The sequence below is a fragment of the bacterium genome, from assembly GCA_021159335.1.
Classification (GTDB): domain Bacteria; phylum UBP14; class UBA6098; order B30-G16; family B30-G16; genus JAGGRZ01.
This window is the reverse complement of the sequence record JAGGRZ010000152.1, coordinates 1-54,847: the sequence shown is the minus strand read 5'-3', so window position 1 is coordinate 54,847 and position 54,847 is coordinate 1. Positions and strand designations below refer to the sequence as shown.

At 47.2% G+C, this 54,847-nt stretch carries 37 protein-coding genes and 4 tRNA genes; 23 read left to right on the top strand and 18 right to left on the bottom strand.

The window, feature by feature from the left end; translation table 11 throughout:
- The coding region (locus J7J62_08520) for an aldehyde dehydrogenase EutE (protein ID MCD6125195.1) at positions 1–1,417 on the bottom strand (1,417 nt) is incomplete at its 3' end.
- 25 nt (positions 1,418–1,442) lie between these two features.
- Positions 1,443–1,727, bottom strand: coding sequence for an ethanolamine utilization microcompartment protein EutM (gene eutM / locus J7J62_08515; GenBank protein ID MCD6125194.1), 285 nt, complete (start codon positions 1,725–1,727; stop codon positions 1,443–1,445).
- A gap of 215 nt (positions 1,728–1,942) precedes the next feature.
- Here eutM and amrB point away from each other — a divergent pair, with 215 nt between their 5' ends.
- The 4 genes from amrB to J7J62_08495 all read left to right on the top strand — a co-directional run bounded on the left by amrB (position 1,943) and on the right by J7J62_08495 (position 7,055).
- Positions 1,943–3,475 carry an AmmeMemoRadiSam system protein B gene (gene amrB, locus J7J62_08510; protein ID MCD6125193.1) on the top strand — a complete coding sequence of 511 codons (1,533 nt, stop codon included), beginning with the start codon at positions 1,943–1,945 and terminating at the stop codon, positions 3,473–3,475.
- A gap of 1 nt (position 3,476) precedes the next feature.
- Entirely contained in the window at positions 3,477–3,938 is a 462-nt protein-coding gene (nusB, locus tag J7J62_08505; GenBank protein ID MCD6125192.1) for a transcription antitermination factor NusB, read from the top strand.
- Between the two features lie 2 nt (positions 3,939–3,940).
- Positions 3,941–4,681, top strand: a complete 741-nt coding sequence (locus J7J62_08500) for a metallophosphoesterase family protein (GenBank protein MCD6125191.1) — start codon at positions 3,941–3,943, stop codon at positions 4,679–4,681.
- An 88-nt stretch (positions 4,682–4,769) separates the two neighbouring features.
- Complete coding sequence (locus J7J62_08495) at positions 4,770–7,055, top strand: immune inhibitor A (protein ID MCD6125190.1); 2,286 nt, start codon at positions 4,770–4,772, stop codon at positions 7,053–7,055.
- Positions 7,056–7,114: 59 nt separating this feature from the next.
- Here the strand turns inward: J7J62_08495 and J7J62_08490 are convergent, their stop codons facing one another.
- Complete coding sequence (locus tag J7J62_08490) at positions 7,115–9,580, bottom strand: leucine--tRNA ligase (GenBank protein ID MCD6125189.1); 2,466 nt, start codon at positions 9,578–9,580, stop codon at positions 7,115–7,117.
- A 130-nt stretch (positions 9,581–9,710) separates the two neighbouring features.
- Between J7J62_08490 and J7J62_08485 the strand changes: the two genes are divergently transcribed.
- Positions 9,711–10,592 (top strand): acetyl-CoA carboxylase carboxyltransferase subunit beta, encoded by an 882-nt coding sequence (locus tag J7J62_08485; protein ID MCD6125188.1) that lies wholly within the window; start codon positions 9,711–9,713, stop codon positions 10,590–10,592.
- Positions 10,593–10,664: 72 nt separating this feature from the next.
- On the opposite strand, the gene mnmE is transcribed toward J7J62_08485, so the two are convergent.
- The 4 genes from mnmE to mfd all read right to left on the bottom strand — a co-directional run bounded on the left by mnmE (position 10,665) and on the right by mfd (position 18,098).
- Entirely contained in the window at positions 10,665–12,017 is a 1,353-nt protein-coding gene (gene mnmE / locus J7J62_08480) for a tRNA uridine-5-carboxymethylaminomethyl(34) synthesis GTPase MnmE (protein MCD6125187.1), read from the bottom strand.
- Positions 12,018–12,032: 15 nt separating this feature from the next.
- Entirely contained in the window at positions 12,033–13,718 is a 1,686-nt protein-coding gene (yidC, locus tag J7J62_08475; GenBank protein MCD6125186.1) for a membrane protein insertase YidC, read from the bottom strand.
- Between the two features lie 82 nt (positions 13,719–13,800).
- Positions 13,801–14,703 carry a radical SAM protein gene (locus tag J7J62_08470; GenBank protein MCD6125185.1) on the bottom strand — a complete coding sequence of 301 codons (903 nt, stop codon included), beginning with the start codon at positions 14,701–14,703 and terminating at the stop codon, positions 13,801–13,803.
- Between the two features lie 5 nt (positions 14,704–14,708).
- Positions 14,709–18,098, bottom strand: coding sequence for a transcription-repair coupling factor (mfd, locus tag J7J62_08465; GenBank protein ID MCD6125184.1), 3,390 nt, complete (start codon positions 18,096–18,098; stop codon positions 14,709–14,711).
- Between the two features lie 117 nt (positions 18,099–18,215).
- On the opposite strand from mfd, the gene J7J62_08460 reads away from it, so the two are divergent.
- Entirely contained in the window at positions 18,216–20,141 is a 1,926-nt protein-coding gene (locus J7J62_08460; GenBank protein ID MCD6125183.1) for an SUMF1/EgtB/PvdO family nonheme iron enzyme, read from the top strand.
- A 107-nt stretch (positions 20,142–20,248) separates the two neighbouring features.
- Complete coding sequence (locus J7J62_08455) at positions 20,249–20,641, top strand: VanZ family protein (protein ID MCD6125182.1); 393 nt, start codon at positions 20,249–20,251, stop codon at positions 20,639–20,641.
- Between the two features lie 22 nt (positions 20,642–20,663).
- On the opposite strand, the gene J7J62_08450 is transcribed toward J7J62_08455, so the two are convergent.
- A complete protein-coding gene (locus tag J7J62_08450) occupies positions 20,664–20,963 on the bottom strand; it encodes a hypothetical protein (protein ID MCD6125181.1) in 300 nt (99 codons plus the stop codon).
- A 135-nt stretch (positions 20,964–21,098) separates the two neighbouring features.
- A complete protein-coding gene (locus J7J62_08445) occupies positions 21,099–21,785 on the bottom strand; it encodes an epoxyqueuosine reductase (GenBank protein ID MCD6125180.1) in 687 nt (228 codons plus the stop codon).
- Between the two features lie 115 nt (positions 21,786–21,900).
- Between J7J62_08445 and J7J62_08440 the strand changes: the two genes are divergently transcribed.
- From J7J62_08440 to rpmG, 7 genes are all read left to right on the top strand, one after another.
- Positions 21,901–21,973 (top strand) — tRNA-Thr (locus J7J62_08440).
- A 58-nt stretch (positions 21,974–22,031) separates the two neighbouring features.
- Positions 22,032–22,115, top strand: a tRNA-Tyr gene (locus J7J62_08435).
- 49 nt (positions 22,116–22,164) lie between these two features.
- Positions 22,165–22,524 (top strand): four helix bundle protein, encoded by a 360-nt coding sequence (locus tag J7J62_08430; protein ID MCD6125179.1) that lies wholly within the window; start codon positions 22,165–22,167, stop codon positions 22,522–22,524.
- Positions 22,525–22,566: 42 nt separating this feature from the next.
- A tRNA-Gly gene (locus J7J62_08425) sits at positions 22,567–22,640 on the top strand.
- Between the two features lie 83 nt (positions 22,641–22,723).
- Positions 22,724–22,796: transfer RNA gene (locus J7J62_08420), tRNA-Thr, on the top strand.
- 144 nt (positions 22,797–22,940) lie between these two features.
- Positions 22,941–24,149: an elongation factor Tu gene (gene tuf, locus J7J62_08415; protein ID MCD6125178.1), complete on the top strand. Its 1,209-nt coding sequence runs from the start codon at positions 22,941–22,943 to the stop codon at positions 24,147–24,149.
- A gap of 27 nt (positions 24,150–24,176) precedes the next feature.
- Positions 24,177–24,347 carry a 50S ribosomal protein L33 gene (gene rpmG / locus J7J62_08410; protein ID MCD6125177.1) on the top strand — a complete coding sequence of 57 codons (171 nt, stop codon included), beginning with the start codon at positions 24,177–24,179 and terminating at the stop codon, positions 24,345–24,347.
- Between the two features lie 67 nt (positions 24,348–24,414).
- Here the strand turns inward: rpmG and J7J62_08405 are convergent, their stop codons facing one another.
- Positions 24,415–26,055, bottom strand: coding sequence for an NAD(P)H-hydrate dehydratase (locus J7J62_08405; GenBank protein ID MCD6125176.1), 1,641 nt, complete (start codon positions 26,053–26,055; stop codon positions 24,415–24,417).
- A gap of 299 nt (positions 26,056–26,354) precedes the next feature.
- On the opposite strand from J7J62_08405, the gene J7J62_08400 reads away from it, so the two are divergent.
- The 7 genes from J7J62_08400 to bamA all read left to right on the top strand — a co-directional run bounded on the left by J7J62_08400 (position 26,355) and on the right by bamA (position 34,312).
- A complete protein-coding gene (locus J7J62_08400; protein MCD6125175.1) occupies positions 26,355–27,497 on the top strand; it encodes a KamA family radical SAM protein in 1,143 nt (380 codons plus the stop codon).
- Between the two features lie 61 nt (positions 27,498–27,558).
- On the top strand, positions 27,559–27,990 hold the full coding sequence (locus J7J62_08395) for a methylglyoxal synthase (protein ID MCD6125174.1): 432 nt from the start codon (positions 27,559–27,561) through the stop codon (positions 27,988–27,990).
- 120 nt (positions 27,991–28,110) lie between these two features.
- Positions 28,111–29,103 (top strand): phosphate acetyltransferase, encoded by a 993-nt coding sequence (pta, locus tag J7J62_08390; protein ID MCD6125173.1) that lies wholly within the window; start codon positions 28,111–28,113, stop codon positions 29,101–29,103.
- Positions 29,104–29,199: 96 nt separating this feature from the next.
- Positions 29,200–29,466 carry a 30S ribosomal protein S15 gene (gene rpsO / locus J7J62_08385; protein ID MCD6125172.1) on the top strand — a complete coding sequence of 89 codons (267 nt, stop codon included), beginning with the start codon at positions 29,200–29,202 and terminating at the stop codon, positions 29,464–29,466.
- Positions 29,467–29,470: 4 nt separating this feature from the next.
- A complete protein-coding gene (locus J7J62_08380; protein ID MCD6125171.1) occupies positions 29,471–31,654 on the top strand; it encodes a polyribonucleotide nucleotidyltransferase in 2,184 nt (727 codons plus the stop codon).
- Entirely contained in the window at positions 31,654–31,980 is a 327-nt protein-coding gene (gene rplU / locus J7J62_08375; GenBank protein MCD6125170.1) for a 50S ribosomal protein L21, read from the top strand. The genes J7J62_08380 and rplU overlap by 1 nt, the downstream gene beginning before the upstream one ends.
- Position 31,981: 1 nt before the next feature.
- Entirely contained in the window at positions 31,982–34,312 is a 2,331-nt protein-coding gene (bamA, locus tag J7J62_08370; protein MCD6125169.1) for an outer membrane protein assembly factor BamA, read from the top strand.
- 24 nt (positions 34,313–34,336) lie between these two features.
- On the opposite strand, the gene J7J62_08365 is transcribed toward bamA, so the two are convergent.
- The 8 genes from J7J62_08365 to J7J62_08330 form a co-directional block, all read right to left on the bottom strand.
- On the bottom strand, positions 34,337–35,122 hold the full coding sequence (locus J7J62_08365) for a DUF4292 domain-containing protein (protein MCD6125168.1): 786 nt from the start codon (positions 35,120–35,122) through the stop codon (positions 34,337–34,339).
- 11 nt (positions 35,123–35,133) lie between these two features.
- The gene (locus tag J7J62_08360) at positions 35,134–36,228 is read right to left on the bottom strand and encodes an FAD-dependent oxidoreductase (GenBank protein MCD6125167.1); all 1,095 of its coding nucleotides are present in this window, start codon (positions 36,226–36,228) and stop codon (positions 35,134–35,136) included.
- Positions 36,225–37,511, bottom strand: a complete 1,287-nt coding sequence (locus J7J62_08355) for an adenylosuccinate synthase (protein ID MCD6125166.1) — start codon at positions 37,509–37,511, stop codon at positions 36,225–36,227. Before J7J62_08355 ends, J7J62_08360 begins: the two co-directional genes overlap by 4 nt.
- Before the next feature lie 47 nt (positions 37,512–37,558).
- A complete protein-coding gene (gene waaF, locus J7J62_08350) occupies positions 37,559–38,557 on the bottom strand; it encodes a lipopolysaccharide heptosyltransferase II (protein ID MCD6125165.1) in 999 nt (332 codons plus the stop codon).
- Positions 38,558–38,564: 7 nt separating this feature from the next.
- Positions 38,565–39,803 carry an OmpA family protein gene (locus J7J62_08345; GenBank protein ID MCD6125164.1) on the bottom strand — a complete coding sequence of 413 codons (1,239 nt, stop codon included), beginning with the start codon at positions 39,801–39,803 and terminating at the stop codon, positions 38,565–38,567.
- A 4-nt stretch (positions 39,804–39,807) separates the two neighbouring features.
- Positions 39,808–40,428 (bottom strand): MBL fold metallo-hydrolase, encoded by a 621-nt coding sequence (locus J7J62_08340; protein ID MCD6125163.1) that lies wholly within the window; start codon positions 40,426–40,428, stop codon positions 39,808–39,810.
- Between the two features lie 30 nt (positions 40,429–40,458).
- Positions 40,459–41,973: an SUMF1/EgtB/PvdO family nonheme iron enzyme gene (locus J7J62_08335; GenBank protein MCD6125162.1), complete on the bottom strand. Its 1,515-nt coding sequence runs from the start codon at positions 41,971–41,973 to the stop codon at positions 40,459–40,461.
- 151 nt (positions 41,974–42,124) lie between these two features.
- Positions 42,125–43,582 (bottom strand): glutamate--tRNA ligase, encoded by a 1,458-nt coding sequence (locus J7J62_08330; GenBank protein ID MCD6125161.1) that lies wholly within the window; start codon positions 43,580–43,582, stop codon positions 42,125–42,127.
- 135 nt (positions 43,583–43,717) lie between these two features.
- Between J7J62_08330 and J7J62_08325 the strand changes: the two genes are divergently transcribed.
- Both J7J62_08325 and J7J62_08320 read left to right on the top strand, forming a co-directional pair.
- The gene (locus J7J62_08325; GenBank protein ID MCD6125160.1) at positions 43,718–45,139 is read left to right on the top strand and encodes an ATP-binding cassette domain-containing protein; all 1,422 of its coding nucleotides are present in this window, start codon (positions 43,718–43,720) and stop codon (positions 45,137–45,139) included.
- Positions 45,140–45,267: 128 nt separating this feature from the next.
- A partial coding sequence (locus J7J62_08320) for an Ig-like domain-containing protein (GenBank protein ID MCD6125159.1) occupies positions 45,268–54,847 on the top strand: 9,580 nt, incomplete at its 3' end.

Below are 54,847 nucleotides of genomic sequence, written 5' to 3'. Positions count from 1 at the left end.
AAACTATCCTAAAATAATCCACCAGCACGCATCTTCTTGGTCTGACGAAGTCCTTTGCGCTGGTTAGCCCCTCGCCGGTGGTCCCAGCTATGGATAGCGTGGTGTAGCCCTCGCCCATGTAGCCCAAACCAGCATACGAAGGACCGTTTTTAACAAAAATATTAGCGTTGCAAAGTTTAGCCATCCGCGAAAGCCGCTCTATGTTCTTGCTGTGCATTATGAATGTGTGCCTGAAACCGTGCTCAACCAACACCGCAAGACGCATCGCCTCATCAACATTAGGAACTCTTACCACAGGCAAAACAGGCATCAACTGCTCAGCCATAACGAGAGGATGGTCCCATTCAGCCTCGAAAAACAAAAGTGGTGCCCCATCGGGAACATCTATGCCACACGCGCGAGCTATAACGGAGGCATCCTTGCCAACGAATTTTTTGTTGATGACAGGCTTACGCTCGCCGTGACCAGCAGGGTCCTCAGCTATCACAAGCTCGGTAACCCGCGCCGCATCAGATGAAGAAAGCTGTATCGCACCCGCAGCACGCATCTCACGCATAAGCGCATCAGCCACGCTCTCAACCACAAAAACCTCCTTCTCAGCAGTGCAGAGCACTCCATTGTCAAACGATGCTCCCGATACTATGTCCCGTGCCGCACGACCTATGTCCGCCGTCTCGTCAACTACCACAGGCGGATTGCCAGGACCAGCACAAATAGCCTTCTTGCCGCTGTTCATCGCCGCACGAACTACTCCCTCGCCCCCCGTTACCAGAAGCAAATCAACTCCATCATGCTTCATCAAATACTGCGCACCCTCTATCGTAGGCTCAGAAACGCATAAAACTACATCCGCTGGCGCCCCCGCCGACGCCACCGCCTCCCTCACAAGCTCCGCCGTCCTAACGCTAACCCGCTTGGCTCCAGGATGAGGCTGAAATATAACCGAATTCCCTCCAGCCAATATCGATATAGCATTGTTGACTATAGTGGAAGGCGGATTCGTTGAAGGTGTTATGGAAACAACAACACCATAAGGCGCAAGCTCCTCAAGCGTTAACCCGTGGTCTCCCGTGTAGGTGCGGGGAACTAAATCCTCAACCCCAGGAGTCTTCGTAGCCGCAAGAACCACCTTCTCCCGCTTGTCGGGCATCTTGCCAAGCCCCGTCTCATCAACCGCAAGACGACCAAGCTCATCAGCATGCTCAAGCGCCACCTTCCGAATAGCCGAAATAACCCGACGCCTCACCTCAAACCCAAGCTCCTGATACCGCCGCTGCGCCTCCCGCGAACGCTCAATCAAATCATCAAGAACTGAATACGCTGTCGACACCGAAACCTTTGCCCCAGCCTCCGCTCCGCGCTCGCCTATCTTCCTTACTACCTCCTCTACTATGCGCTCAATATCTACCCTGTCCATCAAACCCCCTTAAAAGTAACCTTGCCTACCTCTCCTCTGGAAGCTTGGTGGGAAATACCTCGTGCACCTGCGGATGCGGTCGAGGTATAACATGAACGGATACCAGCTCTCCCACCTTCTGCGCCGCCATCGCTCCAGCCTCCGTCGCCGCCTTGCACGCCGCCACATCCCCACGAACCAACGCCGTAACATACCCACCACCTATCTTCTCATACGCCACCAACTTAACCTTCGCCGCCTTCACCATAGCATCAGCCGCCTCTATCAACGCCACCAAACCCTTGGTCTCTATCATACCTAATGCTTCCATCCCTACCTCCTTATTGTGCCTTTCCACTTAATTAGTGCCATAACCAAAACATTGTCAATGAGGATTTTTGAGCTGCGAAACAACAAAATTTAACATTTGCTAAAAAGAACAAGGCGAATTGTAAGCATAAAAATCAAATTATCCTTTGGCAAAAAGTAATAAATTCGTATTTTTTAATCAGAAATATGCTAAAAATTTTTTCTGGAGGGGCTGCTATGAGAAGAATAGCCCTTGTGGTTTTGATTTTTATAGTTTTAAGCGGCTGCGCACGAAGTCGCGAGAACAAGGAGGGGAAAATGGTTAACATAAGGCATGCCGAATTCGCTGGCTCGTGGTATCCTGGCGACCCTGACTCCCTAAGGCAGATGCTGGAATACTTCTTCAACGCTGCCGACATAAAACCTGTAACCGAAAGAATAGTGGGAATAATATCCCCTCATGCTGGATACATCTATTCGGGTCCTGTGGCAGCATACGCCTACAAACAGCTGATGATCCAAAAGGATAAATACAAAGGTAACACAGCCATAATCCTTGGTTTCAGGCATCGCCCGACACCGTGGCAAGGGGTAAGCATATGGGCGGACGGTTACTGGGAAACCCCGCTCGGCAAAATAGCCGTTGACTCCGTGCTGGCTGAGAAAATAATAAAGGCAAGCAATGGTAAAATAGTTGCTAAAAAAGACCAGTTCTACGACGAACACTCTCTTGAACTACAAATACCATTTTTACAATACGCCCTCGGAAATGAATTCAAAATAGTGCCGATAACTTTCGCACATCAGAACCAAACAGAAATACAGACCCTCATCGATGCGCTCGTTAACGCAAATATAGATTGGGACAAAACCTTCATGATAGTATCCACCGACATGAGCCACTATCATCCCTACAATGAAGCTGTGTCAATCGACAAGAAGACGCTTGATTATGTGCTATCTCTTGATGTGGATGGTTTCATTAGCTGGCTTCGTCAGGGCGTTGATGCGTTCTGTGGCTGGGGTGGCGTTATAACGCTTATGACTGTAGCCAAAGCTGCTGGCGCGACAAAAGCAGTCCTCCTTAGATACGCGAATTCAGGCGACACGCAACCAGGAACGAGGTCTCACGGGGTCGTGGGATATTGCTCGGTGGTGTTCGTTAAACCCGGTTCCAAAGGAAGCGAAGAAAATTTTGAGGAAGAATTCTCGCTCACCAAGGAGCAGAAACTTTATCTTCTCAAGCTTGCTCGTAAAACCATTGAAGAATACATTTTGCGAGGAAAAGTTTACGAACCTCCCGAACCCAAGGACCAAATTCTAAAAAACGATGCCGCCGTGTTTGTTACTATACACAGGAAGGGCATGCTGAGAGGTTGCATAGGTCAGATGATGGCGCAGGAACCCCTCTACCTCGCGGTTAGAGATATGGCTATATCCGCTGCGACCAAAGACCCGAGATTTCGCCCAATTCAGCCAGAGGAAATAGACGAGATAGACATAGAAATATCCGTGCTTTCTCCGCTTAAAAGGGTAAAATCATACGAAGACATTGTTCCATTTAAACATGGGGTATATATCACGCGTGGCTGGCATTCGGGGGTTTTCCTTCCACAGGTATGGGGACAGATTCCGGACCGGGATGCTTTTCTTTCGGAGCTGTGCGTCCAGAAAGCTCACATGGAACCTGATTGCTACAAAAAACCGGACACGAAAATTTATGTTTTCACTGTGCTCGAATTCGACGAGAAAAAATTCGGTTTGAAATAGAATGGACAAAACTACAAAACCCAAAACGGCATTCCCAAGACATCGAGCGAGAAGAGCTGCGCTTCAGGCTCTATATGCGCATATGATGAGCGGTGAAAGTGACCCCGAAAAACTTTTTAACGATGTAATAGCTGTAAACAAAGAGCTTAGAAAAGAAGTTTATCCGTTTCTTAAAAAGTTAATAACATCAGCTATCGAGCGTGAGAAGTTTGCCGACGAAATAATACGAGAGGTAACCGAGAACTGGGAATTGGAACGAATCGCTGCCATAGACAGAAATATACTCCGACTCGGTATAGCTGAATTTCTTGACTTTCCAGATATCTCGCCCAGAGTAACTATAGATGAAGCCATAGAGCTCGCAAAAGAATTTGGCGACCAGGATAGCTCAAAGTTTGTTAATGGAGTTTTGGACGCAGCATTACGGAAATTAAGACAATTGGGACTGGTAACGAAGGATTGAACATGAGGTTCGGCATTATTTCAGATGTTCATTCGAATATTGAAGCTTTTACTGTAGCGCTCTCACTGCTGTCTGAACGCGACATCGACGAGATAATCTGCCTCGGTGACCTTGTTGGTTATGGAGCAAGTCCCAACGAGTGCGTTGCGCTTGCCCGCGAAAGAATCGACAAATGCATAATGGGAAACCACGATTCAGGAGTGGTGGGTCAGACCGACATATCCTATTTCAGCGAATACGCCGCAAAAGCACTCATATGGACCGTGAAAGCTATGCAGCCAGAAAATCTCAAATTCCTCGAACGACTGCCTATAAGGCTTGATTTCGAGCTATTCTGCGCGGTTCATTCAACACCGGGTAACCCGAAAAAATGGGAATATATATTTACGAGCGCTGACGCAGCGGAACAATTCAAGTTTTTCGACCAGTGGATATGCTTTGTTGGACACTCACACATACCCGCGGTATTCACACAATCAGGCAAAGCCATTATTCCCGTCGTGCCATTCGATAAAGAATCAATAACAATAAAATTGCACAAAGAAGAAAGATACATAATAAATGTTGGAAGCGTAGGGCAGCCAAGAGACAACGACCCAAGAGGTTGCGCAGTCATTTTTGACTCAGACGAAAATACTCTGACCCTCGTAAGGTTCGAATACCTCGTGAGCGTTGCGCAGAAAAAAATCCTTAAAAGTGGCCTGCCGAAATTTTTGGCTCAAAGGCTCGCGCTGGGGATTTGACATTTTTACCATTTTTTCATATTTTAGTATTTGCAATGAAAATCTATGGAATTAAAATAAGAAAAATCAAACAAAAGGGGGAATAATAATGAGGAGAGTTTTAATTATAGTAGCATTCTTTGTGATTTTTTCGCTCGTTTTTGGCGGCAGAGGGGGACCAGACCGTTATGGATATAGATGGATAGACTCCGATGAACCCCGCGGACCAACATTCAACTGGATTGACATAACAGGGACAGGAACGAGATTAACAATGACATCCGACCAGGTCCGCACAATAACTCTTCCCGCTGGATTCGTGTATTATGACTCGGTTTATAACAGAATAACAATATGCTCAAACGGCTGGGTTGCTTTTGGTTCGTGGTCGTCGCCGACATCAGTTTCAGGACGATTACCAAACACTGCATCGCCCAACAACACTCTGGCTGCCATGTTCACCAACCTCTATCCTCCAGGAGCCTCTTGGCCAGGCGGAATTTACTATCAGGGTTTCCCTGACAAATTTGTGGTGTCATATGTCGACATACCGCAATGTTGCTCCGCGACTATGCCAAAACAAACATTTCAGATAATCCTTTATTATGATGATTTCAGCATCGTCTTCCAGTATCTTGATGTCGAACCTTTATCAGGGTCAACATCGTTCGATGCCCACATAGGATGGGAAAATAGAATAGGAAACGACGGTGTCGAGATAGGCACATGGAGTTCAAGGGGCGGGGTTCTACATGACTCACTCACAATAAAAATAGCAAAATTCAACATTGTCAACCCACCATTCCTCGCAACATTTGATGTATCGACGGATGGCTTCTGGCTGCCGGATGACAGCTCATCAGGATGGAATGTGGGTTTCGTTATGCCAAGCACAGGTTTATATCCGATTCCATCGGGGATGTCAGCGATAGGGACCAGAACCTCTGGTTTTTACGAAAACAATGCTGACTGGGTTATATTCAGCCCATATCTTGACGCCACCAACACAACCCATCCAATTATAGATTTCTGGCATGCATACAAAATGCAGCTTGGGCACGACGGCGGCATAGTGGAAATATCAACTGATGCTGGCGCAAGCTGGACTATCGTGGAACCTGAAAATGGTGGCTACCCAGTGCTTATGACAGCTGGTCCTCTTTCCGGAAGGCGAGCATTCTCAGGAATAGACACCGTATGGAAAAAAGTGTCCTTTGACCTTCAGCCGTATGCAGGCGAGGAGATATTAATAAGATTCCACTTCTACTCAGACGCTTCAGTCAACGATTGGGGCTGGTATATCGATAATTTCGGTTTCCACGAGGCGTACGGCACGGTAAAAGGAGCTGTGGACCTCCTTTATTTCACCCCTGATTCAGGCGCGCATGTCAAAATAACCGACCTTGGCTTGGAAAGGATAACCGACCCGGACGGCAAATTTACATTCGATACGGTCGTCGTAGGAACGCACAAATTAATAGTGGAAAAAGAGGGCTTCGTCCCAAGCGATACGATAAACTTTACCATCGACCGATTCGACACTCTAACGCTAAACATACCTCTTTCGCCAGAACTGTACCACGAGGATTTCGCCGACACAGACGGTGGCATGATACCGGACCCCATAGGCGGCTGGCAGTGGGGAAGACCCATACTCGGTCCCGACAGCGCCCATTCCGACTCGTTCTGCTGGGGAACAAACCTTGGCGGAAATTACGCAAACAACTGCAACTGGAAACTCATGATAGCCATACCGCTATTTGGGGTACACCATCCAACTCTTATGTTCTATCACTGGTATAAGTTCAATGGCAAATTTGGTGATATGATTTACGACGGAGGCAATGTAAAGGTTTCCACCGACGGTGGCGCTACATGGCATTTAGCCTATCCTCGCGAGGGCTATGACGGCGTTGTGGTGCCATCAAATCCATATCTGGCGGGGCAACCAGCATTCGGCGGTGAAGCCACAACATGGCACAGAGTCATGTTTGACCTATCCGAGTTCTCTGGCGTGGATACCATATGGATTCGTTTCGAAATAGGGAGCGATGCCTACGCGTCCGCCAGAGGATGGTACATAGACGATGTGAGCCTGATTGAGGGAATATCAGTGGACGAAAAACCAGCGAATCTTCCCAGAAAGATAATAGTTAACGCATACCCCAACCCGTTTAACAGCGTGTGCAGAATAACAATATATCCAACCAAAGAACGGGCTAATGTAGCGCTTTACGACATTAACGGCCATCTGATTAAAAACTTCGGCGACATGGACGGAAGCTCAAAACGAGAACTCGTCTGGCAACCCACAGACATACCATCGGGAGTTTACATACTTAAAATCAAAACCCAGAGCACAAGCCGCGAACTGAAGTTATTCTACCTTCGATAAGCTGATATTACAAAAATTCGGTAAATCGCATGTGTTGGGGAAATGCGCCCGAAAAGAGGCTAAACTATTATATTTATTATCCTGTTCGGAACGAATATGACCTTCTTAATTTCTTTGCCCTCAATATATTTGGAAACTTTAGGATTGTTTTTCGCCGCTTCAAGAGCCTGCTCCATATCGGCATCGAGAGGAATGACTATCGTCCCGCGGGCGCGACCATTAACTTGAACGCCAATCTCTATCTGCTCAAGCTTTGCGAGTTCCTCGTCGTAAACGGGATATTCGCGCAGGAAAATGCTCCCCTCAAAACCGAGCATGTGATTTATCTCCTCGGCAAGATGAGGGGCGAACGGAGCGAGAAGTCTCGCGAAAATGTCAGCAATGCCAAAGTAAAGCTTATGAGAGGGGCCAAAATCGCTGGGCAATCTGTTCAGAAACTCCATTAAAGCCGCGATAGCCGTGTTAAACTGCAAATGCTTTGTGTCCTCTTTAACTTTCTTTATGGTGCGATGAAGTTCTCGCCAGAGTTCCTGCTCGGATTTGTCAAGCGAATCGAAATCGGGAATATCTCGGCTTAGAGGTTCCCTGCCGAATATCCTGAACACCCTCTCAAGGAATCTTGCCGCTCCTTTTACCCCTGCCTCCGACCAGAGTATTTCCTTATCGGGCGGAGCAAAGAAAAGCATCGCAACCCTTGCACCGTCAACGCCAACCTTCTGGACAACTTCCATAGGGGAAACCACATTCCCCTTGGACTTGCTCATAACCTCACCGTTCTCATCGAGAACCATACCATGATTGAAAAGTCTTATAGCGGGCTCATCACCAACTTCTCTGGGTATGTATCCCATATCATACAGCACCTTATGAACGAAGCGGAAATAGATAAGATGACCCGTTGCATGCTCTGAACCACCGATATAAAGGTCAATCGGAAGCCATGTTCGCGCAGAGTTTTTGCTAAATGGTTCTGAGTCGTTCTTGGGGTCGAGATACCTCAGATGATACCACGCCGAGTCAACGAATGTATCCATGGTATCGGGGTCACGCTTGGCTGGACCACCACATTTCGGACAAGTCGTATTAATAAAATCCGGGACATCCTCAAGCGGAGAACGCCCTTTGGGGATAAAATCCACCACCTCCTGCGGCGGAAGCAAAACAGGCAACTCTTCCTCGGGAACAGGCACCACACCGCACTTGGGGCAGTGTATCATTGGGATTGGTGCGCCCCAGTATCTCTGCCGTGACACAAGCCAATCTCTTAGTTTATACGCTATCTTGGGTCTCCCAAAACCTCTCGCTTCAGCATACTCTATCACTTTCCTTATACCCTCGCGGGAATCCAGCCCATTAAACGGACCAGAGTTGACCATAACACCGGGTTCCGTATAAGCTTCAGTCATGGTCGATGGGTCAAGATTACCGTCCGGCGGCATTATGACAACCTTTATTGGTATTCCGTACTTCTTTGCGAACTCAAAATCGCGCTGGTCGTGCGCGGGAACAGCCATAACCGCCCCCGTGCCATATGTGGCGAGCACATAATCAGCAACCCATATCTGAACCCGCTCACCGTTAAATGGATTTATTGCGTAAAGCCCGCTGAAAACGCCGTCTTTCTCGCGAGCCTCTGCAGTGCGTTCTATCTCGGACAACTTAAGTGACTTTTCAATGTACTTCTCAACTTCTTTCCTTTGCGTTTCAGGCATTAACGGCAGCAATTTCTTCATTATTTTCGCGTCAGGTGCCACAGACATGAATGTTACGCCGTAAATAGTATCCGGTCGGGTTGTGAAAATCGGGAGTTTAATATCGGTGCCCTCAACGATGAAATCGAACTCACCGCCCTCAGAGCGCCCGATCCAGTTCCTCTGCATGGTTATTATGTTCTGGGGCCATTTGCCATCAAGTTTTTCGAGGTCATCAAGGAGTCTTTGAGCGTAAGCGGTTATTTTGAAAAACCATTGCTCAAGCTCTCTTTTTTCCACAGTTGTGCCGCACCGCCAGCATTTGCCGCCTATAACCTGTTCATTGGCAAGAACCGTTTTGCACTTAGGGCACCAGTTAACCATCGCGATGTCCCTGTAGGCAAGCCCCGCTTCGTAAAGCTTCAGGAAAATCCACTGCGTCCACTTGTAGTAGTCGGGCTCACAGGTTCTTATCTCGCGATTCCAATCGTAGGATATACCAAGCTTTATCAATGTTTTCTTGGCGGTCTCTATGTTGTTTATTGTCCAGTCACGAGGTTTCATTCCCCGTTTTATTGCGGCCTGTTCAGCGGGCAACCCGAAAGCATCCCACCCGAAGGGGTGCAGAATGTCCTTGCCGTTCATCTTGAGGTACCGCCAGACAACATCGCCAACCACATAGTTTCTGAAATGGCCCATATGAAGGTCGCCCGACGGGTAAGCAAACATTTCGAGCAGATAAAACTTATCCTTTGGTTCATCGGGAGTTTCGTAAAGCCCGGTTTCATACCAGTACTTTTGCCACTTTTGCTCGATCCGCAAAAAGTCATACATTTCAGGAAACCTCCCCAAACTTTAGTAAACCGCTAAACCAGCCAAATGAATGTATTTAAAAAACGCTGACTGCGCAAGGAAAATGCGAAATAGCTTGACAGTAAAGGATTTGATTAAATATTAAAATATTATGCTCTGGTTTAAGAAGAAAAAGGAAGGGCTTCCGCCGCAGAAACAAAAAGAAGTACCCGACGGACTCTGGCTTAAATGTGATTCCTGCGGTGAGATTATCTATAGAAAACAACTCGAGCGAAACTACTGGACCTGTCCTCAGTGTGGTCATCATTTCAAGGTCCCCAGCAGCTACTATATAAAAATCCTTCTGGATGAGGGCACATTTGAGCCTCACGACGAGAACATTCGTTCCACGGACCCGCTAAAGTTCAAGGACCGTAAAAAGTATTCCGACCGCCTCAAAACAACCATAGAAAAACATGGCATAACTGAGGCTATAACTGTCGGGCTTGGCAAAATCGATAACATTCCCGTCAGCGCGGGATTCATGGATTTCCGCTTTATTGGCGGCAGTATGGGCTCAGTAGTGGGCGAAAGAGTCGCGAGAGCCATAGAGCGTTCGCTGGTCATGAAAATACCGCTCGTTATAGTTTCCGCGTCGGGGGGCGCAAGAATGCAGGAGGGAATACTGTCGCTTATGCAGATGGCAAAGACGGGTGCACTGCTCGCAAGACTTGACGAAGCCAGAATACCTTACATATCGGTGCTGACGAATCCCACCACAGCTGGCGTTATGGCAAGCTATGCATCACTTGGCGATGTCGTTATAGCTGAACCAAAAGCTCTTCTCGGATTCGCCGGACCAAGAGTTATTCAACAGACCATCGGGCAGGAGCTACCACCAGGTTTCCAGAGCTCAGAATTTTTCCAGGAACATGGTTTCGTTGACGCAGTGGTCAAACGGCCGGATTTGCGAAAAGTTGTGGCGATGCTTCTTCGATATATGTATCGCCCCGCCGACAAAATCCCGTCAATGATTTTCAGCGATTGGCAGTAATTAATTTATTAATGACATCGAGGACAGCTTTATAAAACGCATAAAGAATTAATTAAAACAAGTAAATTTAACTCACTTACCTATGCAGAACTTTGCGAAAACTTCCTCGTATATGTCGCGGGCTTCTTTAGGCTGAAAAAATTCCCCAAGAATCGCATCGGCCCGATCAAGCTCCACCTCAGCCACATCAAGGAAACCTTTGTCAAGCGCATCCAGCGCATCGCAAAGCGCCGTGTAGGCAGCATCCAAACGCTCCTGCGTCCTGAGAGAGAACAAAAGCGAATCGGAAGGCACTTTGACTATCGCATTCTTTATAACATTTATGACAGCATCAATTCCCTTACAATCCTTGGCAATTGTTTGCATAGCATTGGGATAGAGTTTTTTTACCTTTTCGCTTACTCCAAGGTCCACTTTGTTGACCACAACAACGAAGTCTTTTTTGGGTGGTGGTTGTGGACTCTCCGAGTTCGCCTCTACAAGCCAGAGAACCAGGTCAGCTGTCGATAGCGCGTTTTTTGCTCTCCTTATTCCCTCGTGTTCCACAGGGTGAGCGGTCTCACGAATACCAGCGGTATCCATAATTTTTACCGGCACGCCATCAAGCTCAATAGTTGCCTCGATTATATCGCGTGTTGTGCCAGGGTGAGGAGTTACTATAGCCTTTTCAGCACCAACTATGCAGTTAAAAAGCGTTGATTTGCCGACATTAGGAGCACCCGATATAGCAACAGTGAACCCCTCCGAAAGGACGCGCGAACTTCGTGCCCTAGAAAGATAGGATTCGAGTTTCTCCTTTACCCCTCTTAAGCTTGTCAACCACTTTCTCTCCGATGTCATCGGCACCTCGTCCTCAGGAAATTCGAGCGCAGCAACCACCTCAACAAGAATTTCATGTAGTTTTTGCCACAACTCTTTAAGCTCTCTGCTTTTTTGTGCTGCATTTCTCGCCGACGCCACAGCCGCGAGTGTCTGTGCGTTAACAGTAGCAGCGACAGATTCCGCCTGTATTAAATCCATTTTCCCGTTCATTACCGCTCGAAGCGTGAATTCCCCCGGATATGCGAGTCTTGCGCCAAGTGATGTAAGCAAGGATATTATAGCCTCAACCAGTATCGGATTCCCGTGAACGAAAAGCTCCACCATATCCTCGCCAGTGTAGCTTTTTGGGGACTTGTAAACTATCGCCACCGCACGGTCGCTAATGGATTTTGCACCGTGTGGCTCAATGGAGAAATAAACCACATATGCTCGGTTGGCCTCGAATTCAGCAGGTTTCGGCTTCAACTGGAGTGCTCGCCACACGAAATCGTGGCATCCATCTCCGCTAATGCGAACCCCCGCTATGGCTGAACGCCCTTTTGGTGTTGCGGGTGCGACTATAATGTCACCTGAGAGAATATTTGCTATCTCGAGATTATTCACGGTTTAAATGCACCACTACGAAGCAGTTGATTCCTCTGGGGGCAAGCTTTTCCAGTGTTTCTCGACCCAAATCATGTGGATTATTGAAAGTATGTTGAAAACAGTCCAGTATATCACCAATCCCGCTGGAAGTTTATAGAATATGAAGAAAAACACGAGGGGCATTATATAAGCCATTGTTTTCTGCTTGGGGTCCATCGTGGAAATCAATTGTTGAATGAACATCGTTACGGTCATTACTATTGGCCAAATTATGTAGGGGTCAGCCTGCGCAAGGTCTGGAACCCAGAAAAATCGCTGAGCCCTGAACTGAAAACCACTGGCAAGAGTTTTATACAAAGCGAAAAATATGGGCATCTGAATTAGAAGTGGGAGACAACCTGACGCAGGACTTACACCATGCTTCTTGTAAACCTTCATCATCTCTATGTTCATCTTCTGCGGATTGTCCCGATACTGCTCAGTTATCGACTTTATTATGGGCTGTATTTCACGCATCTTGCGCATGCTTTTAAGCTGTTTCTGCGCGAGTGGTAGAAGAATAAGTTTCATAAGGATCGTGAAAACTATTATAGCCCAACCGTAGCTTCTTACGATCGCATATATAATCCTGAAAATCCACATCAAAACCTTTGTTATAGGCGCAAGCCACCGCCAGCCAAGGTCGACGAGAGCGGTCATATTGCGGCCATAGTTTTTCAAAACGAAATAATCCCGCGGACCAGCATAAATAATATACGAAAGTGTAACACGCGGCGAAGCGACATGATTCCTTAGCCCAACGCTAACCTGTGGTATCTCGCGCTGGTATATAGCGGTGTCAGTTATCCAGTATGATTTCGCGAGCACAGCCTGTGAACCAAATTCTTTCGATGACGCCAAGGTAACCGTGAAATATTTGCTGGTAATGCCTATCCAGTCAGCAAGTCCTTCGAGCGAGAATATGGGATTTTTTCGTGATGGTTTATACTTTCCCGCTTCCTTCCCTATTCGATAACGGGCGGCTATCTCTCTTATATCCCATCCAACATTCTTCTCCGTTGGCAGAATCCCAGCGGTCCACCAGAATTCGACATCCTCAATGGTGTGCGTGGTATCCTGCATGGCAATAAACAACGATGCATTAATGTGATACATTCCCCGCACAAACTCAAACCTGCGCTGGACCATTACATTGTTACCTATGGAACCTATAAGCGTTACCGCATCTTTGGGATTATCCTCGTTTATAACCAGTGTTTCCACATCCGAAGTGAAACGAATTGAACTTAAGGAAATCCTTCTATCACCGCTTATTATAAATAATTCAGAATTTTTATCCCCTATAACCCCCGGTGCAAGCTCGACTTCTTTGCCGTGAGCGTCGCGGATGTCCCTCAAGCGTATAGACCGTATGTCACCACCTTTGGTCGAGATTTTGACGACGAATTTGTCAGTTATAACCGTTATAATTTTTTCTGGAACGTTTGGGAATGTTGTCGTCTCCGGATTTTCTATTGCCGTAGCGAGGGTTTCGGGTGGGGCTGCTTTTCGAACAACCTTTTCAGTCGTATCTACTGAGCTTGGCTTCTCCTTCTGTGGTATTGTGGTTTCCTGAGGCGCCTGCTTTATGGTGGTTCGCATCACCCAGCGCTGGTAAATGGGCGTTAGAATCAATATCGCTAAAATAAGAAGAATACCTATAACCGTTCTTTTATCCATAATAAAAATCCTTTCTCGTTCGTTTCTGAATTCTAAAGAAAATGGCGAAAATGGCAAGCAAAATATTCAAAAATACTGGTTTCTAAATGGGTTGAATGTAACCACGCCGAAATCCGAGTTCGTCAACAACCTCAAGCACCCTCATGTACTCCTCCCGCTTAATTCTTCTTTTGAGTTCAGGGAATTCCCCCGCTCGATGAGCTGGAAAGTACTGACTCATAACGCTTAGATAGACATTAGTTCCAAGATTTTCAGCTATCCAGCGCAAAGTTTTCTCCGTGCCAGAAATCCCGTTTGGCAAAACGAGCAATCTTATCAAAATTCCTCTGGTTGCAACGCCGTCGTCCCCCACGATAAGGTCGCCTACTTGATTATGCATTTCTTTCACGGCTTTTCGCGCCACCTCTGGATAATCGGCTGCACCGGAGTAAATTTTTGCCGGCTCGGAGTCAAAGTACCTTAAGTCAGGCATGTAGATTTCCACGAGCCCTTTAAGCAATTCGAGTGCGGCAAGCGAATCGTACCCGCTTGTATTGTAAACTATTGGTATTCTTAGCCCACGCTCCCGTGCTATTATTATCGCCCGCCTGATTTGCACAACATAGTGGCTGGGCGTAACGAAATTTATGTTGTGTGCGCCCTTACTTTGAAGGTTAAGCATCATGTCAACGAGCTGCTTTATAGTTCGTCGATTGCCGATTCCAAGCTGGCTTATAGGATAATTCTGGCAATAAACGCAGCGAAGGTTGCAATGGGTAAGGAAAATAGTTCCTGAACCAGAATAACCTGATATAGGTGGTTCCTCGCCGAAATGAAGGTTCGCGCTCGAGACAAAGACATCAGCAGTAGCACGACAAACACCGGCTTGCTCGAATCTGTTAACCCCACATTCACGCGGACAAAGCCGACACTCACGCAGCAGCTCTATGTCCTCATCGGTAAGAAGTGGGTCGTAAAATGGTCGTTTATCGTTTTTACGAAACATTTTTGCTAATCAGAAAGCTTGCCAAGAATCCTTATCAAAAATTTTAGGTCTTCGTCCACGCTTGGAAAGCGCGGAATTTTTAAAACGGGAGTCGGTGTCAGTTCAAGTTGAATTATCGTTTTATCCTCGCCTATTTTTCTATCAATTTCAATTAGAGGCAACCTATTGGGGTCAAAGGATAGCGTAATCCACTTAGGGTTGAACTTAACAGCGGAAAAACCGGCTCTGGTCGCAAGTATCCGGGCTTTGAGGAAACCAAAGAGATGACACGTTGGTTCTGGGATACGCCCGAATCTGTCGCGAATCTCGCGCTCGAGTTCATCTATCCGCTCAATCCTGTGGGCTGTGAATACTTTTTGATAAACCCACAAGCGCTCCTCTGTGTCGGCGATGTAGTCCGAGGGGATGTAGGCATCAAAGTCTATGCTGAACGGTATGGGTTCGAGTATGGGTGGCTTTTGACCTTTAAGCTCAGCCACTGCCTCAGCAAGAAGTTTCGAATAAAGGTGCAAACCCACATCCGCGATAAATCCACTTTGCTCCTTACCAAGTATGTTTCCTGCACCACGGATTTCTAAGTCTTTCGTTGCGAGAGCATAACCACTGCCGAGTTCCGTATATTCAAGAAGAGCTCGTATTCGCTTTCGCGCAGAGGGCGTCAGACTTCTATATGGTGGAAGAACAAGGTAGGCGTATGCCTGAACATCGGAGCGACCAACTCTTCCTCGAAGCTGATATAACTGCGCAAGCCCAAACCGGTCAGCACGGTTTATTATTATCGTGTTAACACGCGGCATGTCAGTCCCGGATTCTATTATGGCAGTCGAAAGCAAAAGATCGTATTTCCCGCTTCTAAAGTCGAGAATTGTTTTCTCAAGCTGCCTTTCGGGCATTTGACCGTGGGCTACCGCTATCCTTACATCTGGCATTGCGCGTTTTAGAATAGCCTCAATACCGCCTATCGTTTCGACACGATTGTGCACGAAAAACACCTGACCACCTCGGTCAAGCTCGTTATAGATTATTTTTGAAAAAAGGTTAACATTCCAGTTTATGACCTGCGTGAATATGGGTCGACGCATTTTCGGCGGCGTATCAACCAGCGAAATGTTCTTCACGCCCGAAAGCGATAGGTAAAGTGTCCTTGGTATAGGAGTCGCGGTAAGAGTTAACACATCGACCTCAGCGCGCAGTGAACGGAGCTTCTCCTTATGGCGGACACCGAACCACTGCTCCTCATCGATAATAACCAGACCGAGTTGCCTGAATCTCACGCGTTCCGAAAGCAGTGCATGAGTTCCTATTATTATATCTATTTTGCCCTCAGCGAGTTCATCAATTATCCGCTTTGCTTTAGCGCCAGTGGTGAACCTACTTAGCATCTCGATTTTGACCGGGAAAGGCTCAAGCCTTTTCGTAAAAGTCTCGTAATGCTGTGCCGCCAGAACAGTTGTTGGCACGAGAACAGCAACTTGATAACCAGCAGCAGCTACCCTTAATGCTGCTCGAATAGCTATCTCGGTTTTGCCAAAGCCTACATCGCCGCAGATAAGTCTGTCCATAGGTTTATTCGAGCTCAGGTCAGCCATAACATCCTCTATGGATTTTCGCTGGTCGGGGGTCTCCTCGTAGGGGAATGTTTGCTCCAGTATTTGCTCCCATTCGGGGTTTCTGGGAAATGGCGGACGGATTTTAACCTCCCTTAATGCGTATATGCGGACAAGTTCACCGGCAAGCTCGAAAGCACGCTTTTTTGCACGCAGCTTGGCGTTAGTCCACTTTCTTCCGCCTAACTTCGAAAGCTTTGCGATTCCCCTCGGTCCAACATATGGGCTGACCTTGAAAAAGTCCTCCATCGGCACATATAACTTTTCCTCATCCGCAAAAAGCAGGAGCAGAAACTCTGCCCGCCGACCATTCAAATTGAGCGTCTTTATACCCATGAATCTTGCTATCCCGTAGTCAGAATGCACAACGAGGTCACCCTGCTCAAGACCGTAGTGCGCAAGCATCGCGCGCCCCTGATGATAACGCGAGGGCACAAACATGGTCCGTGAAAAGCCCAGAACCTCATCGCCGGAAATAACGCTGAAATAACCACCATCGCTTTTTTTCACAGTGAAACTCTGCGTTATAGTTCCGTATTTCACCGGCACGGGAATCGAACCACCAATCTTTGACGAAATTCTTTCAGCCTGAGCTTTTGAAGCCGCTGCAACCACGACATCGCCTTTTCGGCTCAGCTCTTCCATGCGTGAAAGAATGGCAACTTTGCCCGTGGGTATCGAAATAAGCTTAGCGTCAAAATCGATATCGTCGGGAGATGATGGTATCTCTCTTAATTCAACAAAAGCCCTATCCAAAGTTTTCGCTAAATTGTGGTCGAACAAAAGTTTCGGCGGAAGAGGTTTAAGGTCCTCCCAAGATACCCGCTGGTAAAGCTCGTTTGCCTTCGCGATGAATGCTTTAAACTCCGAATGCAGTCGTTCAGGCTCGACACAGACTATTATGGGCTTTGATGTGCTGAAAAAGTCCATAGGGAAAACCATCGCAGGCTCAAACAAAGGCGAAAACCATATCTCACCCGGGAAATGTCTATCGAGTGCTATTCGGGCAGCTATTTCCTCAAGTTCGGCTTCGCTGATGAGCTCCCTCGCCTTTTCATTAACTCGCGATAGAAGTTCACCCACGCTGCCTTCAGACATAGGCAGCCATTCTATAGCCGGAAGAACTTTTGCGCGTTGCACTTTTCTCAAGGATGTCTGGTTGCGCGTGGAGAAAAGTCTTATCTCATCCACAACATCGCCGAAGAACTCTACTCTGACAGGGTCGGATTGGGCTGGCGAGAAAAAGTCAACTATATCACCACGGCGAGCAACAGCACCAAGGAACTCCACCATTTGCTCCCGCCTGTAGCCTGCGGATATAAGTCTCTCGATAAGCTCTTCCGGTGGGATGTGGTCGTTTTTGTTTATTTCGAATGTGTGCCGCCTAATAACATCGGGAGGAAGTGTTTGCCACATCAGCGCCGAGGGTGTTGTAACCACGACAGGAGCTTTAAGCTCAAGAAACTTCGAGAGTGTATATATCCTTGTTGCCACTTTTTCAGCGGCAGGATATTTATGTTCGTAAGGCAAAATGTCCCATGCAGGAAAGGGTAATGCTCTTTCACCAGCAGCCGTTTCGACATCCGCCATAATGACATTGAACTCATCCTCAGGCACGATAAGCAAAGCTGGTCTGCTCTGCTCTTTCGCGAGCCATGATGCGAGCGCAGCCTGAAGTGGTCGAGGAAGCCGAGCGATATTTACCTTTCCCTCGCGTTCAAGCCTGTCGTGGATTTTTTCTATATCCGCGCTTTGCGTAAGTATTTTATGCAAAATCGATGACATCATGAGAATATTAATTAGTGGGATGTATTTTTGCAACGGGGTAAAAATTTATATTGACTTGAAACTTTTTAATTTGCTTAATTTTATGATATGCAAAATCAATCAAAGTGAGGATAAATCATGAGTAAAATTGCAAGGATTTTGAGAATACTGACCATATGCTTTTTATTATTAGCTTCCTTGGCAGGCTGCGGAAAAAGCAATGAGATACCACTTTATAAGCTTTACAGGGTTTTCAATGTAGAGATAGGCGATACATTACCAATAGCTTTGGTTCTGTTCAACAGCAATAATGAACCTCTAAGAAATTATTGTTTCAAATACACAGCAGGAAAAGCCGACACATTCAAAAGCTGCACCGATGAAGTCGGTTATGTTCTGCTAAAAGTCCATAAAAAAGCTAAAACTATTGATTTAGATGTTCCTGATTCGATAAATGTTCATCTACCAATGTCTGCCTCCATTATTTCTATTTTCGGCGGCAAAACTACCCTTATAATTGGTGATTCATTAAATAGGATAGCTGAAAATGATATTATTGTGTTTTATAATGAGAAAAATAGAAGTTTCGCACAAAAATTATTGAACATTTTAAAAGATGAAAAGGAATTTATCCTCGAAATGACAGGATTAAAACCCACTCCTTGGGTGGTTATTGTTGATGAATTCAGTTCTGATAAAAACAGGTTAGCCCTATGTGACTACTCTATAAATTTGGCTCTTGATTCCATGACAGTAAAAGAAGATTATTTAGGAGACAATCTTCACGAATGGACAGAAGGAACAATAACTGATAGGCTGGATTTATATGGACTAAAGGGCAGAAACAACAGATGGATTGGCGATGGGATAACACAATACATAGTTTTCGAATGGGCTAAAAGAGAATACCCAGAACATTTTTATTATGACCTAAACTATATTGTTAATGAATTAATTTGCGATGACGGGAAAACCTACGACCTATTCAAATGGAAAGAGGCTTCCATAAAATCAATCAAAAAAGAATCAAAACGCCTCAGAAAAGAAAAACACGCGAGTTTAGAGGAAAAAGGCTATTGGTATACGCCCTATTTCTGGGCGAAAATAATTGATAAGTCGGGCAATAAGAACTTGATAAAAGAGTTTCTTTCCGAACTCGGCAAACGCAAAGTAAGAACGGCAGACAGCGCAGTAGCATTGCTCTCGCGCATGACAGGAATCGACATTAGAAAAGAGCTAATCATATCATCGAAGGAGATAAATCAGAACATAAGAAAATATTGGCCCATCCCAGAAATACCAGAGGGAATGACATTCGTTAGTTGCGGCTGGTCATTCAAAATGGGCGACAGCACAAGCAAACACACATCACCCGTGCACAAGGTTTATGTTTCTCCGTTTTACATCGATAAATATGAGGTTTCAAACGAACAATTCTGCAAATTTCTTAACGAAGTGGGCAACAAAAAAGAGAGCGGGACATATTGGTTCGATGAGGAGAAAAACAAGCAGATTAAGAAAGTAAATGGCAAATATGTTCCAGTAAAAGGATACGAAAGGCATCCCGTGACCTATGTCACATGGTTTGGCGCAAGAGCTTATTGCAAGTGGGCGGGCAAAAGACTTCCCACCGAGGCTGAATGGGAACTCGCTGCTGGAGGTGGATTCACCAACTACAAGTACCCCTGGGGAGAGGATTGGTGCCCTAAATGCTGCAACTGGAAAGATGATGGCAAAGTTGATGGCTACAAAGAGACCGCACCGGTAGATGCGTTCGAGAAAGGAAGGTCGCATTTTGGATGCTATAACATGGCGGGAAATGTTTTCGAGTGGGTTAACGATTGGTATGGCGATTACCCCGACACAAGCCAAGTTGACCCTAAAGGTCCCAAATCGGGGACGCATAAGGTCCAGAGGGGAGGATGCTATAAGTATCCGCCATCATGGATGACAATTCATGCGAGAATTGCTGCCGAACCTCAGATAGCTTTTCCCTGCGTTGGTTTCAGGTGCGCAAAGGATTTTGTGTGGAACCCTGACTCTATAAAGGCATCCGTCCGGTAAGCTTTACAATCCCACGCGATAAAACTCAATGATGAAATTTTTTTAGCGGGTTTAATAAAAACTATTTGTCATAACATTTTATTTTGTATTTTATCGGGAATTTTCTGATGAGACACAAACGAGGATTCTACATAACCGCAGCCGCAGTAATAGCTATTGAGGTCTTTTTGCTTTCATCACGACCGCTTCCGGAACGAGTTCCAAAAATTCCGGGAATGGACAAAATTTTTCACTTTATTGTTTATGCTGCTCTGTCGTCAGCGATTTTCGGCTCGGTAATAAAGGGCAAAAATAACCACAATAAAGCACTTTTTATCTCAATTTTTCTTGCCGTTCTTTATGGATTGTCGGACGAATTTCATCAAAGTTTCGTTCCCGGGAGAGAATGTTCACTTCTGGATTTGCTTGCCGACTTTCTGGGCGCGACTTTCGGCACCGCAATATCGTTGAAAACCCTCATAAAGAGGAAATTTAGTGCACAGCGAAATTCTACAATATAGTTCAGAACTAATCTCAGCGGTCTCACCTTGGCACGATCACTTTACCGTCATTACCCATTAGGAACCAGTAACCTCGCCCCGGACGAAGAGAATCTGGGACGATAAATGTCCCAGTCGTATCCTGCTCGAAAACACCAAGCAAAGATGTGCCAATGGTTCCTATGTCCGCCGTGTCCACAGCAACACTGGGACATCCAAAAATATTCCATCCTCGTAAAGCCAGGCGAATATATCGCGATTGACGAACGCCAACAAAAATGACTGCAGTATCTCTTTCGGCGCCAAGCGGATAACCCTGCCCAAATCGAATTAGTTCGGGCACGAAGAAAATACTCGAATGCGGGTCATACTCGTAAAATCGATAAAAACATTATAAATCTACTCATGCGCCCTCCCCTTAACTTCGATATAACAATTAAATAAAATACTTCGGCAAGAACAACTCAAATTTAAGCATTCACCTGCCCAACTTTCCTTTGCAGGGCTTAATACACAATCCACATATGTAATGTCCTATGCCCCTTTTTGTAAATTCTTTAAGCTTTGCAAAACATTTTTCGTAATCCCAATCTTCCCTTTTCTCCCCTATTGCGCCAACCGGACAGGCGGTAATACAGGCTCTGCATTCCCCGCAATCCATTTTTAGCGGTTTGCCGGCAACAAGAGGCATGTCAGTAAGAATGCTCGCCCATCTTTGATGCGCACCAAACTCGGGCGTTATGGCGAGATTGTTCCTTCCCCAGAAAGCCAAACCAGCCGCCACCGCTGCATGCCTATGCGAGAAGTGCCCCAGTTGACGCTCCCAATCTATGGTTTGACTTGCGGGTATGGGAACCGCGCCATAGCCCTTAAGCTCAATCCACTGAGCGATTATTGTTGCCGCCCTGTCAAGCTGATAATTTAACTGCCTGTAATGCGCGAAATAGAGCTTGTTCGGACCATCCACAAGCGTGTCAGTAATGGCATAGGAAACTTTATAACCTATAACGACAACGAAAGGGAACTTTTCTTTAAGCTGGGCTATTTCCTCGTGAAAAGGGAGTCCCGATGTAGTGGCAACACCGAACAACGGCACAAATAGTTTGCTTTCAACGAATTCCTTAAGCTTTTCTGTGTTACTTTTTGGGTCGTTAAATTTCACCACTAAAAGCTCCTTTCAGCCGTAAAATATCGCAATATCATCTATATTCGCAACCATAAATCTCACCAAACATAGGACTTGACAAAGGGGACTGTGCTTAATAAATAATTAGTCTGAAGCTGGCGTAGCTCAGGTGGTAGAGCAGCTGATTTGTAATCAGCCGGTCGGGGGTTCAAATCCCTCCGCCAGCTTGGGGTTCATTGAAAGGTTATTGCATAAAGAGTTCGAATTGATATATTACAAATTTCTGGTGGGGTACCCAAGTGGCCAACGGGGGCAGACTGTAAATCTGCTGGCGTAATGCCTTCGGTGGTTCGAATCCACCCCCCACCAGTTAGTCAGAAGTCCATAGCCAAAAGTCCAAAGTAACAAGGAAAGATTAATGAATAATTACAAAAAATTGGATGTTTGGCAGAAAGGGGTCGAGTTAGTTTCAGTAGCTTATAAGTTGACTGAGAAACTCCCCAAAAGCGAGAGTTTCAATTTGATTTCTCAGATTCAAAGAGCAGCTATTTCAATTCCATCTAATATTGCGGAGGGAAGCGGCCGGGGAAGCGACAAAGAATTCGTAAAGTTCCTGTACATTGCTAGGGGTTCGTTATATGAACTGGAAACGCTTTTCGAGCTATGTAAAAGATTAAATTTCATTTCAGATAATGATTTTAAACTTGTCTGTTCAAAAATTTTAGAACAGATTATGATGGTCAATGGTTTGATAAGAAGCTTAAAAAATAATTTTTAGCTTTAGACATTTGACTTATGACTTTTGACTAACAACTAACTTGCGGGAGTAGCTCAATTGGCTAGAGCATCAGCCTTCCAAGCTGAGGGTTGCGGGTTCGAGTCCCGTCTCCCGCTTATAATAAATTTCAGGGCTTAAAAAGCAGAAAATACTTGAATTGGAAAAATAAGGCATTATAGTTTTGCTCAGAATATTTTAGGCCCACTTAGCTCAGTCGGTAGAGCACTTCCTTGGTAAGGAAGTGGTCCCCGGTTCAAGTCCGGGAGTGGGCTATTTAGTGAATATAAGCACAAAATTTCATATAAATTCACAAAAACTATTGACAAAACAAACAAATTAATTATTAATCGTTGACAATTTATTGATTAATCAAGAAAATAATCAAAAAATCGTAAAGGAGAGGAGGTAGAAGCAAAATGGCTAAGGAAAAGTTCGTAAGGACGAAGCCGCATGTTAATGTGGGCACTATAGGTCATATCGACCACGGTAAGACGACCCTTACCGCAGCTATAACTATGGTTCTGGCAAGGAAAAACCTTGCTGAGGTCAGGACATTCGATTCCATCGACAACGCCCCAGAGGAAAAAGCAAGAGGTATAACCATTAATACCGCGCATGTAGAATACGAAACCGAAAAAAGGCATTATGCTCACATAGATTGCCCTGGACACGCTGACTATATTAAAAATATGATAACAGGCGCTGCCCAGATGGACGGCGCAATACTCGTTGTGTCCGCTTACGATGGTCCAATGCCTCAGACAAGAGAGCACATTCTCCTCGCAAGACAGGTTAATGTGCCTGCTATAGTCGTCTTTCTTAATAAGACAGATATGGTAGACGACCCAGAGCTTATTGATCTCGTTGAAATGGAGGTAAGAGACCTGCTCAACAAATATGGTTATCCCGGCGATGAGGTTCCGGTTATAAGAGGCAGTGCCCTTGAGGCAATGAATGTCGGACTTGACCCTAATGCACCCATAGATCATCCTGCATTCAAGCCTATTCTCGAACTTATCGAGGCTATAGATGAATACATTCCGACACCTGTGAGAGAAAAAGACAAGCCATTCCTGATGCCTATAGAGGATATTTTCTCCATAACAGGTAGAGGAACAGTAGTTACCGGAAGAGTTGAGCGAGGTGTTATTCGGCCCGGTGATGAGGTTGAGATAGTGGGGCTGGGTCCAACGAGGAAGACTGTTGCCACATCACTCGAGATGTTCAGAAAAGTTCTTGATTACGCAGAAGCTGGCGACAATGTCGGAGTGCTTCTAAGAGGAATCGAAAAAGATGAGGTTGAGCGCGGAATGGTCCTCGCCGCACCTGGAACCACGACACCGCATAGAATATTCAAGGGTGAGGTTTATGTTCTGAAACCGGAGGAAGGCGGTCGTCACAAGCCATTCTTCAGCGGATATAGACCACAGTTCTACTTCAGGACCACCGATGTAACTGGCACGATAAAGCTCCCAGAGGGTGTCGAGATGGTTATGCCTGGCGATAGAGTCAATATGGAAGTCGAGCTCCTTTATCCTGTCGCCATGGAGAAAGGGCTCAGATTCGCTATTCGTGAAGGCGGTAAGACTATCGGAGCCGGTGTGGTAACAGACATTATAGAATAATAACCACACACGATTAGGACGCGAACTATGGCGAAAAAAGGCAAATCGAAGCGCGAGATAATAATTCTTGAGTGCACCGTGTGCAAGTCCAGAAACTATGTCACCGAGAAAAACAGGCAGAACACTCCAGACAGGCTGCAGCTGAAGAAGTATTGCCCTAAATGCCGAAAACACACACTGCACAAGGAAACTCGCTGATAAGTTGTTTGTAACCCCCTGTTGAGCCCGGGCGCAATGCTCGGGCTTTTTTATTTGCTTAAAGAACCTAAAACTCCGCACTTAAATAGTAACAGCCTTCGAAAAGTTTCGTCTTCTCGTAGGAAAAATCGAATTCAGAAGAATATTCCTTCTCCGTTAGTGTCTCAAGTTCAAGGTCCGCCAGAATCGCATCAGGTATAGCTTCAACTATGTCCATAGCAGTCATCGAGCGTCTACCATAGTATTCGGCGGCAATGTCACCAGCCAAACCATGAACAAACGCACCAAGTTTTGCAGCATCAAATGGGGAAAGCCCCTGCGCCATGAACCCCGCGATAAGCCCCGTAAGCGCATCGCCACTTCCGCCGGTCGCCATGCCGTCATTTCCTGTCGGGTTTATCCACACCGGCTTACCCTCAGCAGCAATAAGCGTCGGGTTACCCTTGACAACAAGAACCGTAAACAAATATTTCGCCCATTCCCCTGCTCTTATAAAACGCTCACTTTTTATTGTATCGATAGGCATTTCAAGAATCCGCGAAAGTTCACCGAAGTGTGGCGTCATCACAGATGGCGCGATAATCCGCGGGATAATATCGTCTTTATAGCCCGCCAACGCATTGAGGGCATCAGCATCTATAACGACAGGTTTAGTTAACCTCACGAGAAATCGCCTCACCATCTCAGTGGTTTCGTGATGTCGCCCGAGACCGGGACCTATGGCGATTACATCGACATTCTCCACAACTTTATGCAACTCGCCCAATGCTCTAAGCGTGTGGCAGCGTTTCTTCCTCACCTCAGGCATTGGCAAAACAACTGTTTCCACGGCACCAGCATCCACAACATCCACGAGCGAACGGGGCACAGCAGCATAACACAACCCTGCACCCGACCTCAAAAACGCCTTGGATGCCATAACCACGGCGCCCGTCATCCCAGCTGAACCGCCAATTATTAATCCTTTGCCGAATGTTCCCTTATGACCATCAGGCGGGCGAACAGGCAAAAGCTTCCTCATCTCAAGAAGCGTAGAAAGCTCGAATGTTACCGGAGTCTCGTCCATCGCTTTCGCGGAAAGCCCTATGTCAGCTACATAAAGTTTTCCAACCTTGCCTCTCCCGGGATGAATGAACTGCCCCAATTTCGGAAAACCGAAAGTAACGGTCGCATAGGCATCAACCACCGGGTCAGGCGCTGAACCGTCATCAGTGTTAACTCCTGATGGAATGTCAACAGCTATGATGAACGATTTATCCTTTTTGGTTTTCGTGTTAAGCTTCTCAATTGCTTTGGCTATCTCACCTCTCGGTGCACCTGTTATTCCCGTGCCGAGTAGCGCATCTATATATAAATCCGCTTCTGGAATTTCATCCTCAAATCGCAACCACTCAACACCCGATTCTAAAGCTCTTTCGAAATTAAGTTTGGCATCACCGGCAAGCTTATCGGGGTCGGCGACGAGCACAACGGAAACATTGAATCCAGCTTTCCTCAAATACCGAGCAGCAACCCAACCGTCACCGCCATTGTTTCCCCGACCAGCAAGAACAACTATCCTTTTCATTATATCCGATTCGATTAGATTAACAGCCACGAGCGCAACCCACCTTCCAGCACGCTCCATCAGCACATCGCCGGGTATTCCATACTTCTCTATGGTCAATCTATCAAGATTTTTCATCTGTGAAGTCGTGCAAAGTCTCATTTTAACCTCCTGTTTAACAAAGTTTAACTTAAAATTCATCCTTAGCAAATAATAAATTTGAAACATAAAAAATATTCTTGTCGATATAACATATTATCATAAAAAGAGTTGCAAATTTTTTCTTGACAAATTTGACCATTATGTATTAATTTTATTAAGGCGTTCCTGCCAGTTACTAACTGAGTTGTTGTAATTACTCAATTATAACTCGCGAAGGGCGTTTTAGGTTTTTCGGCTGCTTAAATTGGCGGTTTCAAATAAAGTTGTTTTATTGAACGATAAATAAATGGAGGGCAAAAATGAAATGGCAAGATGAATTAAAGAAAAATATCACCACAATAGATGAGTTGAAAAAATACTTTGACATCCCAGAGGACGAAGCTAAAAAGCTTGATGAGATCACCAAAGTTCATCCCATGAGCATAACTCGATACTATCTATCACTGATTGAGAAGCCAAGCCCCGATGACCCTATATGGCGGATGGCGGTTCCGTCAGTAGATGAGTTCGTTCAGATAGGTTCATATGATACCAGCGGCGAGCAGGAAAATACGAAGCTAACGGGGTTGCAGCACAAGTATTCGCAGACTGCCCTTCTACTCGCAACGAACAGATGTGCCATGTATTGCAGATTCTGCTTCAGAAAGAGATTGGTTGGACTCCCTAACAAGGAAATATTAAGACGGCTCGAGGCAGCGGCTGACTACATAAGCAAACACCCTGAAATAAACAATGTCTTAATAAGCGGTGGTGACCCGCTAACGCTTCCCAACGAAATAATAAGAAAACTTCTTGAAATGCTCTGGAACATTGACCACCTTGAGTTCGTGCGAATCGGCTCACGAGTGCCTGTAACATTTCCTATGCGCATAATAGATGATAGTGAGTTGATCGAAATTTTCCGAGAATATTCGAGTAAAAACGGCAAAAGACTCTATCTTGTTACACATTTTAACCACCCAAAAGAGATAACCCCCCAATCCACTGAAGCCGTGCAAAAGGTTCTCGATGCGGGAGTAATAATAAGCAATCAAACGGTTCTGCTTCGGGGCGTGAACGATGACCCAAAGGTTCTGGCGACTTTGATGCGAGAACTCGTAAGAATCGGCGTGGTCCCATACTATGTTTTCCAATGCCGACCTGTAATGCGCGTTAAGCATCATTTTCAGGTGCCTCTCGTCGAGGGCGTGAGGATCGTGGAGGAGGCGAAGAAGATGCTCGATGGACACAGCAAGCGATTTAAATACGCTATGTCGCATCGCACTGGAAAGATAGAAATTTTAGGTATAATCGACGATGAAATATACTTTAAGTATCACCAGGCTAAGGACCCCTCAAATCTGGGCAAGATGTTTAAGTTCAAGATTAAGCCTGATGCAGGCTGGCTCGACGATTTACTCGAGGAGTCGGAGGCTGAAATAACTTGCGCAACCACGACCTGAGCCACATATTTTTCCCCACTCAAAACTGGAGGCAGAAGTGCAGATAAAAGAAGTAATCCGAATGGGTTTTAAAAAGCGTATCGCACTTATCGCCCATGATCACAGGAAACAGGATTTGCTTGAGTGGGCGCGGTTCAACAAAGACCTCTTGGCCCAGCACGAACTATACGCAACAGGCACGACTGGAAAACTCCTCGCTGAGGAACTCGGTCTGGAGATAAATCGCGTAAAAAGCGGACCCTTAGGCGGCGACCAGCAGATAGGAGCAAAAATAGCCAATGGCGAAATCGATATGCTGATATTTTTCTGGGACCCCCTGGAACCTCAACCACACGATGTCGACATAAAAGCCCTACTAAGGATTGCCGTGGTTTACAACATCCCGATAGCCTGCAACAGAGCGTCAGCCGATTTTATAATTTCGTCACCGCTTATGCACGGTGAATACGAGCGCACAATAATAGATTACGAAAAGCGCATGAGAACATATTGAAAATCTGGTGGAATTCTCCATTTTAACAAAAACTTAATGCTTGTTTTCTATTTATTTCCGCATAAATTGTGTTTAATTTCGTCTTAGCATGTGAAAATCATTTATACGGAGGTTTTCCAAATGAGTTTGCTTGACGATATTCGGGCTAAAGCTCGTGAAATAGGCGGCACAGTGGTTCTTCCCGAAGGGGACGAACCAAGAATGATGCACGCCGCACAGCGCATATTAAAGGAAAAACTCGCGAAAGTCATAATAGTAGGCAACAAAGATGCCGTTATGTCACTTGCCCACGATGAAGGCGCAGACATCACGGGGGCGGAGATATCGGACCCTGCCACCGACCCGCTGAAAGATGACTTCGCCATGAAACTTTGGGAACTAAGGCGCCACAAGGGCTTAACACTTTATCAGGCGAAGGAACTGCTTAAAAATCCACTTTACTGGGGCGCAATGCTTGTGCGAGAGGGGTATGCTGATGCGGGAGTAGCTGGTGCCAAAAACACAACCGCCAATGTTCTGAGGGCAGCCATTCATTGCATAGGCGTCGCCAAGGGAACGAAGGTTGTATCAAGTTGTTTTCTCATGGTGCTCCCTGAGTTTCTCGGCGAGAAAGAGAAAGTTTTCGTATTTGCCGATTGTGCGGTTATTCCTCAACCTGACCCCGAACAACTGGCGTCGATAGCTATTTCATCGGCGCAGACTGCAAAACAGCTCCTCGGGATTGAGCCCAAGGTAGCTATGCTTTCGTTCTCCACCAAAGGTAGCGCGAAACACGCCGATGTGGATAAAGTAGTTAAAGCTACTGAACTCGTAAAAAAGCTTGCCCCCGACCTTCTCGTTGACGGAGAATTACAAGCCGACGCCGCCATAATACCCGATGTTGCCAAGAAAAAATCGCCCGACTCGCCGGTAGCAGGACATGCCAATGTTCTTATATTCCCCGACCTCGATGCTGGAAACATTGGATATAAGCTCGTCCAGAGGATGGCCGGAGCTGAGGCTATAGGTCCAATAATTCAGGGGCTGGCAAAGCCCTTCAACGATCTTTCGCGCGGATGCTCAGTAGAGGACATAGTCAACACAGCGGCAATAGCGCTACTTAAAAGCAGATAGAACTAATATTGATTGACAAGAGCGCAGTTTAGCATAATATCTTGACAAGGGAAAAATTTTAAGTAAACTTTCAAATTTAAAAATTCGGGAGGAAGGATGATAGACCCGGAAAGGAAACGACAAATAATAAAGGAATTCGGGAGACATGAGAAGGATGTTGGCTCCCCCGAGGTTCAGGTGGCGCTTTTGACCGAGAGAATAAGGGAGCTAACCAAACACTTCGAAAGACACCCTAAGGACACAAACTCTAAACGAGGCTTTATGCTTCTTGTGGGGCGACGAAAAAGGTTTCTTAACTACCTTCGAAGGAAAGATTACGACAGATACCTGAAACTCATTAAGAAGTTAGGTCTGAGGAAATGATAACATGAGCGAAGCTAAAGTAACATGCGAATTGGGGCAACGGGAACTTGTTCTTGAAACCGGTAGAGTAGCCAAGCAGGCTGATGGTTCAGTCTGGGTTCAGATGGGCGGGACAGTGGTTATAGTCGCCGCAGTATCAAGTTGGGAAAAATCCCCGCCTATGGGTTTTTTGCCGCTCACGACCGACTATCGTGAGAGAGCTTACGCCGCCGGGAAAATCCCTGGCGGTTTTTTCAAACGCGAGGGCAAACCATACGAACACGAAATACTGAAATCGAGACTTATAGACCGCCCGCTAAGACCAATGTTTCCCAAAGATTACAACTACGAAACCCAGGTTTTGGCATTCGTCGTATCCTACGACCAGGAGAACGACCCGGACATACTCGGGATAGTCGGAGCGTCGGCGGCACTTACTGTATCCGACATACCATTTAATGGACCCTTCGGGGCGGTAAGGATTGGTTACATAGATGGGGAATACATCATAAACCCCATGGTTGGTCAACGCGATAGCTCAATGCTGGATATCGTGGTTGCCGGGACCGGCGAGGACATAATAATGGTCGAGGGCTTTGCGAGGGAAGTTCCGCAGGAAATTTTGCTTGGTGCTTTCGAGGTCGCGGCGCCTGCGCTGAGAAAACAAGTTGAGATACAACTCCAGCTGCGAGAAATGGCCGGAAAGCCCAAAAGAAGCTACGAACCGATAGTCTTCGACGAGAAAATCCTCGATGCCATTCGCACTCTTGCATACGACAGACTCAAAGAGATAGTAAGAACACCCAGCAAAAATGAGCGAAGGAGTATGCGGAGACAATTAATAAAATCGGTGGCAGAGAAAATAGACGAAGCGTTTCCGGATGCGGATGTTAACATAGAGATGGTGCTCGAGGAAATCGAGCGGGAATGCGTCAGGAAAATGATAATAGAGGAAAAAAGGCGCACTGACGGCAGAAGTTATGACGAGGTAAGACCTATAAGCATAGAGGTCGGCGTTCTTCCACGGGCACATGGGTCAGCACTTTTCACGCGGGGTGAGACTCAGTCGCTAACTGCGGTAACGCTCGGAACAAAACTTGACGAGCAGAAAATAGAGGACCTCGAGGGTGAATCGTGGAAAAGCTTTCTGCTCCACTACAACTTTCCACCGTTTTCGGTGGGCGACACAAGACCTCTTCGCGGTCCCAGCAGGAGGGAAATAGGACACGGTCATCTCGCCGAAATGGCTCTATCCCCTGTTATTCCGCCCGAGGAAGTGTTCCCGTACACCATAAGAATTGTTTCCGATATACTTGAATCGAACGGCTCCTCGTCTATGGCAACAGTATGTGCAGGCAGTCTGGCACTAATGGATGCAGGTGTCCCTGTTAAAAGCGCTGTGGCAGGCATCGCTATGGGACTAATAAAGGAAAACGACAAATATGCTATACTTACCGATATCCTCGGTTCAGAGGACCACTTCGGAGACATGGACTTCAAAATAGCGGGGACGAGAAACGGTATAACTGCTTTCCAGATGGACATAAAGATTCCTGGCATACCGCTAAGCGTTATCGAGAAAGCTGTAACGCAAGCCAACGAAGCCAGGGCGTTCGTTCTTGATAAAATGGCTGAAGTTATAGACAAGCCGAGAGTAACACTCTCCCCTTACGCACCGAGAATAAAGATAATTCACATAAAACCTGACAAAATAGGTGAGGTTATCGGCAGTGGCGGGAAGGTTATTCGCGGAATTCAGGAGAAAACTTCAACCACAATCGCCATAGAGGACGACGGAACGGTATTCATATCGGCGCGCACAGCCGAGGACATGAACAACGCGCTTAAGATGATCGAGGACATCATCGAGGAACCCGAAATAGGCGGAATATATATCGGGACAGTAACCAGAGTGACGCCTTTTGGAGCATTCGTGAGGATAATGCACAATGTGGAAGGTTTACTTCACATATCTGAGATAGAGAATCGCAGGATAAATAGGGTCGAGGATGTTTTGAGAGTAGGGGATAAAGTTAAGGTTAAAGTCATCGATATAGACGAGCAAACGGGCAGGATAAGACTTTCGAGGAAAGCCTTGCTCAAAAGCAAGTCCTCCGATGGTCGCAGGACAAGCTCCAAAAAAAGTTCCAAACCTCAATCCAATCGACCGGCACCAAAGCCAAAAAACAAAGAATATGGAGGTAGCTGATGTTCGCCATAGTGGAAATAGCTGGAGTTCAGGTTAAAGTATCCGAAGGGGACATGGTCTGGGTTCCATACATGGGGAACCACGAACCCGGTGAGAAATTGAGTTTTGATACTGTTTACCTCATCGCCAACGGAGAGAAAATCCATGTCGGCAAGCCTATAGTTGAAGGTGCCAAAGTTGAAGCCACACTTGTTGAACACACCAAAGGTCCAAAGCTTATAGTATTTAAAAAGCGCAGGAGAAAGGGCTTCCACAAAAAACAAGGTCACAGACAAAAATATTCTGTGATCCGCATTAATCAAATAATCACATCAGATAAAAGTTGACATGACAAAACCAGCTGCGCTCCTACACATTTTTGTTTTTATTGCCCTTCTTGGTGGTATTGCTTACTCGCAACATCTCGTTATAAACAAAATCAATGTTTACGGCACCGAGCAAACGAGTCCGGAACTGGTTAAGGTTAATTCAGGGCTTGAGGTCGGAAAACCACTGTCCATCGCAGCACTTCAGGAAGCCATACGAAGCATCTACGCTCTCGGGAGCTATGAGGATGTAAGAATACTGGCAACCAAAGGACCCTACGGCTACGACATAGAAATACGAGTAAAGGAACTGCCGAGACTGGGGAAGTTAATATTTAAAGGCAACAAAAAACTCAAAAAAAGCGAGCTTGAGAAAGCCTCAAAACTCCAAACTGGAACTTACCTTTCGCCGGCAAAGGTTTTTAGAGCCATAAAGGAAATCCAATCAAAATACGCCAAAGAGGGGCTTCCCGGCGTTGAGATAAAGTATGAACTTAAGGCTTCAGATAAAAAGGGACAAGTCGACCTTATATTCCATATCAACGAAAAAGAGGCCGCATATGTTGAGAAAATAGAATTCGTTGGCATCAAAGCTTTCTCGCCAAGGAAGCTTAAGAAACTTATGGAAACCAAAGAAAAGTCACTCTTTCGCTCCGGTAAATTCGACCCGGAGCAATACAGGAAAGACCTCGATAAAATTGAGGAATACTATCACAAAAAGGGCTACATAACCGCAAAGATAATAAGAGACTCAGTAGGCTATAGTGGCAAAAGGATTCATATAAAAATATGGCTGGATGAGGGTGAGCAATACTACCTTAAGGAAGTTAAATTCGTTGGTAACACGATTTTCGACGACAAGAAACTCATCTCGCTGCTTCGGGTTAAACCCGGAAAAGTTTTCAATCTCGAGAAGATGCAGAAAACCTATCAAGACATATATTTTGCCTATACTGACGAGGGCTACATTCACTGTCAGATCGACCCGAAACAGGACATAAAGGATGATAGCGTTAGTGTTACTATATTAATAAACGAGGGGAAGCAAGCTCATGTCAGACTAATAGAGATTGTGGGAAACACACGAACCTTTGAAAAGGTCATAAGACGAGAGCTGGTGATATATCCGGGCGATGTTTTCAGAAGAAACTTACTGATTTTAAGCCAGCGAAATGTCTATTTCCTCAACTACTTCGAGGAGGTGGTTCCGGAATTCAGGATGCTTCCCAACGGCGATGTAGATATAACATTCAGGGTCAAGGAAAAGTCTATTGGCAGATTTCAGGTCGGCGCGGGATATAACGCGCGGGATAAACTCGTCGGCACGATATCAATAGGTATGCCCAACGCATTTGGGCGAGGATGGACTCTTGACCTGAATTACGAATTCGGGCACTTAAGGAACAATCTTTCGTTCTCGTTTACTGAACCATGGCTTTTCGACACCCCCACGCTTCTTGGCATTGACCTTTACAACACCATATGGCACTGGGAGGGGCACTACTCGGAACTTCGTCGCGGTGGGGCGATAAGGCTTGGCAGAAAGCTTATAAAACCGAGATTTTTTTCCATATACACCCGCTATAAGCTCGAGTCGGTCGAAATTTATGATGTTTCCGAAAGCTACATTCCCTATCCAGCATATGACATAACTAAAATAGACTGGCCACAACTGGAGTCATCCATCATGCTCTCCATCGAGCGGGACAGCCGGGACTCTCGCCTTTTCGCTACCAAAGGAAGCAAGAATTCAGTAAGTGTTGAGCATGCTGGCGAATTTCTTGGCGGAGACATCGAGTTCCAGAAAGTAATCGTAAAATCCGATTGGTATTTTCCACTGCACAAGTACCTCACATTCGTCTTCAAAGCGAACTATGGTATTCTTACTAATATGTGGGGAGACCCAGAAAAAGTTCCATACGGTGAGCGCTTTTTCCCGGGCGGAATGAGCTTCGATGGTCAGATAAGAGGCTATACAGACCGCTCCATCGGTCCCCTGGCATACACAGAGCCAGTTTACGACTCGACAGCCATACCTGACGCAGCGGGCAGGATACCTATGATATCGCCTTCAATGCCGTACCAGCCGGGCGGCAGAAGCACGCTAACGCTAAACCTTGAGCTCAGAGTACCCATAGTAAAAGACCAACTTTATGTTTTTGGCTTTTTCGATGCAGGAAACGCCTGGCTTAAACCCAACCAGACTCGTTTATCCGACCTTAAACGCGGCGCAGGATTTGGCGTTAGGTTCGTTGTGCCTATGATGGGAATTTTTGGGCTCGACTTCGGCTACGGATTCGACCTGACAAAACCCGGCTGGCAAGTTCACTTCTGGATTGGACCTGAGTTCTAATGGACACCGCAACAAAAACGAAACTCAATATGCCCTCATCCACTTCACATTATCTGGAATTTTTATCCGAAAGAGTGAATCGGGAAGCTGCTCGTTAAGCTTGATTTTCCTGACTTCTACCTCAATTTTCTGCTTCACTGATGGGGCATTTATCACGATTTTTTTCGGCAGCCACACTCCATCCACTAACTCACCTTCAGGGAAGGATACATCGAGCTGCCCCCGCAAATCGTCAATCTTCGAGAATTCGTAGCTTTCCACGTGCCATGGGTCAGGCCGAGCGAACACAACGAGCACTTTTCCGCTCTTTATAAATGTTATATACGCACCGCTCTCAACGAGTTCAAAATCCATCACGGAATCAGCAAAATAACGCAATGGAACCAAACCAGAGATCATGTCGGTAAGAATTTCGCGTTCAGGCGGCACAACCACATTTTCGATGCTTTTACCCAGCGGCTCGAGAAGCACTGCCTTGGAAGATGGCAAATAGATGCAAATAGATTCGGGTTTGCAAAACCATAATATTGCTGTTGTTACTCCAAAGGGGCCGTCGATGTGAAGGTTTATTAAATTTTTCTCTCTTTTTGTTATTTCATGCACACTAAAGCGTTTTTTGTGGTCTCCCCATTCGAAAGTGGCTTTGCCGTGGATAGTTATAGTCTCTACTTTTTTATCCATAGATAGAAGCGAATCCAGAAGCGCATCTTTTGAAATCTTCGGGACTGGCGTTACTACTTTCCGAGGGGCACAACCATAGAACAAAAGGAACAACATCAAAATCAAAACCGAAAACGCTGCCCTCCGCATATAAACCCCCTTTAGTTTTCCCAGCTTACCAACACTTTTTTCAGCCCTTCTCTTATTTTCTGGGATAAAGGTCCAGCTCTAAGAACCTTAAGCTCATTTTCGAGAACCTCTATTTTCCTCTCGAAATCGGGAACATCGTATCCAAGCGACTTAGCCACAGCGAGCCCGACAATGTTTCCCTCTAACATTGCGCTCGATGCTTCCTCAATGCCCGCTGCATCACCAGCAACATAAATGTTCTCCACGCTCGTTCTTAAGAACCTATCCCTCAAAGGCACATCGCCGCCAAGTTCCGGAACATACTTCATCTGTGCCCCCGCCTGGAATAAAAGCTCGAGGGTTGGCGTAAGCCCAACCGCAAGGCAAATAGTATCGACTTTTACCTCAACCTCTGTGCCAGGAATAGGGTTAAAATTATCATCAACCTTTGCTATTACAGCCGACTCTACTGACTCATTGCCATTTGCTCTTATTATTGTATATCTCGTCAGAATTGGGACCCCAAGGCGTCGAATTTTACTGGCATGAACCCAATAACCACCAATTTTGTCCATTATTTCTACCACAGCTGCCACTCTGACGCCAGCCTGAAGCAATTGATACGATACTATAAGCCCTATGTTCCCTGCGCCAACCATAAGCACCCTCTCGCCGGGCAGAATCCCGTAAACATTCATAAGCGTTTGCACCGCACCTGCACCATAAACCCCGGGAAGGTCGTTTCCGGGGAACGCTATCATCCGTTCGCTTGCGCCCGTTGCTATGAGAATTTTTTTCGGGCGGAATTTAAGCCATTCGGTCTCATTTCTAACGGCAGTGACAACACCATCCTCATAGATTCCAGCAGCAGTAGTGCCCGTCATGGCTGAAAAGTTTTCTCGCTGTGACAGTTCTTGAACGAGCTGCTCGCCAATAACGAAACCACGCGTGCCAGCACGCTCCATCTTTGAGCCAAAAAATTTATGGGTTTGTTTTATTAATTGCCCTCCAAGTTTTATGCTTTCGTCAATAACGAGCGTTTGAACCCCATATTCTGTCGCCGCCAGGGCTGCGGAAAGCCCAGCAGGACCACCACCTATAATCAAAAACTCGACATCACGAATCATTGCTCACCCCTTACTATTATATCATCTCTGCCCGGTCCAACGCCGATGTATCGTATCGGCACTCCTGCTATCTTTTCCAAAAATCGAATATAATTTTTGGCGTTTTCGGGCAACTCTTCGAACTTACGAACCGCAGAAATATCCATGCTCCAGCCGGGGAGCTCCTCGTAAATGGGTTCTACAGTTTCCATTTCCTCCGCTGTTACAGGTAGTTCGTCGCCATAATCGCGGTAATTAACAGCCACTTTGAGCGGCTCAATTCCGGAGAGAACATCAAGTTTTGTGAGCGCTATCTCCTGGACACCGTTTATCCTGGTTGAGTAACGAAGTATCACGGAATCGAACCACCCGCATCGCCGCGGCCGGCCAGTAGTAGAGCCGAACTCGTCGTAAAGATTTTCGCCAGTTCCTCTCAGCAATTTCTGTGTTTCCTCGTCAGCCTCTGTCGGGAAGGGACCATTGCCGACTCTCGTGCAGAAGGCTTTTGCGACTCCTATTATCGAATCAAACATTCTGATATCGATGCCGAGTCCCTCTGAAGCACCGCCGGCAGTAGTCTCCGAGCTTGTTACGAACGGGTATGTTCCCCAATTGAGGGATAACATAGTTCCTTGAGCGCCCTCGGCGAGTATTCCGCCGCGCTTAGCGACCTCATAAAGATATGCGCTCGCCTCAGTTATAGAATCCGCGAGTAACTCAGCGGAACTAACCAGCTCGTTCGCCACGCTTTCTGGCGAAGGGAAAGACACGCCAGCAGTCTTTTCGTATAGCTCCCCAACTTCCTTTAGCCATATACCAAGTCTCTTAATAAGATGTGCCTTGCCCAGCTTGACCTCACCTACTCTTATTCCTATTCTTGCGGCTTTATCGCGATACGCGGGTCCTATCCCCCGCCTTGTCGTTCCTATGGAACGCTTGGCTTCCTGGATTTCCTCGATAAGCTTATGGTAGGGCAACACAAGGTGAGCACGGGGACTTACCATTACTCTGCCCCGCCACTCAATTCCTTTACTTTCGAGTTCGGAAAGCTCTTCCACAAGCTGCGGCAAATCTATAACCATTCCAGCACCGAGAACGCACTTCTTATCGGGATGAAGTATTCCAGTGGGGACCTGATGGAGAACGAAACGCTGTCCAGCCACTTCGACTGAGTGCCCTGCATTAGCCCCGCCCTGGTAGCGAACCACTACCTCTGCATACGGAGTGAGAAAGTCCACAATTTTTGCCTTGCCCTCGTCGCCCCAGAATAACCCTACCACCAATTTGTTGCTCTTTTCCACCATGGTCTCTTAGCCTATTTAAAATACTGTTTCAAGCCTAAAAATCAAAATTATTCTATTAAAGAAAGCGCCGCTGCGACAACCTCTTCAGGCTTTATGAGCCTCATGCAATTGTGATGTCCCTTTGGGCACCTTTTATGTCCATGAGGTCCGCACGGTCGGCATTCGAGATTAACTTCGACTACTTTAGCCTTAGAAGCCAAAGGATAAAATCCCATTTCAGGGGTAGTTGGGCCAAAAATAGAAACCACTGGCACACCAGAGGCAGCCGCGATGTGCCCAGCACCGGAGTCGTTTGCTATGACCACCTCGCCAAAAGAGAAAAGCGCTGATGTAAATAAAATGTCGTTGTTCGTTGAAACGAATATTTCCCTGCCGATCTCTTCCGCTATGGAACGGCAAAGTTCCTTTTCTCCAATGGAACCCACGATGCCAATAGCATAGCCACTTTCCACGAGTTTTCTTCCTACTTCGGCGAGAAACGGGTACCGCTTCGTTTCCCAGGCACTTCCTGGCGCAATGAATATCAGCCTTTTGCCTTTGGGCGCGTTTTCGGAAAGAAACAGATGAGCCTGAATTCGATGGGACTCGGCAGGATAAAGCTTTGGCTGTGGTAATTGGGAGTATGCTATGCCAAGCGGAATGGCAAGAGCCGCAAGCCTTTTAGCTTCATGGTCAAAATTTGAAACATCAACTGTTTTAGTGTAAAGTATTTTAGCTGGGGAAGACTTAAAACCTATCCTTAAAGGTATCCTTGCCAGGAATGCTATTAATGCGCTGCGCCACCACCTTTGTGCCAGCAAAGCTGCATCATAATTTCTCGACTTAACAATCGGCACGATTCTTAATATGCCACCTATCCCCCGGTCTGCGCCGTTTTTGTCGAACAACAAGATATCGCTCACGAAGGGGTTGTTAACATAAATTTGGTGAGCCTTGGGGGTCGTCATTACCTCGACCTCGTTACCAGCTTCAGCGAGAATTTGTATGAGCGGTAGAGTCAGTATGTTATCACCTATCCACGCAGTCTGTATAACGAGAATCCGCATTTGACTCTTACTTTTCCTCGTAAACGAACACGACTCGCCTGTTCTTTCTTTTTGCCTCAGCGCTGTAGCTTCGGATTACCGGGTCCCGTTCGCCCATCGCTACAACCTCTATCTGCTTCGGATCAACACCTTCGTCTTTGAGGAATTGAATTATTTTTTCACCGACTTTTCGCGCTCGTCTTCTGTTGTAGGCGGGGCTTCCTTGAATGTCTGTATAAACAAGCATTTTAATTTTTCTTGCGGGATAGGCTCTCAGCCTTAAAGCCAGCCTTTGAAGTTTATTCAGTGCACTTGCGGTAAGCTCAAGATTGTCGCGGAAAAGGTTTTCTATCTCCTCATGCTCCACAGGGGGTATTTTGGGGCACCCGAACCTATCCACCTCAAAACCCGTGGGAGTGCCCGGGCACTGGTCTAAACCGTCGAGCACACCATCTTCATCGGAATCGCGCGGGCAACCTATAAGGTCCACCACTGCACCCGAAGGGGTATTAGAGCAAGAATCAGCATAATCGGGAACACCATCGTGGTCAGAATCAACGGGACAGCCTACCGAATCGACATTAATGCCCTTGGGCGTATTTGGGCATCTATCAACGCCATCGTAAACACCGTCGCTATCGCTGTCCTCAGGGCAACCAGTCGAATCAACGAGCGCAGCCAAAGGCGTGTTAGGGCACTTATCGATGCCATCAAAAACGCCATCAGCATCACTATCTAAGGCACAACCATTTTTATCTACCAAAGCTCCTTCAGGGGTTTTCGGGCAGCGGTCCAATCGGTCCACCACCCAATCGTGGTCCTTATCACTGAAACCAAGCTTTACCTCAAGCTTTAGCGCAATGCCAAATTTCGTTCCATCACTCTCAAATCCCGCAGTAGCCACACCAAAAGCCAACTTTGCCACAACGGCGCATGTCAAAAGATATGAACCACCAACGGAAACCTCGAAGAACGGTTTTTTATCGTTTTCGCGGAAAAAAACACCGCCACCAACATCAAGCTCAGTCGAAGCCCTTTTAGTCATAATTATCTTAAAGCGGGAGAGAATTTTAGGCGCTGCTATGAACTCATCGTTTTTTGCGGTTGCGACACCAGCACCAAAAGCCAATTTACTATCGGAATTGAACATAACACCTAAAGCAAGACAGGGGCTCTCAAGAACCCCTGCGCCAGCCTCGACTGAAAAGTAATCGTAGGCGCCCAAAAGGTTGATGACCAACGATAAGAGTATAAATGCTCGAATCATGGAACTAAAATTGCACTTTTATTGGCTCGTAAATCTCGGGGACTTTGCAATCTATTGGGCACTTTCTGCAGAAGTTTATGGCATCGCTGGTTGAACCCACTATGGAGCCGAAATGCATTGGTATGGCAAGCTTGGGTTTTATCGTTTTCGCCGCTTCTATCGCCTCAGAGACATTCATGGTGTATGTTCCACCTATCGGTAAAAGTGCTACATCTGCGTTGATCGACTTCATTTCTGGTATCAGGTCTGTGTCACCTGCATGATAAACTCTTACGCCATCCATCTCCACCACATACCCAACCCAGCCGCTTTCTTTGGGGTGAAATCTTTTCCCAATATTATACGCTGGGACAGCTTCAATTTTCACACCGCCTATTTCGATAGTATCGCCGGGTTTAACATTTCTCACATTACCCGACATTTTGCAATCGGAAGGGGCTACAATAACTGTGCTATCGCCGAGGATGCGCTTTATATCGTTCTGAGAGAAGTGGTCGAAGTGAGAATGAGTAACAAGAACAATGTCAGCAGGTGGTAATCCGGTTTTTATCTGGTAAGGGTCTATGTATATCCTCTTTACTCCCTCAAGCATGAATCCAGCATGTCCCAACCATGTTATTTCCATTTTTCCCCTCCTCTCCTTCTACTTTAATCCTCAGCGGACTCTTTTCACCAACCGGAAACCGATAAAATTTCGCCTTGTTTCGGGGGATTTTTTTGCTCTCGATGTAGTTCTGAGATTGTAGCCGGGCAAATCAATAGATGAAGTCGTTATGTAGCTTCCTCCGCGCACCACTTTTTCAGTGCCGGTCTCGGGACCCGTGGGGTTCTCGTATGGGGAGAAGCTGTAGTAATTAATATCGAACCAGTCATAACACCATTCCGCGACATTTCCCGCCATATCCATAACTCCAAACGGAGATGCACCATGTGGATACGAGCCAACGGGAGCGGTCAGACGATAGCCGTCATCGTAAGAATCCATGCCCCCATCAGCGCCTGATTTGTAGTTGCAAAATGTGCTGTCACCTCTGTAGAACTCATTTCCCCACGGGAATTTGAAGCCATCAGGAATACCATCGGAATTAATGTCCTCGCCCTCGTTTCCTCGCGCTGCGAACTCCCATTCAGCCTCGGTGGGAAGGCTTTTCCCCACGAAACGGGCATAAGCCATAGCCTCGTACCATGAAATTCCGGTAACAGGGTAATTCGGGAATTCCTCCCCAAGATGGTAGTCGGGATTGCCCCAGTTAAGGGGAGCATTTATGTGCTCTGACTCCTTCCACTTCCAGCTTACCGGGTCCCACCACTCAGGGTCATCGTAGCCGCCAGAAGCGATGAACTCGGCATACTGTGCGCATGTAACTTCGTACTTGTATATGTAATATTCGGATAGGTGAACGATGTGAACGGGAAACTCCTCAGCACCACCAATTCCCCACGAGTCACCCATATCAAATTCGTCAGCTGGAATGTGAACGAGTGGTGCATGGTCATCATGAGGTATCGGGACTTCCTCCGTCGTCACGGTTACTTTGTTGCTCTTAAGCGGTTCACCACCGAGAGGTAGAACATAAACCCTGAAGGAGTATGTCGATGTGGGGGCTAAATAGTCAACAAGAAGTGATGTATCACCCACAGTTCCTATTTCAGCGACCATGGAATCGGTCGAATCAACGGTTGCACCAGAAGCCATGTAAACCCGGTATCTGTAAAACACACCGCTCGTGAATCGCTTCCACACAAGATAAACATTGTGAGAACTCTTCTTTGGGGCATCGAGCCTGAAATCGGAAGGTTCCTCAGGAAGTTTCGCGAACACAGTTACTGACGCGCATGCACTGTCACCATCATTATCGAAAGCACATGCCACGATTAAAAGATTGCCCGTATCCGATGAGTCAGCCACGGAAACCTGGTACGGAGACGAGGTTAGCGTTGCCAAAGTCTCGCCGTTGACCATGAAGACCACCGAAACAACGCTATCGTCATCGGTAGCCTCCACCGTTATATCAAAAGGAATGAACACCGTATCGCCATTGTGCGGAGCCGTTATACTTATTTCTGGCGGTTTGTTTTCCTCTCCCGATGGCGGCTTTTTCTTCTCGCATCCTGTAAAAATAAGCCCGAAAGCGATAGCGATAAGCAATACCCTGGCTGGTTTCCTCATTAAATCCTCCCTCCGTTGTTAACATTCAAAATATACGCTCTGATGCCCAAAAAACAATTCAAAATAAGGTTACATCGGAATCGCGGGGTACATTAAAGGGAAAGTCCGAACATGCAGATGCCGTACTTCCTGATTTATTCTCTGCGTGGCCCTATGTTTTCTTGCTTATGTTATTTTCAATCCAATCTGCAGCTCTGCGAATTCGCGCAACAACTTTCTCCCTGCCAAGAATGGCGAGCATCTCGAAAAGACTCGGTCCCATCCTAAGCCCTGATACAGCCACTCGTATGGGGTGAATTATCTTACCCGCACCAACGCCAACCTTTTTGGCATACCCACGAACCACCGCTTCGATGTTCTCCTCCGTCCACGGCTCCAAATTTTCGAATTCTTGGGCGACCTCACGAAGCCAAAGTTCTACACCGGGCTTGAAGCTTTTCTTAACTCCCTCAGGGTCATACTGCGTCGGCTCGCGGAAGAAGAAAAATCCGAGTTCTCGCATGTCAACAAGGGTTTTTAGGCGTTCCTGCATGGCTTTACTAACTTTTATCAGATAATCGCTGTCACAGGGATTCTCGTCAGTGCAAAAACCCCACTCTTTGTAGAATGGCATTAATCGCTCGGTAAGCTCTTGGGGAGTGAGCATCCTTATGTATTCGCCATTCATCCAGCGAAGTTTATCGAAATCGAACACGGATGCAGCCGTATTTATTCCGCCTATGTCGAAACGCTTTATGAGCTCGTCTTTCGTGAATATTTCGGTGTCGTCCTTTGGTGACCACCCCAATAACGCCAGAAAGTTAAACATTGCTTCGGGAAGAATTCCTTTTTTCTGGAACTCTATTATCGATGTCGCACCGTGACGCTTTGAGAGCTTTGAGCGGTCTGGACCGAGAATCATTGGTAGGTGCACGAATTTTGGTGGCTCCCATCCGAAGGCTGCATAAAGAAGAACATGTTTCCCAGTGCTTGGTATCCACTCCTCAGCGCGCATAACATGCGTTACTCGCATGAGATGGTCGTCGACTATATTAGCAAAGTGATATGTTGGAAAGCCATCGGATTTTATGAGAACTATGTCGTCAAAAGTTGAGTTTTCGAAACATATCTCTCCTCTCAGCTCATCACGAAAGCATGTTTTCCCCCACAAAGGCATTTTGAACCTCAAGACTGTATTAGGGTCAGCAGGGTCGCTCACCAAATTCCGCTCTCTGCAATGGCGGTCATACATTGGCGGAAGTCCCTTTTCCATTCGCTCCTTCCTAACGCGCTCAAGTCTTTCAGGCGAGCAATCGCAATAGTATGCTTTTCCCATCTCGACAAGCTTCCGCGCAAACTCATGATATATTTCTATCCGCTGGGACTGAAAATACGGACCGTATTCACCATCCACCTCTGGTCCCTCGTCCCAATCGAGTCCAAGCCATCTAAGCCCAGACATTATAGCCTCAAGAGCCTTAGGGTCATACCGCTCTCGGTCGGTATCCTCTATTCGCAGGATAAATGTTCCGCCGTGATGGCGCGCGAACAACCAGTTGAAAAGCGCGGTTCTTATGTTCCCAACATGCGGAAGTCCCGTTGGTGATGGAGCGAATCTTACCCTTACCATGTTTACCCCTTGATAGAGTTCGAAACTATTATTAACAACGAAACACTATAAAGCAATTACTTTTCACCGAATCGCATAAAATGCACGCTCGCCCTGTTTGATTGCTAATCAAGTTAATTTTACTATTTTAAGCTTATGGAACTTGAGGCGCGCGACATCCATGTTGACTTCGACGGGAAAGAAGTGCTTTCTGGGGCGAATCTGACTTTAAGAAAACCGGGAGTGGTTGCGCTTTGTGGCGAAAACGGCAGCGGCAAAACTACCCTCTCTCTTGTCCTTGCGGGGATAATAAAGCCGGAAAAAGGAACAGTCAGGCTGGACGGTCTGAATCCATTTGATGACAGCACAAAATACAAATATCGTCGTCACATAGGCTATGTTTTCCAGAATCCAGAAGACGGTTTCGTTGCAACCGATGTACGCCGCGAGATAGCCTTTACACTAGAGAACCTGGCGCTTCCCAGGGACGAAATAATAGCACGAGTCGATAGGGCAATGGAAACTTTCGGGCTAATGCCTTTTGCTGATCGGTCGCCGCTTGAGCTTTCTGGTGGAATGAAAGCACGAGTCGCCATAGCAACTGCCATAGCGTCAGGAGCCGATTTTCTCATTCTTGATGAACCCGAAGCCTACCTTGATTACAACGGTATAAAGTCACTCTTTTCCGCTATAAGCGAAATAAGAAACACAGCGGGTATTCTTCACATCACACAGCTCCATAAAGCTGCGCAGAACGCGGATAAAGTCTTAGTTCTAAAAGATGGAAAACTTACAGAACCAAAAAATATTCCTCTATGTGCACTTGAGCTTCCCAAAATTGAGGCAGGACGAAAGAGCGACGAAATAGCATTAGCTTTTGAAAATGTTGACTTTAGCTATGTTGAGGAGTTAGTGCTAACCGATATTTCGCTGGTCATAAGGAAGGGCGAACTCGTGGGTCTCGTTGGTGCGAGCGGCTCCGGAAAAACCACGCTGGCACTTTTGGCTGCGGGAATCCTTAAACCATCGTCGGGTAGGATAGAAAGTTTCGGGCGAGTAGGTATCGTCATGCAGTTTCCAGAGATGCAATTGTTTGCCAACACTGTCTGGAACGATGTTTGCTACGGTCCGAAGGTTCTTGGGCTGAACAACCCGAAAAAGAAAGCCGTCGATGCGCTTGAATTGGTCGGTATCGACGAGGAACTATGGAACTTGTCACCTTTTGAGCTTTCCGACGGTCAGCAAAGGCTTGTCGGCTTGGCAGGAGTTATTGCTACAAACCCCGAGATATTAATCCTTGACGAGCCATTCGCTGCGCTCGACTCAAAAACCTGCGGAAAAGTTCTAAAAATTATCGCAGAGCTAACCAAGAAAAAGACCACAATAATACTCATAACCCATCGCACGGACATATTAAGCAAAACGGCACACAGAGTAGTGGCACTTAAGGCTGGGAGAATATCTTACAGTGGAAATGCTAACGAGCTCTTTGGAAGCATCGAACTTTGCGAAAAACTTGGCATAGCCCCACCATCTTTTTGGAGCAACAATAGTAAAGAAAATGTGATACTGAAATAGCTTCGCAACTTACATTTTGTAATCTTCAAAATTTCTTGATTTAATTAGAATTGCGCTAATTATCTTGACAAATTTCTAAAGATATCTATACTTATTTTTGATATAAATTAAGTTCGGAGGTTTATACCATGAAATATAGGCGATTGCTTGCTTATTCCGCCCTTTTTATTTCAATAATTACATCAATAATATTTTTTGGCTGTCAACAACACGGTAACCCTTATCCACCGGGACTTTTTGCTGTCTGGAACATAGATTCGCTTTACGCTATACCCGACCCTCTTCGAGCCTCAAGATACGACAACAAAGTTTGCGCACATGTAGTTGACTCAAAAGGCAATCCCATGCCCACGAGCGAGGCAGTATTTTTCAGCGCTGTTATAAATAACGAGCCCATGGATTGGCAGGAAAGCGCCTCGCCAAACGAGAAAGGCACCGCATGCGTTTATCTTAGCCTGGTTGGAGTCGAAATACCCGCCGAAAGCACCATCATAGTTATCGCCAAAGCTTACGGGCGCGAGGAATACAGCAAAAGCAAGATTTTTCGCATAGTAGGTCCTGACTACTCTCCTCCGGCGCAAATAAGGCTCGTTCTCCGCCAGCCGATATATTCTGGCAGTGGCGATACTGCGTGGATTGATGTTATAGTCACCGACAGCGCTGGTGGACCAGCACCTGGAGTCAAGGTGGGGTTCAGTGTAGAGGCTGGAACCGCAAGATTAAATAAAAGTTCGCTTACCACCAATTCGGACGGTATGGGGCTTGTGGGCGTGGTCGAGCCAGGACACCCAGAGACAACCATAGTAAAAGGTTACATAACATCGGATCCATCGATTAACGATACTGTTCATGTGCCCATAATAGAACCAATAGCATCAAGCATAAGACTTTCTGTTGACCCTGATACCGCCATAGCCAACGGCAGGGATACGATAAAAATAACAGCCTTCGTTACAGTAGGAGAATCGCGCCTTCCTGCACCTGATGGTATGCCAGTATGGATATGGGTTGAGCATGGACACCTTTTCGGAGTAAGATGGCTTAAAACACCATTTGGGCTGATAAGTAGACGACTGGAATCGAAACGAAGCAGCTTTGCGGGACCAGAATCCATACTCGTCTATACGGTCGATGGTCAGGCTAACGCATTTCTTCAAGCTGATTACACTATAGGGCGCGTGATGGTGGTTGCCCGAGCGAATCCGCTTGCCGATACTGCTTATGTCCGTTTTCTTCCCGGACCACCCGCTCACATAGACCTCTACGCAGAGGATACTATACTTACAGCCAACGGCGCCGACAACACCATGATATCCGCGATACTGACGGATCAATTTGGCAACCGCGTCAGCGCAGGCTACCCGGTAGCATTCAACGCATCGTCGGGAGAAGTTTATCCCGAGGTTGCCTATACGAACGACACGGGAGTGGCTACAGTTCGTTACACGGCAGGGTTTGTCCCGGGCGAAGTGGACATAGGAGCATCATACGGGACTATAGCCGCGCACATGACCATATATCTTACGAGTTCCATACCACGGCACATCGACCTTTCAGCCACACCAACTATCATAACTGTCGGTAGCGACAGCGCGATACTTCTTACCGCAACCGTTTCGGACTCGAATTTCCGTCCTGTTTCAGACGGTACGCCAATAACCTTCTGGGCTGAGGACGGCACATTCAGGTCTACCCCAAGAGCAACCAGATTCGAATCACGCTACATAACGCACACCACCGACGGGATTGCGACAGTCTATCTAAACCCCTCAAACCTCGCCCACGATGTCCTCGTAGCTGCATCAGGGTTCGACTCGTTGGGCAACCTTACCGCTACTGATACGATAACTGTAAAATTCGTTCCGGGAGCGCCGTTCAGCGTTAATGTGTGGTTCTCCCGGGACACGATATGGGCCAATAACTCAGACACTACAACAGTTTACGCGCAGGTTTTCGACCAATTTGGCAATCACATAGACGGTGGTAACACGGTAACATTCTCTGCACCAACGGGTTCGCTTTACACATCGACTGCGCTTACCGACACTCAGGGTATAGCGTGGACCATATTCAGAAGCGGGAATGTCGCTGGATTGTGGAACATACAGGCATCCTGCGGGGCAGCCAGCGGAGTCGGGAGCATATACCTTAAAGGAACAATACCCATGCACATATCGCTTTTCGCATCGTCCATGTCGATACCAGCCAACGGAACATCCATAGATACACTTTCCGCACAGGTTCTCGACTCAGCCTACGGTCCGGTATCGGACGGCACACCAATACTTTTCAAGACTACTGCTGGGAATTTAGTCCCCATAGGCGTTTCGATGGCTTTTGTCGATTCATTATCATCAACGACGAGAGATGGCTATGCAAAAGTCTTGCTTCGTTCCGGCACAGTCGCCGGATGGGACACAGTAGTTGCTGAGGCGAAATCAGCGGGTGGTGCCGTGATAGCAGATACGCTTCTTGTGGACTTCACACCAGGGCCACCATATTCAATAAATGTGACGGTAGTTCCGGAAACGATTTTTGCTGAGACCACCGCAACAGCCGATGTTTACGCGCAGGTTTTCGACTCATACGGGAACCATCTGAGGGCGGGTACTTCGGTAAACTTCACGATAACAGACGGCACGATAACCTCTACAGCTATCACCGATTCACTGGGCATAGCCCACGCTGTGGTTCACGCGGCAAGATATCCTGTAACGGCAAGAATAACTGCCCGAACTGGTGCTACAGTTGAGGGGACAGCGAACATAACATATATCCCATGCCCCGTTGCGACTATAATTCTTTCAGCAAGTGCGGATACAGTAAGAGTAGCTCAAAATCTCGATATCGTGGCGAATGTTTACGATTCAACCGGCGGCATAGTTTCGGATGCCGTGCCAGTTTCGTTTAGCGCAAGATATGGCACCATCACACCACCAACGGCATTCACTATTGCTGGTGCAGCTAACGCCGTGTTCACAGCCGCCACAGTTGCAGTGCCCGACACGATAATAGCCACTGTTAGCGGAATAGTATCCGACACACTCGTTATCGATGTTAAACCTGGCGAGGTAGCACGAATCGAGGTTTCCTCGGACCGCGACTCGCTCCCAGCGGATGGACATTCAACGGCAAACATTACGGCTCAACTCTTTGATGCTTACGGTAACCATCTTCTCTCCGGGAACACCGTATCGTTTGATGCTTCGCTTGGGACTTTGATACCAACATCTTCAATAACAGACTCCCTTGGCATAGCGAGAACACGTTATCAAGCTGGAACCTCGACCGGACTTGACATAGTTCGCGCGACATCAGGCTCAGCTATAGGACAGAAAGAGCTGGTTTTATACGGTCCTCAGCCATATTTAATGATTCTAACCGTTAATCCCGACCAGATAAGACTTGGTGGGGATACAGCCAATATTTTAGTCGAAGTTTACGATTCGTTCCTTTCGCCGATCATAGACGGCACGGTAGTGAATCTTAGGTCCCTCATGGGAACCATAATACCACCCATGGCCACCACAGTCGACGGCAAAATAAACGCCATCTACATTCCCGATACACTCGTTGGCATCGACACCATAATAGCTCAATGCGGGGTTCTGGCTGACACGCAGATCGTAAAAGTTAACGCCGGGCGGTGCAGAACTATCACCCTTTCAGCAGTTCCTGAAACCATCGCGGCTGATGGCTATTCACGCTCGAGTATAACTGGAAGGTGTTACGACGCTTACGGTAATGCATTGCCGGAAAACATTCCTGTTCAACTCTCCACTACTTTGGGAAGCGTTATATCACCTGTTCTTACTGACGAAACAGGAGCATTCACAACAACGCTTACGAGCAGCGAAGTTATAGGAAGAGCCACAGTAACAGCTACATGCGAAGATGCCATCGAGGCTGTGGATGTATGGTTTGTAACCTCCGATGTGGCTTACATAATAATAACAGTTACCCCGAGCGTTCTTACGGCTGATGGGACGAGTACAGCGAATGTTACCGCTGATGTCAGAACCTCGTCAGGAGAACCGGTTCCGGACGGCACGGCCGTTAGTTTTACCGCCACCATGGGGACTATAACCCCTATAGCACTAACGAGCGGTGGAATAGCCACCGCAACACTTACAGCTCCTGAATCAACGGGGATAGGCTGGGTATATGCTAACTGCGTTGGACACTCGGACAGCGCGCGGGTGGAATTCGTTCCGGGTGAACCGCAGATGATAGTGCTTTCAGCAAGCCCAGACACAATACCTGCAGATGGTGTTTCACAATCTATTATTACTGCTCGGGTTTACGATGCACATTCAAATCCCGTTGGAAGAGGAGTAAGAGTTAATTTCTCGACTGATCGTGGAATTTTCGACTATGACTATGGCTTTACCGACAGCACCGGTACTGTAACGATGACATTAACGAGCGTGCGAAACGCGGGAATCGCTCATATACGCGCTACATCAGGAAGCGCTGAGGCAACAGTTGAGGTATATTTTGCGCCGCTTGTGGCAGCAAGGATTATAGTTCGAGCTGATTCAACGCGACTTCCAGCAGACGGTATCTCGACGACCCGGATAATAGCCACCGTCCTCGATAGCAGCGGTTCTACTGTGCCAGACGGCTCCCCAGTGTCATTCACAACATCATTGGGGGTGATAATTCCACCAACGGCATATACTGACAGTGGAGATGCTATATCAACTCTCCGCGCGCCAACGACAACAGGTATCGCGGAGATAATTGCCGATGCAGGAGGAGGTGTTGTTGGAACGACCTATGTCGAAATAGTCCCCGGACCACCAGCCAATATAGTAATGTCCGCTGACCCGACTACAATACCAGCTAATGGAACGACAACATCCGTCATAACTGGCACTGTTTACGATGCCTTCGGCAATCCTATAGGCTTCGGCCACGAAGTAAGATTTTCAACCGACCCGCTTATGGGCAGCGTTGACAGCGTGGCTTATACCGATTCTTCAGGCAATTTTACGACTACATTTCATGCCGGTATCCGCTCAGGAACGGCATTCATCATAGCCAATTGCGGCGCCGCAGTGGGAAGAGTAGCTGTCGACCTCATACCGACCGATGTAGCCAATATCTCGCTGACGATAAGCAGGACAACCTTGATAGCCAATCAGATGGACACAGCAACGGTCTTTGGAACAGTTTACAACGCAGCCGGAATGCCCATAACAGACCGAACACCAGTACATCTTGAGGTGCACGGTGTGGGCACAGCAGCAGGTGATAATGGATTCGTGCTACCGGCAATAGCATACACCGACAGCGGAAGATTCAGCGCACAATATCGGTCCGGAACTTTAGCCCAAACAGCATGGATAATAGCGTTTGTGGACACTATAATAGATTCAGTCATGGTAAGGCTTATTCCTGGCGAGGCTGACTCCATTGAGCTTACAATAATCCCGTCATCAATACCAGCCGACAGCTTCTCTACTGCTGCGGTGACAGCGAAGCTATACGACGCTTATGGTAATGCTTTAGGGGCAGGGGTTGCGGTCAATTTCTCGATAACGCTCGGATCTATATCACCTGCCACAGCACTGACAAATTCCGCAGGCAAGGCGTATGCTACAATAAGAAGCAGCCGGGAAGTAGGCATAGCAAGAGTTACGGCTCGTTCAGGTTCAGCGGTAGGAAGCGCAGAGATAGCATTCACCAGAACTGACGCCGCGATGGTATCGGTCACTGTGGAACCCGCATCAATCACTGCTGATGGCGTATCAATGTCCATGGTGCGAGCTTTCGTCATAGATTCGCTTGGAAATCCTATATCGGATGGAACTCCCGTTACATTTGAGCTCGTCGTAGACACATTGACTGGCGATACGCTGGGGACTCTTCTGCCAACAATCGGGCTTACAGACAGCGGTTACGCTGCAGTGCAGTTCAGAGCGGGTACGAAAGTCGGAATAGCAAGAATCAAAGCGTGCGTCGATACAGTTTGTGGCTATGCGGATATAACGCTCACCGCAGGACAAGCTGACTCAATGGTTCTTACCGTCGAGGATACCATCTTGCCTGCCGATGGTGTGAGCATAACAAATGTTATCGCAACAGTTTACGACAGGTTTGGCAATAGCGTTGGTGCTGGCAGAACCGTAACATTCGGCGCACTGCTCGGTACCATAAACCCAACGAGCACAAACACTAACTCCTCAGGGATTGCTTATGCCATGTTCACAGCAGGGACGACACCGGGCACGGCGAGGATAACCGCCTCGTGTGAGGGGGCATATGCTACCGCGGATATAACGCTAACTCGCGAGCAACCTGCGACCATACTTGTCAAAGCTGACCCGCCACGAATAACGGCCGATGGTATTTCAACAAGCACGATAACTGCGCGCTTACTCAACAGCAGAGGTGAATTAGTTGGCGATGGTCTTCCAGTTATTTTCCATGTTAGAGATACGCTTGGCAACCCATTCGGGACCATAGACACTATCGCCACCACATCAGGAGGAGTAGCTACGGTAACGCTTACTGCTCCCACCACAAAAGGACGCGCTATAATAACCGCAGAATATCGCACCACAACGGACACGATAATCGGCTCAACGGACATTACTTACATCTCGGGGGCACCAGCGACCATTGAAATAATAGCAATACCGGGAACCCTGTATGCCGGCTCCGATGCTAATGCGGAAGTAAGAATAGTCGTGCTCGATGTTTACGGCAACATCGTCGACCCAGCGCAAAGCGTTTCAATAAGCACTGATTTAGGTTCAATAGTCCCGACTACGGGCTTTACTGGTGACACTATAATCTGTACATATACCGCTGGTTCTACTGTTGGCAGAGCAACTATAACGGCTACCTGTGGCGGTGTTACTGGCACCGCATACATATGGCTGATACCACAGAATGTAGCCATTCTCAGCATTTACGCTGACTCGATTTCGTTAGTAGCTGACGGTCACTCGTCGACGGGAATAAATGTTTACGCTCAGGATTCTACTAGCAGCGCGGTCGCGGACAGCACGCCCATTTTCCTTTCGTCCTTCGGTGGCGTTATTAGCCCATCGGTAGTTTTAACATCAGGGGGCTGGGGGAACGCAACTTTCACAAGCGGAACATCCGCACCAGAGACAGCCTTCGTAGCCGCCGTTGCTGGCGCTGCCACGGACACGGTATTCATAACATTGCGTCCGGGACCTCCCGCAGAAATAATTGTCGTTCCAGATACCGATGTATTGGTGGCTAACGGCACGGACACCACCAGAGTGCGAGCCTACATAAAGGACGCCTACGGAAATTGGGTGGAAACAGGATTAACAGTAGATTTTTCCGCCACAAACGGCTACATAACCCCAACGGACATAACCCACGCCATGGGTGACACAACGGGATACGCGGATGCCATATTCAGAGCAGGCACCGCACCCGGCATAGCAATAATAACTGTAAACTGCGGTGGGGCAACCGGTCAGGCAAGAATAACCTTAACTCCAGCTGACATAGGCGAGATACAGGTTTTCGCGGACTCCGCGGAACTCCCCGCTGACGGAAGCTCAAAAACGAGGATTTACGGTTATGTCAGGAACACATCGGGCGGTCCCATAGCCGATAGCACCGTGGTAACATTAACCATATCGCCCGACACGATGGGCGTAATGAGGAAAGGGCTCGCGCGAACTTCAGGAGGGGCATTCGCCGACACATTCGTCGCGGGAATTCGAGCGGGCAACGCATGGATTATCGCACAGGCCGGAACGATGCGGGATTCAGTGCTTATAAGGCTTGTTGGCGGACAACCTTATACTATAAGAATGACTCCGCAGCGGGGCATGATACCAGCCGATTCGGTATCAACTGATACTATCGGCGTTGTAGTGTTCGACCGCTACGGCAATAGAGTCGGTTCGGGCTATACTGTTAATTTTACCACCAGCCTTGGCGAGGTTTTCCCCGCATCTGGAGTTACCGACACCATGGGTAGCACATTTGTTTTCATCCGCTCAGCACGACAAACGGGTTCAGCGTTAATTCGCGGGACATGCGGTAGCGCACACGGAGAATGCACCGTAATGCTTACAAGCACGACACCAACTACCATAATGCTCACATCCTCCGCATACACTCTTACCGCAGATGGTTCCTCTACTGCCCAGCTTACTGCGATGGTATATGATACGAGCGGACATCTCGTAAGCGATGGTGTTCCGATATTCTTCATTGTTAGTGATACATCACTTGGCGATGTTATGCCACGGGTTTCATACACATCGGGGGGTGCTGCTACCGCCACATTCAGAGCCAAAACCAAGCGTGGACTTGTAACCATACGCGCGCTAAGCGATTCCGCTCACTACGATGAAGTCACAATACTCCTTCAGGCGGGCGAACCAGCTACGATAGTCATGACAGCTACCCCAGAAACCATATCTGCGAACAACATCGATCAAAGCGAGATTGTAGCGCAAATATTTGATTCATGGGGGAATCCGGTGTCTGCTGGGTTAACAGTTAACATAAGCGCGACTCTTGGGGACATGGTTTTCACCACGCTCGTCACGGACGACAGCGGAAGAGTTTACGATTGGCTTAAAGCGGGCTTAACCCCTGGAATGAGCCAGGTTACTGCGTCGTGCGGCGCGGCAAGAGGCGTTACTCAGGTTTACCTGCGACAAAGCCAGATAGGAACGATAAATCTCACCGCTAACCCAACGCAACTCACCGCCGACGGAACCTCCAATTCCATTATTACCGCAACGGTTTACGATGTTTCGGGTTCGCCTGCTACTGAGAACACAAAAATCTACTTCTGGTTCCAGCCACCCGGGATGGGGACGATAATCTCTCCACGATTCACCTCGGGCGGGAATGCAGTAACCAACTTCACTGCAGGAACTGATGTTGGAGACGGCTATGTCTGGATTTTCGCAGGGGACACTCTTCCGCCAGGAACAACTGTGCTGGACTCCACTTTGATAACGATAGTCCCTGGACCCGCAGCAAACATGATATTGTGGGCTGACTCAAGCCACACCCCGCCGGGCACGCTTTTCGCCAACGGGATAGATAACACATATATTTTCGCTCGGGTTACCGACGCGTTCGGCAACATAGTTCCAGCAGGGCAGGCAGTAACATTCACCACCACGCTTGGAGAATTTGTGCCGAGCAATGTAGCATACACGGACACATCGGGGATAGCACGCATTCAACTTCGCGCAGGTAACACCACAGGAAATGCGGTCATAACAGCAACTTGCGGGGATGCGTATGGGTTCACTCAAGTAACCATGATTCCTACACCCGTCAGAACTGTCGTTCTCGATGCCGACAAACTAATGCTTACTGCCGACGGAGTGGACAGCACAAGACTTCGCGCTATAGTCTATACTGTTGGCGGTGGTTATGTATCTGATGGCGTTATGGTCCACTTCTTTACTGACAGCGGTTATGTTAGGCCCATGCCCGCAACCAGAACCACAACGGGCGGTGTGGCCGAAATAATGATCCGCGCCGATACTATAGCTCGTCCGAGAGTCAGGGTTTATGCGTATGCGGAGAGTGATACCAGTGTATCCGATACCGCCAGCATAACATTCACTCTTCAGCCAGGGCCACCGGATAGAATCGTGGTCGACCCGGAAGCCACAGATAGCGCGACACTACCCGCCGATGGCACATCGCGGACTTACATAGATGTCTGGGTCTACGATAGAT

What these genes read in the sequence shown, in the direction of transcription:
- eutM (MCD6125194.1), bottom strand. Translation starts at nt 1,727, where the DNA reads ATGGAAGCATTAGGTATGATAGAGACCAAGGGTTTGGTGGCGTTGATA.
- amrB (MCD6125193.1), top strand. Translation starts at nt 1,943, where the DNA reads ATGAGAAGAATAGCCCTTGTGGTTTTGATTTTTATAGTTTTAAGCGGC.
- nusB (MCD6125192.1), top strand. Translation starts at nt 3,477, where the DNA reads ATGGACAAAACTACAAAACCCAAAACGGCATTCCCAAGACATCGAGCG.
- J7J62_08500 (MCD6125191.1), top strand. Translation starts at nt 3,941, where the DNA reads ATGAGGTTCGGCATTATTTCAGATGTTCATTCGAATATTGAAGCTTTT.
- J7J62_08495 (MCD6125190.1), top strand. Translation starts at nt 4,770, where the DNA reads ATGAGGAGAGTTTTAATTATAGTAGCATTCTTTGTGATTTTTTCGCTC.
- J7J62_08490 (MCD6125189.1), bottom strand. Translation starts at nt 9,580, where the DNA reads ATGTATGACTTTTTGCGGATCGAGCAAAAGTGGCAAAAGTACTGGTAT.
- J7J62_08485 (MCD6125188.1), top strand. Translation starts at nt 9,711, where the DNA reads ATGCTCTGGTTTAAGAAGAAAAAGGAAGGGCTTCCGCCGCAGAAACAA.
- yidC (MCD6125186.1), bottom strand. Translation starts at nt 13,718, where the DNA reads ATGGATAAAAGAACGGTTATAGGTATTCTTCTTATTTTAGCGATATTG.
- J7J62_08470 (MCD6125185.1), bottom strand. Translation starts at nt 14,703, where the DNA reads ATGTTTCGTAAAAACGATAAACGACCATTTTACGACCCACTTCTTACC.
- mfd (MCD6125184.1), bottom strand. Translation starts at nt 18,098, where the DNA reads ATGATGTCATCGATTTTGCATAAAATACTTACGCAAAGCGCGGATATA.
- J7J62_08460 (MCD6125183.1), top strand. Translation starts at nt 18,216, where the DNA reads ATGAGTAAAATTGCAAGGATTTTGAGAATACTGACCATATGCTTTTTA.
- J7J62_08455 (MCD6125182.1), top strand. Translation starts at nt 20,249, where the DNA reads ATGAGACACAAACGAGGATTCTACATAACCGCAGCCGCAGTAATAGCT.
- J7J62_08430 (MCD6125179.1), top strand. Translation starts at nt 22,165, where the DNA reads ATGAATAATTACAAAAAATTGGATGTTTGGCAGAAAGGGGTCGAGTTA.
- tuf (MCD6125178.1), top strand. Translation starts at nt 22,941, where the DNA reads ATGGCTAAGGAAAAGTTCGTAAGGACGAAGCCGCATGTTAATGTGGGC.
- rpmG (MCD6125177.1), top strand. Translation starts at nt 24,177, where the DNA reads ATGGCGAAAAAAGGCAAATCGAAGCGCGAGATAATAATTCTTGAGTGC.
- J7J62_08405 (MCD6125176.1), bottom strand. Translation starts at nt 26,055, where the DNA reads ATGAGACTTTGCACGACTTCACAGATGAAAAATCTTGATAGATTGACC.
- J7J62_08400 (MCD6125175.1), top strand. Translation starts at nt 26,355, where the DNA reads ATGAAATGGCAAGATGAATTAAAGAAAAATATCACCACAATAGATGAG.
- J7J62_08395 (MCD6125174.1), top strand. Translation starts at nt 27,559, where the DNA reads ATGGGTTTTAAAAAGCGTATCGCACTTATCGCCCATGATCACAGGAAA.
- pta (MCD6125173.1), top strand. Translation starts at nt 28,111, where the DNA reads ATGAGTTTGCTTGACGATATTCGGGCTAAAGCTCGTGAAATAGGCGGC.
- rpsO (MCD6125172.1), top strand. Translation starts at nt 29,200, where the DNA reads ATGATAGACCCGGAAAGGAAACGACAAATAATAAAGGAATTCGGGAGA.
- J7J62_08380 (MCD6125171.1), top strand. Translation starts at nt 29,471, where the DNA reads ATGAGCGAAGCTAAAGTAACATGCGAATTGGGGCAACGGGAACTTGTT.
- rplU (MCD6125170.1), top strand. Translation starts at nt 31,654, where the DNA reads ATGTTCGCCATAGTGGAAATAGCTGGAGTTCAGGTTAAAGTATCCGAA.
- bamA (MCD6125169.1), top strand. Translation starts at nt 31,982, where the DNA reads ATGACAAAACCAGCTGCGCTCCTACACATTTTTGTTTTTATTGCCCTT.
- J7J62_08365 (MCD6125168.1), bottom strand. Translation starts at nt 35,122, where the DNA reads ATGCGGAGGGCAGCGTTTTCGGTTTTGATTTTGATGTTGTTCCTTTTG.
- J7J62_08360 (MCD6125167.1), bottom strand. Translation starts at nt 36,228, where the DNA reads ATGATTCGTGATGTCGAGTTTTTGATTATAGGTGGTGGTCCTGCTGGG.
- J7J62_08355 (MCD6125166.1), bottom strand. Translation starts at nt 37,511, where the DNA reads ATGGTGGAAAAGAGCAACAAATTGGTGGTAGGGTTATTCTGGGGCGAC.
- waaF (MCD6125165.1), bottom strand. Translation starts at nt 38,557, where the DNA reads ATGCGGATTCTCGTTATACAGACTGCGTGGATAGGTGATAACATACTG.
- J7J62_08345 (MCD6125164.1), bottom strand. Translation starts at nt 39,803, where the DNA reads ATGATTCGAGCATTTATACTCTTATCGTTGGTCATCAACCTTTTGGGC.
- J7J62_08340 (MCD6125163.1), bottom strand. Translation starts at nt 40,428, where the DNA reads ATGGAAATAACATGGTTGGGACATGCTGGATTCATGCTTGAGGGAGTA.
- J7J62_08335 (MCD6125162.1), bottom strand. Translation starts at nt 41,973, where the DNA reads ATGAGGAAACCAGCCAGGGTATTGCTTATCGCTATCGCTTTCGGGCTT.
- J7J62_08330 (MCD6125161.1), bottom strand. Translation starts at nt 43,582, where the DNA reads ATGGTAAGGGTAAGATTCGCTCCATCACCAACGGGACTTCCGCATGTT.
- J7J62_08325 (MCD6125160.1), top strand. Translation starts at nt 43,718, where the DNA reads ATGGAACTTGAGGCGCGCGACATCCATGTTGACTTCGACGGGAAAGAA.